This is a genomic window from Phormidium sp. FACHB-1136 (assembly GCF_014697375.1).
Classification (GTDB): Bacteria; Cyanobacteriota; Cyanobacteriia; order Phormidesmidales; family Phormidesmidaceae; genus Nodosilinea.
Map to the genome: position 1 here is coordinate 1 of NZ_JACJRS010000025.1, position 57671 is coordinate 57671.

General features: G+C 55.6%; 54 protein-coding genes and 2 pseudogenes (1 of these 56 running past the window's edge). 25 read left to right on the forward strand and 31 right to left on the reverse strand.

Annotated elements, in window-relative coordinates; genetic code table 11:
• Positions 1-96: 96 nt before the first annotated feature.
• The gene (locus H6G62_RS09605) at positions 97-1206 is read right to left on the reverse strand and encodes an NACHT domain-containing protein (protein WP_199324874.1); all 1110 of its coding nucleotides are present in this window, start codon (positions 1204-1206) and stop codon (positions 97-99) included.
• A gap of 131 nt (positions 1207-1337) precedes the next feature.
• Here H6G62_RS09605 and H6G62_RS09610 point away from each other — a divergent pair, with 131 nt between their 5' ends.
• Positions 1338-1556 (forward strand): hypothetical protein, encoded by a 219-nt coding sequence (locus H6G62_RS09610; RefSeq protein ID WP_190494485.1) that lies wholly within the window; start codon positions 1338-1340, stop codon positions 1554-1556.
• Positions 1557-1735: 179 nt separating this feature from the next.
• Here the strand turns inward: H6G62_RS09610 and nuoK are convergent, their stop codons facing one another.
• The 4 genes from nuoK to nuoH form a co-directional block, all read right to left on the reverse strand.
• A complete protein-coding gene (nuoK, locus tag H6G62_RS09615; protein ID WP_190494488.1) occupies positions 1736-2041 on the reverse strand; it encodes an NADH-quinone oxidoreductase subunit NuoK in 306 nt (101 codons plus the stop codon).
• 94 nt (positions 2042-2135) lie between these two features.
• Positions 2136-2750 (reverse strand): NADH-quinone oxidoreductase subunit J, encoded by a 615-nt coding sequence (locus H6G62_RS09620; protein WP_190494490.1) that lies wholly within the window; start codon positions 2748-2750, stop codon positions 2136-2138.
• Positions 2751-2829: 79 nt separating this feature from the next.
• Positions 2830-3426 (reverse strand): NAD(P)H-quinone oxidoreductase subunit I, encoded by a 597-nt coding sequence (gene ndhI, locus H6G62_RS09625; protein WP_190494587.1) that lies wholly within the window; start codon positions 3424-3426, stop codon positions 2830-2832.
• 72 nt (positions 3427-3498) lie between these two features.
• A complete protein-coding gene (gene nuoH / locus H6G62_RS09630; protein WP_190494492.1) occupies positions 3499-4617 on the reverse strand; it encodes an NADH-quinone oxidoreductase subunit NuoH in 1119 nt (372 codons plus the stop codon).
• A 247-nt stretch (positions 4618-4864) separates the two neighbouring features.
• Between nuoH and H6G62_RS09635 the strand changes: the two genes are divergently transcribed.
• The 8 genes and pseudogenes from H6G62_RS09635 to H6G62_RS09670 all read left to right on the forward strand — a co-directional run bounded on the left by H6G62_RS09635 (position 4865) and on the right by H6G62_RS09670 (position 13073).
• A complete protein-coding gene (locus H6G62_RS09635; protein ID WP_190494494.1) occupies positions 4865-5035 on the forward strand; it encodes a hypothetical protein in 171 nt (56 codons plus the stop codon).
• 283 nt (positions 5036-5318) lie between these two features.
• Complete coding sequence (locus H6G62_RS09640) at positions 5319-6998, forward strand: transglutaminase domain-containing protein (protein WP_190494496.1); 1680 nt, start codon at positions 5319-5321, stop codon at positions 6996-6998.
• A 321-nt stretch (positions 6999-7319) separates the two neighbouring features.
• Positions 7320-7850, forward strand: a complete 531-nt coding sequence (locus H6G62_RS09645; RefSeq protein WP_190494498.1) for a hypothetical protein — start codon at positions 7320-7322, stop codon at positions 7848-7850.
• A gap of 1313 nt (positions 7851-9163) precedes the next feature.
• Positions 9164-9436 (forward strand): annotated as a pseudogene (locus H6G62_RS27780) (ISKra4 family transposase); the annotation flags it as partial.
• 168 nt (positions 9437-9604) lie between these two features.
• A complete protein-coding gene (locus H6G62_RS09655) occupies positions 9605-9991 on the forward strand; it encodes a hypothetical protein (RefSeq protein ID WP_190494501.1) in 387 nt (128 codons plus the stop codon).
• 211 nt (positions 9992-10202) lie between these two features.
• Positions 10203-11099, forward strand: coding sequence for a hypothetical protein (locus H6G62_RS09660; RefSeq protein WP_190494502.1), 897 nt, complete (start codon positions 10203-10205; stop codon positions 11097-11099).
• A 249-nt stretch (positions 11100-11348) separates the two neighbouring features.
• Positions 11349-12131 carry a transglutaminase family protein gene (locus H6G62_RS09665; RefSeq protein ID WP_190494504.1) on the forward strand — a complete coding sequence of 261 codons (783 nt, stop codon included), beginning with the start codon at positions 11349-11351 and terminating at the stop codon, positions 12129-12131.
• A gap of 642 nt (positions 12132-12773) precedes the next feature.
• Entirely contained in the window at positions 12774-13073 is a 300-nt protein-coding gene (locus tag H6G62_RS09670; RefSeq protein ID WP_190494506.1) for a hypothetical protein, read from the forward strand.
• A gap of 104 nt (positions 13074-13177) precedes the next feature.
• Here the strand turns inward: H6G62_RS09670 and H6G62_RS09675 are convergent, their stop codons facing one another.
• The 6 genes and pseudogenes from H6G62_RS09675 to metG form a co-directional block, all read right to left on the reverse strand.
• A complete protein-coding gene (locus H6G62_RS09675) occupies positions 13178-17170 on the reverse strand; it encodes a diguanylate cyclase (RefSeq protein ID WP_190494508.1) in 3993 nt (1330 codons plus the stop codon).
• A 276-nt stretch (positions 17171-17446) separates the two neighbouring features.
• Positions 17447-17575 (reverse strand): annotated as a pseudogene (locus H6G62_RS09680) (IS256 family transposase); the annotation flags it as partial.
• 99 nt (positions 17576-17674) lie between these two features.
• Positions 17675-19027 (reverse strand): glutathione-disulfide reductase, encoded by a 1353-nt coding sequence (gor, locus tag H6G62_RS09685; RefSeq protein WP_190494510.1) that lies wholly within the window; start codon positions 19025-19027, stop codon positions 17675-17677.
• Between the two features lie 65 nt (positions 19028-19092).
• Complete coding sequence (lptC, locus tag H6G62_RS09690; protein WP_199324875.1) at positions 19093-20256, reverse strand: LPS export ABC transporter periplasmic protein LptC; 1164 nt, start codon at positions 20254-20256, stop codon at positions 19093-19095.
• Between the two features lie 49 nt (positions 20257-20305).
• Positions 20306-20947: an NYN domain-containing protein gene (locus H6G62_RS09695; RefSeq protein WP_190494512.1), complete on the reverse strand. Its 642-nt coding sequence runs from the start codon at positions 20945-20947 to the stop codon at positions 20306-20308.
• Between the two features lie 163 nt (positions 20948-21110).
• Positions 21111-22703 carry a methionine--tRNA ligase gene (gene metG / locus H6G62_RS09700; RefSeq protein WP_190494513.1) on the reverse strand — a complete coding sequence of 531 codons (1593 nt, stop codon included), beginning with the start codon at positions 22701-22703 and terminating at the stop codon, positions 21111-21113.
• Between the two features lie 373 nt (positions 22704-23076).
• On the opposite strand from metG, the gene H6G62_RS09705 reads away from it, so the two are divergent.
• The gene (locus H6G62_RS09705; protein ID WP_347239325.1) at positions 23077-23886 is read left to right on the forward strand and encodes a DUF2993 domain-containing protein; all 810 of its coding nucleotides are present in this window, start codon (positions 23077-23079) and stop codon (positions 23884-23886) included.
• A gap of 106 nt (positions 23887-23992) precedes the next feature.
• Positions 23993-25111, forward strand: coding sequence for a sirohydrochlorin chelatase (locus H6G62_RS09710; protein ID WP_190494515.1), 1119 nt, complete (start codon positions 23993-23995; stop codon positions 25109-25111).
• Positions 25112-25134: 23 nt separating this feature from the next.
• On the opposite strand, the gene H6G62_RS09715 is transcribed toward H6G62_RS09710, so the two are convergent.
• Positions 25135-26325, reverse strand: coding sequence for a DUF58 domain-containing protein (locus H6G62_RS09715; protein ID WP_190494517.1), 1191 nt, complete (start codon positions 26323-26325; stop codon positions 25135-25137).
• 223 nt (positions 26326-26548) lie between these two features.
• On the opposite strand from H6G62_RS09715, the gene petL reads away from it, so the two are divergent.
• Entirely contained in the window at positions 26549-26641 is a 93-nt protein-coding gene (gene petL, locus H6G62_RS09720; RefSeq protein ID WP_190494519.1) for a cytochrome b6-f complex subunit PetL, read from the forward strand.
• Between the two features lie 219 nt (positions 26642-26860).
• On the opposite strand, the gene H6G62_RS09725 is transcribed toward petL, so the two are convergent.
• The 6 genes from H6G62_RS09725 to H6G62_RS09750 all read right to left on the reverse strand — a co-directional run bounded on the left by H6G62_RS09725 (position 26861) and on the right by H6G62_RS09750 (position 31255).
• Positions 26861-27595, reverse strand: a complete 735-nt coding sequence (locus H6G62_RS09725) for a polysaccharide deacetylase family protein (protein ID WP_190494521.1) — start codon at positions 27593-27595, stop codon at positions 26861-26863.
• A 40-nt stretch (positions 27596-27635) separates the two neighbouring features.
• The gene (locus H6G62_RS09730; protein WP_190494523.1) at positions 27636-28844 is read right to left on the reverse strand and encodes an O-antigen ligase family protein; all 1209 of its coding nucleotides are present in this window, start codon (positions 28842-28844) and stop codon (positions 27636-27638) included.
• Between the two features lie 215 nt (positions 28845-29059).
• Positions 29060-29740, reverse strand: coding sequence for a cob(I)yrinic acid a,c-diamide adenosyltransferase (gene cobO / locus H6G62_RS09735; protein ID WP_190494525.1), 681 nt, complete (start codon positions 29738-29740; stop codon positions 29060-29062).
• Positions 29741-29748: 8 nt separating this feature from the next.
• Positions 29749-30072, reverse strand: coding sequence for a Grx4 family monothiol glutaredoxin (gene grxD / locus H6G62_RS09740; RefSeq protein WP_190494527.1), 324 nt, complete (start codon positions 30070-30072; stop codon positions 29749-29751).
• Positions 30073-30173: 101 nt separating this feature from the next.
• Positions 30174-30431, reverse strand: a complete 258-nt coding sequence (locus H6G62_RS09745; RefSeq protein ID WP_190494529.1) for a BolA family transcriptional regulator — start codon at positions 30429-30431, stop codon at positions 30174-30176.
• A gap of 218 nt (positions 30432-30649) precedes the next feature.
• The gene (locus tag H6G62_RS09750) at positions 30650-31255 is read right to left on the reverse strand and encodes a hypothetical protein (RefSeq protein WP_190494531.1); all 606 of its coding nucleotides are present in this window, start codon (positions 31253-31255) and stop codon (positions 30650-30652) included.
• 273 nt (positions 31256-31528) lie between these two features.
• Between H6G62_RS09750 and H6G62_RS28310 the strand changes: the two genes are divergently transcribed.
• Positions 31529-33658 (forward strand): S8 family serine peptidase, encoded by a 2130-nt coding sequence (locus H6G62_RS28310; protein WP_277883016.1) that lies wholly within the window; start codon positions 31529-31531, stop codon positions 33656-33658.
• A gap of 63 nt (positions 33659-33721) precedes the next feature.
• Here H6G62_RS28310 and H6G62_RS09760 read toward each other — a convergent pair whose 3' ends face one another.
• Positions 33722-35374, reverse strand: a complete 1653-nt coding sequence (locus H6G62_RS09760; RefSeq protein ID WP_190494533.1) for a glycosyltransferase family 39 protein — start codon at positions 35372-35374, stop codon at positions 33722-33724.
• Between the two features lie 175 nt (positions 35375-35549).
• Here H6G62_RS09760 and H6G62_RS09765 point away from each other — a divergent pair, with 175 nt between their 5' ends.
• The 3 genes from H6G62_RS09765 (at position 35550) to aroQ (ending at position 37907) form a co-directional block, all read left to right on the forward strand.
• Positions 35550-36800: a competence/damage-inducible protein A gene (locus H6G62_RS09765; RefSeq protein WP_190494535.1), complete on the forward strand. Its 1251-nt coding sequence runs from the start codon at positions 35550-35552 to the stop codon at positions 36798-36800.
• A 134-nt stretch (positions 36801-36934) separates the two neighbouring features.
• Entirely contained in the window at positions 36935-37066 is a 132-nt protein-coding gene (locus tag H6G62_RS28315) for a hypothetical protein (protein WP_277883017.1), read from the forward strand.
• A gap of 394 nt (positions 37067-37460) precedes the next feature.
• The gene (gene aroQ, locus H6G62_RS09770) at positions 37461-37907 is read left to right on the forward strand and encodes a type II 3-dehydroquinate dehydratase (protein ID WP_190494537.1); all 447 of its coding nucleotides are present in this window, start codon (positions 37461-37463) and stop codon (positions 37905-37907) included.
• Positions 37908-37970: 63 nt separating this feature from the next.
• On the opposite strand, the gene H6G62_RS09775 is transcribed toward aroQ, so the two are convergent.
• The 5 genes from H6G62_RS09775 to radA all read right to left on the reverse strand — a co-directional run bounded on the left by H6G62_RS09775 (position 37971) and on the right by radA (position 42217).
• On the reverse strand, positions 37971-38243 hold the full coding sequence (locus H6G62_RS09775) for a DUF3143 domain-containing protein (RefSeq protein ID WP_190494539.1): 273 nt from the start codon (positions 38241-38243) through the stop codon (positions 37971-37973).
• A 275-nt stretch (positions 38244-38518) separates the two neighbouring features.
• The gene (locus H6G62_RS09780) at positions 38519-39136 is read right to left on the reverse strand and encodes a J domain-containing protein (protein WP_190494541.1); all 618 of its coding nucleotides are present in this window, start codon (positions 39134-39136) and stop codon (positions 38519-38521) included.
• 128 nt (positions 39137-39264) lie between these two features.
• Positions 39265-40116 carry a hypothetical protein gene (locus H6G62_RS09785; RefSeq protein WP_190494543.1) on the reverse strand — a complete coding sequence of 284 codons (852 nt, stop codon included), beginning with the start codon at positions 40114-40116 and terminating at the stop codon, positions 39265-39267.
• 174 nt (positions 40117-40290) lie between these two features.
• Positions 40291-40563, reverse strand: coding sequence for a glutaredoxin 3 (gene grxC, locus H6G62_RS09790; protein WP_190494545.1), 273 nt, complete (start codon positions 40561-40563; stop codon positions 40291-40293).
• A 118-nt stretch (positions 40564-40681) separates the two neighbouring features.
• The gene (radA, locus tag H6G62_RS09795; protein ID WP_190494546.1) at positions 40682-42217 is read right to left on the reverse strand and encodes a DNA repair protein RadA; all 1536 of its coding nucleotides are present in this window, start codon (positions 42215-42217) and stop codon (positions 40682-40684) included.
• A 255-nt stretch (positions 42218-42472) separates the two neighbouring features.
• Here radA and rpaB point away from each other — a divergent pair, with 255 nt between their 5' ends.
• The 6 genes from rpaB (at position 42473) to H6G62_RS09825 (ending at position 49637) form a co-directional block, all read left to right on the forward strand.
• Entirely contained in the window at positions 42473-43201 is a 729-nt protein-coding gene (rpaB, locus tag H6G62_RS09800) for a response regulator transcription factor RpaB (RefSeq protein WP_190494548.1), read from the forward strand.
• 167 nt (positions 43202-43368) lie between these two features.
• Entirely contained in the window at positions 43369-43896 is a 528-nt protein-coding gene (locus H6G62_RS09805; RefSeq protein WP_190494550.1) for a hypothetical protein, read from the forward strand.
• 803 nt (positions 43897-44699) lie between these two features.
• A complete protein-coding gene (locus tag H6G62_RS09810) occupies positions 44700-45239 on the forward strand; it encodes a hypothetical protein (RefSeq protein WP_190494552.1) in 540 nt (179 codons plus the stop codon).
• Between the two features lie 168 nt (positions 45240-45407).
• On the forward strand, positions 45408-45827 hold the full coding sequence (locus H6G62_RS09815) for a hypothetical protein (protein WP_190494554.1): 420 nt from the start codon (positions 45408-45410) through the stop codon (positions 45825-45827).
• 241 nt (positions 45828-46068) lie between these two features.
• The gene (locus tag H6G62_RS09820; protein WP_199324876.1) at positions 46069-46854 is read left to right on the forward strand and encodes a fimbria/pilus periplasmic chaperone; all 786 of its coding nucleotides are present in this window, start codon (positions 46069-46071) and stop codon (positions 46852-46854) included.
• A gap of 95 nt (positions 46855-46949) precedes the next feature.
• Complete coding sequence (locus H6G62_RS09825) at positions 46950-49637, forward strand: fimbria/pilus outer membrane usher protein (protein WP_190494556.1); 2688 nt, start codon at positions 46950-46952, stop codon at positions 49635-49637.
• Between the two features lie 209 nt (positions 49638-49846).
• On the opposite strand, the gene H6G62_RS09830 is transcribed toward H6G62_RS09825, so the two are convergent.
• From H6G62_RS09830 to H6G62_RS09860, 7 genes are all read right to left on the reverse strand, one after another.
• Positions 49847-50089 (reverse strand): hypothetical protein, encoded by a 243-nt coding sequence (locus H6G62_RS09830; protein ID WP_190494558.1) that lies wholly within the window; start codon positions 50087-50089, stop codon positions 49847-49849.
• A 193-nt stretch (positions 50090-50282) separates the two neighbouring features.
• The gene (locus tag H6G62_RS09835) at positions 50283-50516 is read right to left on the reverse strand and encodes a DUF2281 domain-containing protein (protein ID WP_190494560.1); all 234 of its coding nucleotides are present in this window, start codon (positions 50514-50516) and stop codon (positions 50283-50285) included.
• 198 nt (positions 50517-50714) lie between these two features.
• On the reverse strand, positions 50715-52088 hold the full coding sequence (locus H6G62_RS09840) for a type ISP restriction/modification enzyme (protein ID WP_190494562.1): 1374 nt from the start codon (positions 52086-52088) through the stop codon (positions 50715-50717).
• 2 nt (positions 52089-52090) lie between these two features.
• A complete protein-coding gene (locus H6G62_RS09845) occupies positions 52091-52423 on the reverse strand; it encodes a DUF2281 domain-containing protein (RefSeq protein ID WP_190494563.1) in 333 nt (110 codons plus the stop codon).
• A gap of 46 nt (positions 52424-52469) precedes the next feature.
• Complete coding sequence (locus tag H6G62_RS09850) at positions 52470-52718, reverse strand: YgiT-type zinc finger protein (protein ID WP_190494565.1); 249 nt, start codon at positions 52716-52718, stop codon at positions 52470-52472.
• Complete coding sequence (locus H6G62_RS09855) at positions 52718-53029, reverse strand: DUF4258 domain-containing protein (protein WP_190494567.1); 312 nt, start codon at positions 53027-53029, stop codon at positions 52718-52720. Before H6G62_RS09855 ends, H6G62_RS09850 begins: the two co-directional genes overlap by 1 nt.
• A 12-nt stretch (positions 53030-53041) precedes the next feature.
• Positions 53042-54775 carry an N-6 DNA methylase gene (locus H6G62_RS09860; RefSeq protein ID WP_190494569.1) on the reverse strand — a complete coding sequence of 578 codons (1734 nt, stop codon included), beginning with the start codon at positions 54773-54775 and terminating at the stop codon, positions 53042-53044.
• Between the two features lie 266 nt (positions 54776-55041).
• Between H6G62_RS09860 and mazG the strand changes: the two genes are divergently transcribed.
• The 3 genes from mazG to H6G62_RS09875 all read left to right on the forward strand — a co-directional run.
• On the forward strand, positions 55042-55878 hold the full coding sequence (gene mazG / locus H6G62_RS09865; RefSeq protein ID WP_190494596.1) for a nucleoside triphosphate pyrophosphohydrolase: 837 nt from the start codon (positions 55042-55044) through the stop codon (positions 55876-55878).
• A 43-nt stretch (positions 55879-55921) separates the two neighbouring features.
• The gene (locus H6G62_RS09870) at positions 55922-56974 is read left to right on the forward strand and encodes an endonuclease/exonuclease/phosphatase family protein (RefSeq protein ID WP_190494571.1); all 1053 of its coding nucleotides are present in this window, start codon (positions 55922-55924) and stop codon (positions 56972-56974) included.
• A gap of 62 nt (positions 56975-57036) precedes the next feature.
• Positions 57037-57671 carry the 5' portion of a FecR domain-containing protein gene (locus tag H6G62_RS09875; protein WP_190494572.1) on the forward strand. The gene runs 145 nt beyond the window's last position, so the window shows 635 of its 780 coding nt (coding positions 1-635); its start codon is at positions 57037-57039; the stop codon falls past the right edge of the window.

Here is a 57671-nt window from a genome sequence, read left to right on the forward strand (position 1 = left end):
TGCTTCTGAAGCTCTTGCTTTTCCTCTGACGTTAGATAGTTTCTGACTCCCATGGCTTATTCCAGAATTTTAATGTATTATACGCAGTTTAGATGACTAACAGCTTATGGGCGTTACGGCTAACTTGCACAGCGGTTCATTATCCTTATGATTTAACTTGTCGATAAAAATCTTTGTCTTTCTCGGATCTTGTCTGAACGTAAACCATTTGTTGGCAAAATCAGCGATCTGATCTTTATCAAAATCAGCGATTTCTACATATGTGAACGAATCAAACATATATTCCAGTGCATCAACGCGGCAAGTCATTACGCACTGGCACCCTCGGAACTTCTGGATCTGAGTAAAGGTTTTGATGTCTTTCAGTACTCGATCATGATCACTTTCTTTTACCTCATCTAGGCCATCTAGCAAAATCAAAGCTTGGCCAGTCTCTAAAATAGCTTCTAGAACGTCGGTTTCTTTGATCCCGCAGGTTTCCCATTGGTTTTGGATGTAGGTTTGCAGTTCAGGTTTACCTTTGGCCTCAGCGTATTCTCTCAGCGTTACAAACACAGGCACCCGCTGGGGCTGAAATTCTCCCTCGTTGCACAAAACCGCCAGCCGTTGCATAAAGGTAGTTTTGCCTGCTCCCGGTTTGCCTAAAATCATCAGTTGGCGATGCTCTTCCACCGCTTGCAGTCCGGGAACTCCTTTCTGATGTACCTGGCCCAACAAAAAACGGTCAAATTTTTCGGGATCATGCTTTAACCACTCATCCTTTGGTGGTTGCTGATTTTTTGAGAGCTTTTTGAGGATGTTGACCCTGGTATAGATATCCCCCAGGCTAATGGGTTGCTCCATATCCAACACCCGCATCTTGCCGCACCGGGTTTTGATATCGGCATGCACCTGGGCGCGAATGGTTTGCACTAATTTGGCGATGTCGGGAGTAGCGTCGGGACTGGGTTCTATAACAACGTTGGCTTTTAGCCCTGCAACCGTTTCCCAGTCCAGTTTTAGGGCGTTGCAAAAACTGACAAATAGCTTTTTGCTGACAGACTTACCGGAAGCAAAGTTAATCGCAGGTTGACGGCTACAGCCACATTGATCGGCCAGATTCTCGCGACTCCAGCCCCGGTCAGTCAACGCTCGGTTGATCTGCTGAATGCCTGCTTGGGTTGCGGTGAGCGATCTTTCTGCCATGCCGTTGTCTTTCAAAACCAAGGATTTCTCCAAGGGTAGCGCAACTCATCCCCAAGTCATACCCAACTCATACCGTCCGAAACCCTTGTGGGGACTGAACTTTTGCGCCAGAAGAAAGAATATGAACTCATCGAAAACAAACGGAGTTCACCATGAAACCAACCAAACCCGTTCCCCCCTTGAACCTCATTTTTGCCACCGTGCTACTGCTTACCCTTGGCTCTGGCGGTACGGCCCTCCATTTGGCCAACCAACCCCACCCCACCGAGGCCCAAGGGCGCATCCTGGAGGGAGCAATGAACACCTGGCAAATGGGAACCCTGACCCTGATTGGCCTTTTGGGCATTGGCAGCACCAACCCCAAAGCTTAGCCCTTGGGATCTACCCCTTTTTGTCGGTGCCCACACCTACCAGCGCACCGCCAAAGAGGGCTCCTTCCACACCGAATGGACAAGAGCCCCTCGCTAGGGTTTCAACGGTAGCTTAACGATCAGCCCCCAGGCTCCTTTAAGAACCCTGGGGGCTGTGGTCTACTACTTCAGTCGGTGGTTTACCACTTCAGGAGATTAAACTGCTCCATGTCTACGGTGTCGCGGTTGCGGTAGATGGACAGCACAATGGCCAAGCCCACGGCGGCTTCGGCGGCGGCGATGCTGATCACAAACACCGCAAAGACTTGACCATTGATGCCGACGGGATCCAAATAGTTGGAAAAAGCCATCAGGTTGAGGTTGACCGCGTTCAGCATCAGTTCGATAGACATCAAAACGCGGATCACGTTACGGCTGGTGACGAGGCCATAGACCCCAATACAAAACAGGGCCGCAGCGGTGAGGAGAAAATACTCAAGTTGCATAGCTCAACGGAAAAGAAGAATCACAACAGTCCGAAGTCGAGAAAGTTTGGGTATCCGTAGGATGGGCACCGCCCATCATCCAACCGCAGGGATGCTAACGATCCCCATCCCCCACGGGGGCCGAGGACACCAGTTCGCGGGGGCGTTCGGGCAGTTGCAGGGCTTCGGTTTCGGGTTCGCCCGGTTCAGTATCGGGGATGAACTCGCGGCGGGCCAGGACGATTGCGCCAATCAGCGCCATCAGCAGCAGCACGGAAGCCAGTTCAAAGGGCAGCAGGTAGTCGGTAAAAAAGTGCTTGCCGATTTCGACGATGGCCTGTTCGCCAATCGGGGTTTCGCTGGAAATGGCCCAGGGCGTATTCAGCACCGAGGCGGTCAGCAGGGCAAACAATCCAGCGCAAACGCACCCAGTAGCCACCTTGCCAATCCAGGCTTGGCTGACGGGGGCAAAGGGCTGGCGCTTGTTCACCAGCATGATCCCGAACAGGATCAACACGTTGACCGCGCCGACGTAGACCAGAATTTGAGCCGCTGCCACAAAGCCCGCATTCAGCAGGATGTACATCCCCGCCATGCTGATGAACACCCCCCCCAGCAGGAAGGCCGAATACACAATATTTTCTAGCAGCACCACCCCAAGGGCGCTACCCAACACCATCAACACCAGGATGCCAAAGGCAACCAGTTGAACCCCTTCTGCTAATGTCACAGGTCTTGTACTCCTAGAAAACACCGATTGGGTTGGCCTCAGCCTCCCCGCTATTCAATCATACGCAAGGCCAGGGCACCTAGGCTTTTGGCTCTGCTCCAGCAGATTCCTCCAGGATTTCCTGGGGCAGCTTGCCTGCCCGCCGCGAGTTGGGGGACAGATCGTGGGGTTCCATCACGCCCTTGGGCAGGTAGGCCAGTTCCCGCAGGGGCGTCACCATCGGGTCTTGGGTCACTTTGTAGGGCAGACGACCGAGGGCCACGTTGTCGTAGTTGAGTTCGTGGCGGTCGTAGGTGGCCATCTCGTATTCTTCGGTCATGGAGAGGCAGTTGGTGGGGCAATATTCCACGCAGTTGCCGCAGAAAATGCAGACCCCAAAGTCGATACTGTAGTGCTTGAGGGTTTTCTTTTTAGTGGTTTTGTCAAAGTCCCAGTCCACCACGGGTAGGTTGATGGGGCACACCCGCACACAGACTTCACAGGCGATGCACTTGTCAAACTCGAAGTGGATCCGGCCCCGGAAACGCTCGGAGGGAATCAGCTTTTCGTAGGGGTAATGCACCGTAATCGGACGACGGCTCATGTGGTCGAAGGTGACGGACAACCCCTGGCCAATGTATTTTGCGGCCTGAAAGCTTTCCTTTGCGTAATCGCCAACTTGTTTGAGAAACCCCAGCATGGGAAAACCTCCAGCGTTTGAACAGGTTTGAGCAATGGGCGTTGGATGAATTGAGGAAGCCGATCCGGCCTAGCCGCCAAAGGCCACAGGGAAGGCCAGCTTTAGCCCCGCCGTCAGCAGCAGGTTCACCAGGGACACGGGCAGCAGGAACTTCCAGCCGAAGTCCAGCAGTTGGTCAATCCGCACCCGGGGCACCGTCCAGCGCAGCAGAATGGCCAGAAACACCAGGGCGTAGGCTTTGAACAGGGTCATCATGATGCCCAGGGAGGCAGCGATTACCTGGAACCAGGGGGTAGTTTCGCTGACGCCAATCAGGTCGGCAATCCAGCTTACAGAGACCGGAAACTCCCAGCCGCCCAGGTACAGGATGGACACAATCAGCGCCGACAGCACCAGGTTAACGTAGGAGCCGACGTAGAATAGGCCGAACTTCATCCCGGTGTATTCGGTTTGGTATCCGGCCACCAGTTCTTCCTCGGCTTCTGGGAGGTCAAAGGGCAGACGCTCACATTCCGCCAGGGCCGCAATCCAGAAGATCAAGAATCCGGCGGGCTGTCGCCAAATGTTCCAGCCTAGGATGCCGTAGCCCGACTGCTGGTTGACAATATCTATGGTACTGAGGCTGTTGGACATTAAGACCACCGCTAGCACCGCCAGGGCCATTGGAATTTCGTAGCTAATGGATTGAGCCGCTGCCCGCAGCCCCCCCAGCAGGGAATATTTGTTGTTGGAGGAGTAACCCGCCATCAGCAGCCCAATGGGGGCAATGCTGGAGAGGGCAATCCACAGGAAAATGCCGACACCGATGTCGGTGATCACCATGTTCTGGCCAAAGGGCACGATTAGATAGGACAAAAAGACCGGAATCACCACGATGGCGGGGCCAAGGGTGAACAGAATCGGGTCGGCCTTGGCGGGGGTGATGTCTTCTTTAAACAAAAGCTTGATACCGTCGGCGGCGGCTTGCAGAGTGCCCAGCGGCCCCACGTATTCCGGGCCAATCCGCTGTTGGGCGGCGGCGGAAATCTTCCGCTCTAGCCACACCGTCACGAAAATGCTGACGGTGGCCCCTACCAAAATCACCACCATGGGCAGTGGCAGCCAGAGTGCCTTAGCCGCTCCACTGGGCAGCCCCAGTTCAGTCAGCAGCCGCACAAAGCTTCCTTGTAGGTCAATTCCTGGATTCATCGCTCGCCCTTTGCTGCGTCATCATTCACCATAACCCAGGCCCGACGGTCGGATACAGAGCCTAGGCCAAAATCTCCCTAAGATTCTAACTGTTCTTTCCCCCAGTTCCGCTGGGCGAGGGGTGGCTTTTTAACCAACCAGACCTAAATCGGCCCTCAGGTCTGGTGTTGCATAGGCTCCTTACTCCAACCCTCCCCTTCTGAAAAACTTATGGCCATAATAAAAACGTCCCTCTTGCGGTGATGCCATGTTTTTCCCTCCCTTTTGTATGCCCCCCAGTACCGAATCTCGGCGGCAGTACCAGCGCTATAAGCTAGAGATGATGAAAGCCTTCCGCGATTCTCTAGAAACACGACTCGCCGCCATCAACGCCGCCATTAGCACCGTAGAACAACAGATTGGCCAGGAAGGCGAGTAGGAGACAGGTCTCCTGACCCTTTGGCCTCCTGACCCTTGGGTCTCTTAGGCGAGCAATGGATGCACTCTGAGTCTGGCTGGATTGCTGCGGATTAAGCACAAGGGTGCAGAGACCACGCCTCTACGGGTTGACGGGCTAGATAGCGACGGGGTGCGGACAGGGCATCAGGTGTATTTTGTCCATGGCCTAGCAAAATACACTTTTTTCGGGCACAGTCCCCTAGGATATGACCAATACAATGGCTGGCCCCGTGCTTGGCCTTTCCTAGGTGTGACTGTGCCCCATGCTTGACCCCATTCCGTCCTCCCCATCCTCCCCAGATGCTGAGCGTTCCTCAGCCTTTACCTCCCACCTGCTCCAGCCCATTGGGGTAAAGGCGGTTTATGGTTTGGCCCTGCGGGGGGACGACCTTTTGGCCGTTGATCCCTTTCGCGGCTATTTGCTGAAGGTTGACCCCAAAACTGGGGATGCCGCCATCCTCAACCCGCGCCATGCCGCCGAGTTTGAACAGGCCACCGGGTTGGCCCACTGGGAAGGCCGAGTTTGGATTGCAAAGGGCCACAGTATTTACGTCACCGCCCTAGATGAGATCAACCCCGTCCCCGTGATCACTCTGCCCTACACCGCCGATGGGGTCGCCGTGTGGGAAAGCACCCTCTACGTGAGCTGCAAAAAAGCGGGCTACATCTATGTATACGACCGCGATTCGGGCCATCGCATCACCCAGTTTCCGGCACCGGGGATTGGCGTAGAGAATATTTCAGTATGGGGCGATTACCTCTGGGTCTGCGACCAAACCGAGCAAACCGTCTACTGTCTAGACCGCGCCACGGGGGAACTGGCGGTGAAAATGCTCACCCCCTTCCCCACGCCCACGGGGATCGCTGTGCCACCCCACACCCAGCCCGACCAGGGCACCATCTGGGTTTCCTACACCAACGAAGAACCCTACGTTCGCGACGACCCCAACGGTGAGGATCCCTACGAACTGACCTTTCGGGACGTTACCCTGATCCACCCCCTCACCTACCGCTGGGACAAGGCCCAAAACTACTGTCGCACCAACGGCTTTTTGGTAGAGATGACCTACGTGGAGGAAATCGACGCCCTAGAAGACGCCGCCGCCCTGCAAAATGTGGAATGGCGGATGGCCTTTCCCACCAGCACCGACCGCCAAACCCTGCGTTCCGTGGAATCCGTCGGCCAGCCCTACGAAGAGGATGTACAAAACGGCGAACGGGTGGCCAGCTTCAAGTTTCCCACCCTCGACCCCCACGAACGCCACATTTTTGGCTGGAAAGCCCTCATTGAGGTCTACGGCATTAAGTATCAGATCAGCCCTCGCCAGGTCGAATCTGCCCCGCCCCTACCAACGGAATTCGGCCCCCGCTACCTGATCGACGACGACGAACTGGCCATGGATAGCCCCCTAATCCAGGCCGCCGCCCGCGACAGCATTGGTCGAGAAACCAACCTGCTGCGCCAGGTGCTCAGCATCCGCAACTATGTGTATGACAAGCTCTCCTACGCCGTTACCCCCGCCATCGAAACCCCCGATGTGGTGCTAGAACGGGGGCGCGGTTCCTGTGGAGAATACGTGGGTCTGCTGCTGGCGCTGATGCGGCTGAATGGCATCGCCTGCCGCACCGTAGGCCGCTACAAATGCCCCGCCCAGGCCGATAAACCGGGCATTTATCTAGAGCCCGACTTCAACCACGTCTGGATCGAGTTCTACATCCCCGGCTTCGGCTGGCTACCGATGGAATCCAACCCCGACGACATCCAAGACGGTGGCCCCTACCCCACCCGCTTTTTCATGGGTCTGCCCTGGTGGCATGTGGAAATGGGTAAGGGCATTCCCTTCGAGAAGCTGATCCGCCCCGAAGGTAGCCCCGACGTGAAACTAGGCGACCTTGCCGTCAACCACATGCGCTTTCGCATCCTCGGCGAACTGAAACCGTAGGGTGGGCACTGCCCACCACCCCATTTATTCCCCTACCACCCACCCCACCCCCTCAAACTTGTCGGCTTCGGCAAAATGGGTCTGCGGTTACAGGCGACCAGGGTGAGAAAGATTGCCCCGCCGGGAGTGTAGGCGCGTCGATAATTGGGCATTTGGGGGTCAGGGAAGATACGCTAAGGTAGTGTTCCCGATGGGTTGGTGATGGCTGGGTGGGAAGGTGGGCAGTGCCCACCCTACGGTACTTGAAGCGACCAGTGAATTTAACCGTATTTGAGGAGTCAGGAGCATGTATCTTAGGAAATCTCCATTGAATTAATTTTTATGAGAGAGAAGAGAAAAATAAGCAAAGTCGATCAGTTTGGCATCGCAGCAGGTTTAGTAGGCTTAATCACTGACTTTTTATCGCTTTCTGCTCTTTTTCGAAGTCCTTCTGAGGAGAGTTATTTAACCTTGTTTAATTGGATAGCCGTATTTATGTTAATTCTTTATTCAACAATTATAATAAATTTCTTCGTCAGACGCTTCTTGTTTCGAAGATTTAGGCGTCGCGTTTTTGAATCAAACAAAAGAAAAGAGATAGAGCTTTCAATCTTTTTCTTCACGCTTTTGGTCTGCCTCCCTGTAATGACTGCTTTCTTTACTGCAGCTTTGATTCAATACGATAGCTACGATTCCAATTTTCTTCTTTTTTATGAGCATATTTTTAGCTTTTTCTATCTGTCTGAAGGCTTTTATATATTGCTCTGCGGAATCTTCTACGGTGCGTTTCTTTCATTTTATGTAATTTGCTGTTGTCATTTGGCTTTAGGATTCTTTTACAGAGTCTTGATTTCCAGTGAAGACAACGCTTAGGAAAAGACATCAGAGAGCGTTTTCAGCCAGCCGTAAGGTGGGCATTGCCCACCACCCCACTACTCACCCACCACCAACCCCTCCCCCTCAAGCTCAACCGCTGTCTCCTTCCCTCCACAACAGCATCCCCACTCCTCTCCATAAAATCCCTCCCTGACAAACCGCCGAAAGCTCGGAAGCTCCCACTGATGGGGGCACTTTACCAAGCCATGCTTCACCGGGTTGTAATGCAAGTAGTCTATAATCGGGCATTGGGGGTAGGGAACGGAGTTTTAGGGAGATGGTGGGCACTGCCCACCCTACCACTACCACTGGTTTGGGTATAGTTCCTTAAACCCGTTGGATTGAAAGGTTGCCTCGCGCCGCAAACACTCCAACTGGAACTACGTTACTTTTTCACCGGGTGGCCACGGTACTTAATTTCTCCTGTCAAATCGGAGGGAGCAGGCATTTGCTTAGAAGCGTCAGTATTGGTACGTCGCCAAGGCTTTCCACGATAAATCCCTTCTGCAACCGTTGCCTCCTCACCATCGGGCTTTTGGGAAGATGGGGAGCTATATTTAACGCCGCGATAGGTGAAGGTCGGACTATTGTTAGCCGGTGACTCTGACTGGGCTGAACAATCCTCGCTGGTAGAACTGGGCTGAACACCTGAAGCTAGCTCATCGCTGACCTCTTGTGTTATCGCATGGGCTGTGAGTCTTTGCAATCCCACAAGACCGAAGCACAAGATCAATAGGAGTACTGGCCCTGGGGCTTCCAAGAAACCCACAATCACCAGGCCTAGAGCGATCGCTGCACCACAAGTCATCGCCAAAAGCAAGAGCAGTGTTACCAGCATGAATCTCAACTCCCAGGATCTTGAACTACGGCTTGAACGTTGCAAGGACTCAAGCGTAGGACACATAGCAATCTATGACCGTTCCCAGCTTTACCGATCATCAGTCACTCGCAACAAGACTCGCTCATCGCACGACCGAGAAATATACCACTGGCTGATTCCAGAGTTTGTAGGGTGGGCACTGCCCACCACCCCACTATTCACCCCCCCCCTCCCCCTCAAACTCAACCACAGCCTCCTTCCCTCCACAACAGCATCCCCAATCCTCACCATAAAACCCATCCCTGACAAACCGCCGAAAACTCGAAAACTCCCACTGATGGGGGCACTCCACCAAGCCATGCTTCACCGGGTTGTAATGCAAATAATTGATATGCCCCACCCAATCCGCCTCATCGCGAATAAGGCGCACCGGGTCAGACGCACCTTGACCCAATTGATTCACCTACCCGGTTGGTCGGACTCTGCCTTCTCCACCCTGCGTCAGGTGCAGACCTACTTCTAGCGGCACCACCACACTCGCTATCGGCACTTTGAACGACTGGGCCTTCACTTAGGCTCAGGGATGGTCGAAAGTGCCTGTAAATGGCTCATTCAACAGCGATTCAAGGGCGTTGGCATGCGCTGGAGCTAGGACGGCTTTAACCACCTCCTGCTGCTCAGACTAGCCTGGGCCGATCACCGCTTTGATGACCTCTTTCCCTCGGTACCGAAGGAACGGCCTGCCCCCTCCCCCAACTCGTAGATACGCCCCAGGTCGGCGTCTCCGCGAGAGCGATGGTGACATAATCTAGTTTCCTGACCTCTTTTACTCAATTTGAGTTGAAAAATAAAATACTTACTCATGTTAGATTGCTTGTGCTATGGTCGGTGCAAGTTCTTTTAGTTGAGGTGGCAAACACGTGCAAGCCAGATGACCCGTTACTCATTGGATATATCAGACACTGAAAAGAGACAAATTGAGTCTTGCCGTAGTGATCTGAGTTGGAAAGAGCTCAGTTTTGGGGCAAAGCTGAGAGTGTTGATATTCGAGCAGGTTGAAATGCTAGAAGAAGAGAACACTAAAATGATCGACTTAAACCGTGCTGCCAACATGGCTGAAATGTACGCTAAAGCTTGTCCTGGAGGCATCAATGGCTCATTAAACGGTGCTGTAATTGACATTGTGGATACAGCCAAGATGGCTCGTTACCGTATGGCGGAAATGTTTGGCATGGATCCTCAGGACGTCCCTCTAGAGTCCTGTATCAAGGTCGCTATCGAGGCACTCTTGAAGGCTCAACAAGATCCAGCGTCATGATTGCCCAGAATATCTAGCCCTCAATCCCCGGTAAGCGTTGGGTTCTGCTTCGCTGCCCCCAACCTAAAAGCTGAAAAACGGGGTGTTATCTTGTAGAACCAATAGACTATCCTCGGCATAGTGGTTGTTAGCGATCTAGTCTGATATCACATTCTTTTGCTGGGTAGACTGTGGGCCAATAGTCTCATCATATTTTCACCAAGAGGAAACCGTGAAGATATCAACTTATCTAAAAATTAATGCCAAGTATTCCAATCCATTTGTATTTAGCCTGACTAGTCGTGGCTTTTACTCCGAGATTAATAATCTGCTGAATGCGATTCTTTTTGGATTGATTACCAAGCGCAGACTTTATGTCGATCAGTCTAGCTTTGCAGGGGGAGATTTAAAATGGGCCGATTTATATCAATCAGATTTGCCATGGGTCACTAAGGATATCCAGAATCTTGTTGACCCGCGATGGATCATCGAAGGAGTTGAAGGAACAGGTTTTTGGGATATAAGTAGCTTCATCAATGAGCGCCATCGTAACCGGATATTTTTCCTCTTAAGATCCTACGGCTTTTATGGAGGTATCTTTGCTGCAAAACGTCACTTAGCTCATCAATTCTGTCAACCCGTTGTGCCTCTCAATTGGCCAGAGTCTTTACAATTGCCCTATGCTGCAATACATGTTCGACGAGGAGACAAGATTAAGGGATATATTTCACCACGCAGTGGTGAACTCATCATCGATGGTGATCAGGTAATCTTGGATGAATACCTATCTATTCTTCGTAGGCGATCTCCTCATCTCAAAAGTCTTTTTGTAATGACAGACGATTATCAGGTCATTGACGAACTCAAGACTATAGATCCAAGCCTAAATATCTTTACTTTTTGCGAGAAAGAAGAGCAGGGCTACACACAAGATGAATTTAACGGACTAGGATCACAATCAAAAACAATGGCGATCAGAAAACTGATCTCAGAAGTTGATATCGCCTGTAATTCCCAAATTTTTGTCGGATGCTATAAATCAAATGTTTCTCGCTACATTGCTCTAGCCCATAAGTACCCAAAGCAGTGTTATAGTGCCGACGCTCAAAAAAAATGGGACCCCTGTTAAATGAGATCGGGCCGGACTTCAACTGTAAGAAACGACCTCATCGGATTAAGCCAAGGGGTGGCGTTGCCCCCTCGGCCCCTGCCATAGGCTGGCGTAGACCTAGCTTCCTAACTTCTAGCCATACACCAGATTTGACAATATCTCCTGGGATCGCTCAATGACGGTATTGAATCCCAGAAATCCACCGTGGGCGGGGCCATCCAGCGATGGGCTCCGCTATGCTGAAAGGACTACCGAAAGAGCGAATCTATGCGACTCCATGCCGGGTGCGAGCTTTTATTTGAGACGCAGGAATCGGCACCCTTGATATTGATGCTTCAGCCCCAGGAAGGAGCCGCCCAGCGCATTCTTCAGGCCAGCTTACAGGTTAATCCCCAGGTGCCCACCCTGGACTACGTAGATAGCTATGGCAACCTCTGTCAGCGGCTGATGGCCCCCCCTGGACACCTGCGGGTACGCAGCACCATCACCGCCCAGGTCGCCCATCACATCGATGTCCAGTTTGGGGCTGGGTTTGTGCCTGTGCAAGACTTACCCAATGCGACCCTGCCGTTTTTGCTACCCAGCCGCTACTGTCAGTCCGACCTGATGGCCGATTTAGCCCACGCCATTACCGCCGACATCGAACCCGCCTACGATCAAGTCGAGGCCATCCGCCACTGGATTCACACCCACATTGAATACCGCTACGACACCAGCGATGCCTCTACCTCAGCCCTAGACACCGAGAAAACCCGAGTCGGGGTATGTCGCGACTTTGTGCATCTCGGCATTGCTCTTTGCCGCAGCCTCACGATTCCGGCCCGCATGGTGGTGGGGTATCTGTACGACCTCAAACCCATGGATCTCCACGCCTGGTTTGAAGCCTACGTGGGCCACCGCTGGTATACCTTTGATGCGACCCAGCCGGAACCCCGAGGGGATCGGATCATCATCGCCTACGGTCGAGACGCCGCTGATGTAGCGCTGGCGACCCAGTATGGGCCACTACAGCTCACTGAAATGGAGGTTTGGGTCAAGGCTGTTTCCTAAGAAATAAGCGTGATCCGTGAAAGCCGATCCATACCTACTAAAATGAAGGTAGGCCAGCGATCATATCATCCATGGCAATCGCTAGTGCGAATACCTAAATCAGCTTAACGCCTTGGCTTTTGCCTGGGCTTAAATGCCCCTATTGCTTCTGTAAGACTTGTCAAATCCCATAGTGTTGTGATCTTGGCTGGGTAGGCAAGACACTGCTCTAAATTATCAATTCGGTGTTTACTAATGACGTAAATGTCCATTCTAGACCGTTGTATCTAGACCGCCGCAATCAAGTCCTTCAATTAGGTGACCCATCATGGGAAAAGAAAGGAAGGGTAATAAGGAAGCTAAGAAACCCAAGGCGAATACTGACGGAACGAAGAAGCCCAAAAAAGATCCTAAGCGCTACGACTCTCCTGCATAACGGTTCATTTTTTCCTTGAGGTTAGGAATCTGGGATTCATTGTCTTTCAACGGCTCCCATTTCCGAAACCCTCGTAAATCATACATTAGGTAACACCCGATGCACCGTATCGGATTGACCTGTTGAGGGTCGTCATCTCTTTCTAGAGAATCACAAAGATAAAGATCCAATACGGTCTAACGTTTAACCAATTTCACTTTAATATACCCGCCTAGAGGAGTTTAACGATGTCATCTTCTTTAACCAAAGGAACCCTGGTTACCATTATCGGCGAAGCCGTTCTACAAAATCGGCTCATCCATCTCCTCACTGAACTTCAGGTTACGGGCTATACCCTAGTGCCAGCCCAGGGCGCGGGTAGCCATGGCCGACGGATGGGTGATATTGCAGGCTATAACACCAATATTGAGCTTAAAACTCTGGTTACCTCCGATTGTTCTGACCATCTAATTGAAGCCCTCAAACCCTTCCAAGACACCCATGCTCTGATTGTTTTTCGTCAAACCGTAGAAGGTCTGTTTGACTGAGTGGTTGCGGCTAGGGATCCCCTGGCCCTCGTTCAGCGCAAGTTTGGGCCTGTTCTGCGGGGAAATTTCTCAGAGGCCCCTGTCGGGAGTACATCACTGGTGTTCTAGGGCGATGTCCCAACTCCTGGCTCTAGTGGCGCACAGAGGACGCGGTTGCGGCCAGCGGCCTTGGCTTGGTAAAGGGCTTGGTCGGCTTTCTGCAAGAGTTCAGCGCCCGTTTGGCCATGCTGCGGAAAACAGGCCACCCCCAAGGAGGCGGTAATGGTGGGCACGGGCTGTCCTCCATGGATGAAGGTCAGTTGGCCAATCTGGTGGCGCAGGGCTTCGGCCCGAGTGGCGGTGTCGGCCAGGGACGTTTGGGGCAAAATTAGGGTAAATTCTTCGCCGCCGTAGCGACAGGCGAGGTCTGACAGGCGAGTGCCCCCTTTCAGCACTTGGGCAATAGCCTGGAGTACCTGATCTCCAAAGTCGTGGCCATAGGTGTCGTTAAACGACTTGAAGTGATCGGCATCGAGCATGATCACGCCAATGGTGGTCTGGTGGCGCTGGGCACTGGCCATTTCGTGCTGGAGGGCTTCTTCCAGGTAGCGGCGGTTATACAGCCCCGTCAGCGGATCGCGAATGCTTTGCTCCCGCAGGGTTTCGCGCAGGTGGAGGTTGGAGATGGCCAGGGCGATCTGTTCGGCGACGGCGTGGGCCAGTTGCCGTTTGGCCACGGGCAAGGCCGCTGGGGTGACGGCACTGAGGTACAGCAGCCCAGAAATTTCGCCCTGGGCCATCATGGGGATGCAGAGTGTGACCACCCCTGCCTCTGCAATCACGTGCTGGCAGTGTCGTTGGGTCTGTCCGGCGGGTACCCAATATCCCCGCCCTCGCCGCAAGGCCCAGCAATCTGTGCGACGAAACTCGGGCTCTGAGCGGAGGGGGTGCCCCCAGGTGGCTTGGGCCTCCAGCGGGCGACCGGGGGCGGGAGTGGTAAAAATGCCCCCCGTACAGTCGGGAAACAGCGGTTGCAGCAGGTCGGCAAGGGCCACGTAGGCTTCGTCTAGGGTTAAACAGGCCTGCAAGAAATCGCTCATGGTGCTGAGCAGCACCATGTCTTCGTTGCGCTGGCGCAGGTCGGCTAGGCGAACCTCTAGCTGTTGGTGAGCCTGCTGCAAGGCGGCTTCGGCGGCTTTGCGGTCGCTGATGTCAATCACAACGCCATACCAAACGATGTCGCCATTCTCCCGGCGCTGGGGTTGAGATCGGCCCTGAAGCCATTTGACCGCACCGCTGGGGGTGATGATGCGCCACTCGTGCTCAAAGGGGGCTAGGGTGTTGATGCTGCACTGCACCGCCGCGTTATACCCCGCTCGATCTTCGGGGTGAATGCCGTCTAACAGCACGGCGGCATCGGCGAGAATATCGGCCACCCGGAGTCCATGCATTGCTTCGACGGCTTGGCTCATATGCTCAAACTGGAAGGTGCCATCGGGGTGCATGACCAAAATGTAGAGATTGGCTGGCGACGCATTCGACAGTCTCCAAAACCGCGCTTCACTTTCTTTTAGGGCTAGTTCGGCCTGTTTGAGATCATGAATATCGCGGCCCACCGACTGGAGCTCTAGCAAGGTGCCCTGGTCGTCATAAATGCCCTGATTGATCCATTGCATCCACCGCACATCGCCTTTAACGATGGCGCGATGCTCCACCATGCCAATGGGGTTCTCCGGCGATAACTGGGCTAGGGCCTGATCGATCAGGGTTTGATCGGTGGCGTAGACTCTGGGTTGATAGGGCTGTCCAATCACCTCCGGTTTAGACAGTCCGTAGTAGCGGCAAAAGGCATCATTCACAAAGACCAGAGTGCCATCGGATTGAAAGCGAGTAATGAGCTCTGTTTGCTCATCCAAAATAGATAAATAACGGGCCTCCGATTGGCGCAGTGCGACTTCCATGGCCTTGCGATCACTAATATCCAGTACCACCCCAAACCAGAGAATATCTTGGTTGGGCAACCGTTCGTGGCGAGCGTTGACCTGGAGCCACTTGGTTTTGCCTGAGGGCGTAATCACGCGCCATTCGTGGCGGAAGGGCTGATGGGTTGCCACACTATAGTTGCGGGCGGCCACAAACCCAGCCCGATCATCGGGATGGTACAGGTTGAAGATCACGCTGGCATCGGCGAGGGCCGCTTCGACCTCAACTTCTAACAGTTCTGAGGCGGCGGCGCTGCCATAGATAAACTGTGTGGATTCATCCGGTTTCACAATGGAGCTATACAGTATCCCCGGCAGGGTAGCCGCCATTTTTTGGAAGCGGGCCTCACTGTCGGCCAGTTTTTGGGCATTGAGCTGAAGATCGGCCTCAAACTGCTTCCGATCACTGACATCCAGCAGCAGGCCATACCAGGTCACGCTGCCGTCGCTGCGTCGGATCGGCTGAGAACTGGCCTCTAACCACTTCAACTGGCCCGAGGGTGTGATGTTGCGAAAGGCGAGGGAAAAGGGCTTCAGGGTGTCGGCGCTGTCGGCCACGGCGGCATCGTGGCTAGGGCGATCTTCCGGGTGGATTTGGGCCAGCACCGTTTCGGCATCGGCCACAATTTGCTCCGGCGTTAGCTCCAGAATGCTCTGGCTGGCCGAGCTGACATAGTCAAACCGGGTGAGGCCATCGGTGTGCAGGGTGTAGGTGTAGATCATGCCCGGTACCGCTGCCGCCAACCGTTGAAATTGGGCCTCGCTCTGGCGGGTGGCCTCTACATCCACCTGGCTTTGAAACAATTGCCGCAGTTGGTCGGCCATTTGGTTAAAGGCCAGGGCCAGGGCTTTGGTTTCAATAATGGGGCTGGTGGCGGGCACCTGCTGGGTCAGATCGCCCGCAGCTAGGGCGGCACTGGCCTGGGTCAGCCGGGTAATGTGCTTGGTTACGCGCTTGGCAATCACTAGACCAGAGGCAATCGCCCCTACCAAGGCCAGCAGGCAGAGTACCCCGGTATGGATTAAGGTCTGCTGCATTTCGGCGGTGAAGTCAGCCTTAGGGATCACCGTCATTACCAGCCAATCAAGACCGTGGGCATTGCGGTAGGGCACCACCGTGATGAAGTCGTGCGTCCCTGGCCCGGAGGCATGGATGGACTGGGGGGATTGTAGGCTGGCCAAATCCATCCCGTGCTGGGTTAGGTATGCGTAGGCCCGCTGGATCGTGGGGCTGTCCAAATCCGTGGGTTTCAGCCGCTCAAAGCCCAGTTCTCCGGGGGGCGTTCTGCTCTCGGCGTTGGGGGTGCTGGTAATGGCGTAGGGGCCGTCTCCGGTGGAGGTGGCCACCACCAAGCCATTGCGCTCCAAAATCACGACTTCCCCCGTTTTCCCGACCGCTAAATCCGCCAAAAAATCCCCCAATTGGTTCAGGGTAATGTTGACCGCAAACACCCCCAGCAATGCACCCCCCTGGTCATACAGGGGGACATGGGCATTGAGGGTGAGCAGGTTGGTACTCCCCAACTGGTAGGGGCCAATCCAGCCCGGTGCTCCGGTGGTCACCGCCTGACGATACCAGGGGCGGTCGCGCACATCCATATTTTCAATCGTTTCTAGGTAGCGCCCCAGTTGCCCCGCCCCATCCACCCCATAGAGACGACTTGTCGATGGGTTAGCCGCCTCTGAAATTCCTGCTTCAATGGGAATTTCCCCCGGCTGAAGCTGGGTGTTCACTCCATAGTCTTTGGGGCTGACATGGTGACTGATGCGAAAATCCCCCTGGGGGCTACCAAACAGCACGGTCGTTAGGCTCTCCGCCTGACGATGCTGCAAAATCATATAGCGGTGCAGTTGATCTAGATCCTGGGGATCGATGGCCTGGGCGACCACCGCCGCCACCTGGGCCTGGTTGAACTGGTGGGCCACCTGAAGGTAGTGATCCAGTTCTTGGGTCACTCGCTGCCCCACCTGATTCATCAGGGCATAGGCCATCGTTTCTATGGTCTGTTGCCCATGGCGATAGGACAGGTACCCCACGACCCCGACCACCCCAGTCACCTGCACCACAAAGGGCAGCGTCAGCAGCAACCGTAGGGGAATGGGCGGCACCTTCGGTTGCAGGTTAAACCGATGCATCCATGGCTTCAAGACATCCTTCACAGCCAAAAACTACCATGCGATGGAGCATCACGGAACGGAACGGGGGAGGGCCAACCTTCCCCCAAGTGACCTGAGCCATGGTGCCCCCCACTATGGCACTCCCACTATGGCACTCCCACTATGGCACTCCCACTATGGCACTCCCACTATGGCACTCTCACCATGACACCTCCACTATGGCACCCCCACCGTCGGTCTGTGCCTATCGTGGCCATCCCCAATCGCCAGGTGCGACGCTTGAGTGATTCCCTAGTCTTTGAGCCGCAACCGTAAGGCTTTCCAACTCAACTCGGATTCCCGATACCCCGCCTCCAGGCCCAGCCGTTGTTTATGCCCCGTATCGATCACCCCGAGGATGACCAACAGACACTGCCGCCCATCGCCTCCTCCCCCAGGGTGTAGCGGTAGTCGTGGGCCATCGCCGAGGATGACCAACAGACACTGCCGCCCATCGCCTCCCCCCTTTGTATGGGGGGATCCTCAGCGCATGGTGACGAACTCTTCGGCGGAACTGGGGTGGATGGCGATGGTGGCATCGAAGTCGGCCTTGGTAGCTCCCATTTGCACGGCAATGGCTACGCCCTGGATAATTTCGGCGGCGTAGTCGCCTACCATGTGCGCCCCCAGGACTTTATCAGTGGGCTGATGGACGACCAACTTCATCAGGGTGCGGGCTTCCATACCGGGGACGCTGTAGTACATGGGTCGGAAGCGGGAGCGGTAGATTTTGATGGTTTCCTCGCCGTACTTGGCCTTGGCCTGTTCCTCGGTCATGCCCACGGTGCCCATTTCAGGGGTGGTAAAGACGGCGGTGGGTACAATAGCGTGGCTCATCAGACCGGGCTTATTGCCAAATTCGGTATCGGCAAAGATGCGTCCTTCCTTGATTGCCACAGGGGTGAGGTTGACCCGGTCGGTGACATCGCCCACGGCGAAAATGTGGGGCACGGCGGTGCGGTGGTGTTCGTCTACGGCGATGGCTCCGTGGTGGATCTCAACCCCTGTATTGTCTAGGCCGAGACCCTGAACGTTGGGGCGGCGTCCGGTGGCGGCAAGGCTGACGGCATCGGCCAGGATGTGTTCCTGCTTTTCGGGGGTGGCAATGGTGATATCCACGCCCGTTTCGGTTTTGTGGATGGCGATCAGTTCGCAGTGGGTCATCAGGGTGATGCCCTGCTGGGCCATGGCGGTTTGGATTTCGGTGCGCAGTTCTTCGTCAAAGCCGCGCAGAATTTTGTCGCCCCGAATCACCTGCACCACTTCGGTACCGAGGCCGTTGAGGATACAGGCAAACTCGCTACCGATGTAGCCGCCACCCAGGATCACCACCCGCTTGGGCTGCTGGGGCAGGTGGAAAATGTCGTCGGAGGTGATGGTGTATTCAATGCCGGGAACATCAGGTTTGACGGGCTTGCCCCCCACGGCAATCAGGATTTTTTCGGCGGTGATTTTTTGATCGCCCACTTCCAGGGTGTGCTCATCCACAAAGCGGGCGTAGTGTGGGAACAACTGCACCGAGGACTTATCCAGCATGGTTCCGTAGATGCCGTTGAGGCGAGTGACTTCGGTATCTAGCGCTTTAATCAGCGTGGGCCAATCGAACTGACGATCCCCCACCGTCCAGCCATAGCCAGCGGCGGCCTCAAACTGGTCGGGGAAGTGGGAGGCGTAGACCATGAGTTTTTTGGGCACGCAACCTCGGTTCACGCAGGTTCCCCCCAGGCGTCCGGCCTCGGCAAGGCCCACTTTGGCCCCGTATTCGGCGGCACGACGAGCGGCGGCAATGCCCCCAGACCCACCCCCAATCACAAACAAATCAAAATCGTAGGCCATGGTTGTCTCCCCCTGGTTGATCACACTGTTTTCTAGTGTATCGAGGTTGGGCAAAGCCAATGGGCTTAGTTGGGCACAATTTCGGTGACCACCTGCCCCCCGTTATCCTGGCCACCCTCAACCACAAAGGTGCCTTCCCGCAAGCGGCCAATGCCCTGGCTACCGCTGAGGTTGAGGGCCGGATTGGTCTGTTGATAGTTCACCCGCCCCTCAGCCAGCAGGGTTTGGCTGGGGATTGTCCAGGTGAGGCGGTCGGTGGTGAGGCGAGATTGGGGTTGTTGGCGCACGGCCACCACGTCTTGGCTGACGGTAATCACCTCGTCGGCCAAGTTCATGGTGCCTTGGCGAGCCGTGACCACTAGGTTTTGGGTGGGGTGGGTCACGGTCAACGGCTGATTGAGGTTAATCTGCCCCTCCGCCACACGCCATTCGAGTTCCTCGCTGTTGGCGGTGAGGGGAATGTCTAGGATCTGCATCGTCACCGATCCCTGGAGGGTGGCCAGGTTATCGCCGAGGTTCACCTGCCCCCGCTGCCCCTGCACCACTTCGGTGATGGTGGTGTCTTTGAATTGTTCGATGCGTAGGGGTTGGGGGCTGTCGATGCGCTCCTGATCCCAGTCCCAGGCCAGTTCTTGGGCCTGGAGCTTCAGCCAGGGATCGGTTTTGGGGTCTTCTACTACGGTGTTGGCCACCACGTTGCCCTGCAATTCCATCCGGTTTTGGCGGTTAAACACCCGGAATTCGTCCGCCGTGGCCCGCAGTTGGGGGTGGCTTCCGGTCACGTCCTGGCGAATGACCAGGACGTCTGCCTGGGGCCGCCACTCCATTTCGTTCCCCCGCAAAATCGCCCCGTTTTTAATCCCCTTGGCCACAATGTTGCCGCGCAGCACAATGGTGTTGCCGTTGTCGCGCATTTCCCCGGTATCGGCGGTGACGTTGTAAATCACCTCACCGTCTTGGAACAGTTCGCCATCGGGACGGGTAAACGTCGCGATGGATCGATCTGGGCTGTAGTTGGCTTCCTCGGCCTTGACCCGCCACAGCAATACCCCATTTTCGTCGGGTTGCTCCAGGGTCACGTTCCGTAGGGTTAACCCGGTTTCAACGTCCTCGGTTGGCGCTTCGGACGGGGGCGACGGAGCCAACGGCCCAATCCCCAGCCAATACGCGCCCAGGCCGATCACCGTCACGACCATACCCCCAATGGCGATCTGCCGTGGCTTTACCATTGTGATTTCGCTAGGGCTACCCCTACTCCAAGTGTTACCGTTTCCTATCCTATCCTCTGGGGCTTGCCTCTGGCGGTAGGGCATCGGTGCCACCAATACCAGGGGCCAGGGGGCGATAGGTGTAGTTGTGCTGCGGGGCGCGGGGATTTTTCTTGATGTCGTCCTTCACCAGTTCTAAGTCAATGTAGCGGTCGGCCACGTTGATCAGGCTATCGCTGGTCATGGATCGCAAGCTGACCACCTCAATGCGGGCACCCCGATAGCTGGCGGCATCGGCAGCATAGGCCAAATCGCCATCGCCGCTCACCAACACAGCGGTGTCGTAATAGTCCACCAAGGCGACCAAATCCACAGCAATTTCCACATCCAAATTGGCCTTTTTAGAGCCATCGGGCAATTGCACCAAATCCTTGGCAATGACGCGATAGCCGTTGCGGCGCATCCACAGCAAAAAGCCCTGCTGCTTTTCGTTGCTGCGATCTACCCCCGTGTAGAAAAACGACCGAAACAGCCGGGATCCAGCGGTGAGCTTACAGAGTAACTTGGTGTAGTCAATTTCAATGCCCAATTGTAGAGCGGCATAGAACAGGTTGGATCCATCAATGAAGATCGCCACCCGCCCCCGGTTACCAAGCACCTGTTCGGGGGTAAAAATGGTGTCTTCGCTAATTAAAGAATGGGAATCTAACATGGGCGTGTTATCCAGTTGTATTAAATCAATCGTGGGTTAAAGGGGCTTTTATGGGGGCTAAGGGAATGTACCTAAGGGGACTTATTGATGGGGCATTCGGGGGAAATTTGGGGGACGTTCGAGGGCGATCCTCGGCCCTCCCATCCAGCATTCTTGCGATCCCCTAAGCCATCGCTTCAGGAATCTCAATGCGCTGGAAAATGGGCTTGGCGTCTCCTAGGATCTGACCCGGTGGCAAGGTGCCCCAGGCGGCGTGTTCTCCGTAGGCCAATTGATCACCGATGGATCGCTGGTTAAAGTCCACCGAGTAGCCCAGTTGCCGATAGATCTCGTTGCTGAGGCCAGGAACCACGGGGGCAAGCAGATAGGCCGCTAATCGTACCGATTCCAAAACGGCATAAAGTACCGATTCGGTTTCTGCCTGTTTGCCCTGCTTAAAGAGGCTCCAGGGGGCTTCTTCATCCAGAAACTTGTTGCTGGCCTGCACTAGGGCTAAAATCGCGCTGCAAGCTTGACTAAATTTCAACTGTTGATAAGCCTCGGCAACGGTTACTCCCAAGCCTGTTCCCATGCCCTTCAACCGATGATCATCCGTTAAAGACATAGGTTCCCCATGGGGTACCTTTCCTCCACAATAACGCGCCGCCATCTTAATGGTGCGATTTAACAGGTTTCCTAAATCATTGGCTAAATCAGCATTGAGAACGTTGATAAATCGGGTTTCGTTAAAGTCCCCATCTTTGCCGAATTCAATCTCGCGGAGGAAATAATATCGGACGGCGTCAGATCCATATTTATCGACTAATTCCACGGGATCGAGAGTATTTCCGAGGCTTTTGCCCATTTTTAGGCCGTCTTTAGTTAAAAAGCCGTGGCCAAACACTCGTCCCGGTACGGGTAATTCCGCCGACATCAGCATGGCAGGCCAATACACCGCATGGAACCGAAGAATATCCTTGCCAATCAGGTGAATGTTGATCGGCCACCAGTGACTCACAGCCGCCTCTAAATTGGGGGCTTCGTCAGGATCTTGCAGAGCGGTGACATAGCCCAACAGGGCATCAAACCAAACGTAGAGGGTATGATTGGGATCCGTGGGAACCGGAAAGCCCCAGTCCAGATTGACGCGGGAAATGGAAAAGTCTTGCAGGCCGCGTTTGACGAAGCTCAACACCTCATTGCGGCGGGTTTCCGGCTGGATGAAATCGGGTCGCTCGGCGTAGAGTTGCTCTAGTTTCTCCTGGTAATTGGCAAGCCGGAAGAAATAGTTCTGCTCGTCCCGCCATTCCACCGTTTTGTTGGGGTGCAGGGGGCAGCGGTGGTCGTCGAGTAGATCCCGTTCTTCCTTAAATTCCTCGCAGGAAACACAGTACCAGCCCTGTTGTTGGCCTTGGTAAATGTCCCCCTTTTCCCACACCCGTTGAAAAAACTCCCGCACAATCACCTCGTGGCGGGGCGATGTGGTGCGAATAAATCGATCCCATTGAATATTCAAATTCTGCCAAAGGCTCTCAAACCCAGCTACCACTTGATCGCAATGATCCTGGGGCGAAATCCCCCGTTCTTCGGCGGTGCGGAGAATTTTTTGGCCATGCTCATCGGTGCCCGTAATCATCAGCACGGGTCGCCCCGTGAGGCGATGGAACCGAGCGACTACGTCCGCCGCGATGGTGGTGTAGGCGCTGCCGATATGGGGCAGATCGTTGACGTAGTAGAGCGGGGTGGTGATGGCGAAGGGGGCAGCGTTGAAGGTCATAGAACAGTGTGTAAAGGTTAGCCCTCGGGCAGTTGAAAACCCTGGTTTGGCGGTGATCATTCCTCTGCCCTAGGCAAAAGCACTCAAACCGCCAAAAGGCCATCATACAAGCAACCCGAACCCCTGGCCTAATCAGGCATCGCAGGGGGTAAAGGTAAGCTAGGTCGGATACAGTCTAGCCCCGGTCTAACCTGTATCCCCCGCAATGCCCAGAAGATTTAACCATTGTGTTTCCACCCTTGGTGTGCTGTACCGAGCCTATGCAGGCCATAGGAGACTGCCATGGGGATAATCCGTGAGCTTTGGCCATCCCCCGCTAGAATGGGGGTGTCGAAATGCTTCATACTTTGTTACAACAAGTAGAGATGTTGGGTTGGTATTAACCTCTATGTTCGGCGGCTTTACCGGGTTCCAGCCAAACGCAGCGAACGATTTCGGCGAACGGATGATCAATTCCGTGGTCACTCAGTCCCTTCGGCACATGTTCAGCCGTAGCGATTCCATTGATGTGGCGGTGCGCTGTTCGCCCCCTAGCAAGCTCTTGCAGGGCACCGTAGACAGCTTCCGCATGGAAGGACGCGGACTGGTGATTCGCAACGAGTTTGAAACCGCAGAGATGATGTTTGAAACCGATGCGGTGGCCATCGACATGGGGGCGGCCATTGGTGGCAAAATTCGCCTGCGCCAGCCCACCCAGGCCATTGCCCAGGTGGTGCTTACCGAAGACGCCATTAACCGGGCCTTTGGGGCCGATCTAGTGCGCCAACACCTGGAAGGGGTGGATGACGAAGCGCTCACCAACCTCTCCGGCGGCGAACCCCTCACCTTTCGCGACATTCACATCACCCTCCAGCCCGATCAACAGGTGACGATTGCGGCCAAAACCGACCTGCCCAATAAAAAAGATGTGCCGATTCAGCTCACGGCCACCATCACCGTGGAAAAGCGGCGACGGATTATCTTCGCCAACCCTGAATTTCTGTCCGACGGCATCCCCGACACCGCCCGATCCCTCTCCGCCACCCTCACCAAGGCCTTTGCCACTATCCTCAACCGCATGGTGGATCTAGAGCGCTTTAACCTGGATGGCGTGCTGCTGCGGGTGAACCGTCTGGAAACCAAGGGCAATCAACTGGTCTTCAGCGGCTACGCCCAAATCGACCATTTCCCCGGCATGGCCTAGGAACATCCCTACCCCCAGGATGGTTCTGGGTGATGGAGTGGGCTAAGATAACCGAACAGCGGGATTTTTATCTCGCCAGAGTTTTATTGAGGCAGACATCGCAGCTATGGCCATTGCTCCCATCATGACCACCCCAGAGGACTTTACCCCGCCCGCCCTGGGCCAATGGGAGCCGCTGCCGATGAATCGTCCCCTGTTGCTGGTGGGGCACGGTAGCCGCGACACCGATGGCCGGGATCGCCTGCTGGAATTTGCCGCCGCTTACCAGGCGCTAGATACCTCTCGGCCCGTGATCCCCTGCTTTTTGGAACTGACGGAGCCCACCATCCAGGACGGGGTGGATCAATGCGTGGCCCAGGGCTATACCGACATTTCGGTGCTGCCGATTTTGCTGTTTGCCGCCCGCCACAACAAGTTTGACGTTACCAACGAGCTCGACCGCGCCCGCCTGCGTCATCCCCAGGTGACGTTTCACTACGGTCGCCACTTTGGCATTACCCCAGAAATCATCCGCCTCTGGCAAGATCGCCTAGAGGAATTGGACACCCCCGCCTTCAATCCCCAGGGCATTGCCCGCGAAGACACCGTGCTGCTGTTTGTAGGACGCGGAGCCAGCGACCCCGATGCCAACGGCGATGTTTACAAACTGGCCCGGATTTTGTGGGAAGGGAGCCGCTACCACACCGTGGAAATCTGCTTCATCGGCATCACCCACCCCCGCCTAGAGGAAGGCTTCCGCCGTGCCCGCCTATACCAGCCCAAGCGCATCATCGTGTTGCCCTACTTCCTCTTCACTGGGGTGCTGGTGAAAAAAATTGTCGATATTACCCAACAGGAACAGGCCCAACATCCCGATATCACCGTCACCTACCTGCCCGAAATGGGGAGCCACCCCCGGCTGATGCAAATTCTGCGAGCGCGTGAAATTGAAACCCAGCTCGGCCAAGTGCAGATGAACTGCGAGATGTGCAAATTCCGCCTAGCTGCTGTGGGGGCGGGTTCTAGCCACGGCCATGGTCATGATCATGGTCACAGACATAGCCATGATCACGGTCACGGTCGCAGTCACGACCATCACGGTCATAGCCATAGTGCGGCCCATGGTCACGATCACGGCCATCACGATCACGGTCATCATGATCACGGTCATCACCACCACGGCGAACCCGTAGATCTGTTTCCTCAGCCAGAGGATTACCACCAGCGAGCGTGGCAAGTGCCCTAAAACCCGATGATGGTCTCCAATGCTTAACCCGAGACGGTGACGGGGCTGGTTTTATCCACCTGGGTTTGGAGTTGCGCCTGTAGGGACTGATCCGGCTGCACCCAGCGGATTATCCCAGCGGATCCGTCTTCCTGGGTGCTATCCCCAGCGCGGGTGGCGGGTGAGGCCCAAACCAGTTGACGACTCCCGGCGGCGAGGGTAGTTGCAGCCATCGGGGCTGGGGTAAGCCACACTGTCGGAACCTCTGGCCAGGTTGGGGGAGGCGATCCACTGGAGTCAATCTGCACTCCCGCCAGGGCCATCAGCACACCGGGCCGATCCTGAAGGCATTCCCCCTGGGGGAGCCACAGGGCCGCTGCAAAACCCTTTTCTAGGGCATAGTGGTACAGCGAAGCGGCGGCAACCACGGCCTGCTCAAAACTTTCCTCTAGCCAGTTGGCTCTCGTGTTGAGGGCAATCACCACTTCCTGGCTGGCAGTGACTTTTTCCAATTCGCGCACCCGAAGTTCGCCGTAGCGGGCACTGGTGCGCCAGTGGATGAGCCGGGTGGGGTCGCCCCAGCGATAGGGGCGTAGGGATCGGGTGACGCCCTCCGTTGCCGGCTTGACCACCGGGTGGTAGTGCCACTGCTGCCCCGATTGGTCGCCAAGGGTATCTAAAATGGGGCAGTTTTTCAGGGGCAAAATCTGCGGGTAAACGACCGCCGTGGTAGGTAAGGCCAGATCTCGCCGATACCAAAACAACCCTAGGGGGGCCGCTGACCGGAGGGTGAGGGCCGACCAAGCATAGATGCCGCGCCGTGGCGTGGGTACTCGATAGCGCCAGGGGTAGGTTTGGCCAGGGTTGAGGTGACGCAGGGCGATGCGCTGGGGCGCAGCAAGGGCTGGGGCCATGGCATCCACGACCAAGAAAAGATCCCTCGGTTGGCGATGGTGATTGGTGATCAGAACCTCCACGGCCAACGGTTCCCCCGCCGAGACGGGATCGATGGGCAAACGCTCTACGGTGACCCCCTGAAGGTTGCGTCGGGGCAATCGCGTCGCCAGAGCCAGCAGAGCTAACATAATACCGCTCATCACGTAGAGCCATCCGGCCAGGGTATTGGTGGCCGCCGCAAACAGGAAAATAGCCAACGCCAGCAACAGCCCGCCCGCATAGGCTGGTTTTAGCCCCCGTCGTTCTAGCCCACGCCCCACCCCCTTTAAATGATCCATAGACGGTGAAAAGCTCTCCGTAAGCACTATCTGCCTAGAGCATAGCTAACCTCAGCCCCCATCGCTATGTTTTCCCGGCCTGCGCTCCCCCCCGCCACCACCGCGATCCATGACCGAGAGCACGACAAGGCTAGGGAGAAGGGTCGTCCGTCCTGCACTCCCCCGGCTGTGGTTCACCCCCGGCTATGGTTCAATAGGAGCAGTTGTTGTGGAGAGATCGGCCATGGGAGCCATTTCGTACGTTTTGTTTTTGGGTGGAATGTTGGGGTTGGCCCTAGGACTGTATTTTGGCCTGCGGACGGCTAAGCTCATTTAGCGGCCTTGTATCGGCCCATCCATTACCCATCTCATCCCCAGTCTGCATTGGGAAACCCCGATTCTCAGCCCGACCCACCGTAGGGGCAAGGTCTCCTCGACCGCTGATACCGGGTGCAAAACAAGCCGGATTGAGTATCAAAACTATCCCTAGGTGAGCCATGGCTGACCTAGGGATAGTTTTAGGGGCGGTGGGTCGCTGGGAAGAGAGAACTGGCGTCTATCGGCAGCGCGTCACGCTGGGTTGAGCAGCTCCCCGTGCCAGGAGATCTGACAGGGTGACAAACCGATAGCCCTGGGCCGTGTAGGTGGCGAGAATTTGCCGCACCAGTTCTACGGTCTTTTGGCGACTCGTCCGGGGGGATCCATCAGAATTCGGACTAGAGTCGTGCATCAAAACAATCGCGCCGGGATGGGCCTGTTCTGCCAGCATCGTCATCATCTGATCCACCGATAGGCTACTCCAATCCAGCAGGTCAATGTCCCAAAGGAAGATCGGGCGACCCATGGCCTTCAGGGTCTGCATCACGATCAGATTGGCATGGCCGTAGGGCGGTCGAAAGTAGGACGGTAGGGAATCAATCATGGGCGTTAGAAGATCCTCCGTCCGCTGGATTTCCTGCTCGATCCCCGGCCCTAGTCTCCGGTTGAGGTCGGGGTGGGAAAAGGTATGATTTGCCAATTCGTGCCCCTGGGCCACCACCCTTTGGGCCACCTGAGGATGCTGCTGTAGGTGCCGCCCGATGGCAAAAAAGGTGGCCTGAGCCGCGTATTCCTCCAGGGTATCCAGGATGGCGGGAGTGTAGGTGGGATGGGGGCCATCATCAAAGGTGAGGGCCATGACCGGATCCGCCGTTTGCACACAGAAGACCGCTTCGCCGGAAACCTGGGGCCAGAGGAAGCGCTGGGGCCAAATCGCCTTGGTCCACACCAAGATCGCTATTGTCGTTAGCATCAGGATCGGCCCAACCCTTAGGAAAACGGATCGGCCCCTCCTATACCAACGGTGAGGGTTTGTCATGGCCTTGGGGGGATGGAGAGATTGAACCCGACACATTGGCTAGGTCGGAGATGGCTTGCAATGCCGCCAACATCAGCCAGCCAAGGACATTCACCCGCGCATCAAAAAAAGCAATATCAAACAGGGCAAATAGCGTACAGGCCAAAAAACCCAGGCCGTAGCCAATCAGCAGTGGTTGGGTCTCTGGGGGCAATCGTCCTAGGCGATAGGTTTGGGCGGCTCGGTAGCAAATCCAGCCCACAATGCTGGTCAATAGGATTATCACGGGGATGCCCGCCTCTGCGGCTAGATTCAGCCAGAAGTTGTGAGCATGGGCTAGGACGGCTTCATCGGGAATGGCGTAGGGCACATAGTTCGCTTGGAAGCCCCCAAATCCGGTGCCTAGCCAGGGATACTGGCGAATCAGCGGTAGGGAGAGCTGCCAAATCGCGACCCGAAGAGAGCTACTGGTTAAGGCTTCGGTGAGGGATCGTCCCCCAACGCCACCGATCACCACACTGGTGAGGGTGGCCGTGGCAAGGCCCAATCCGCCCCAAACGGCCCAGCGATGACGCCGAAGCATCGCCATGGCGATGAGCAGTTGAATCAGCAAAACAACCACGCCACTACGGGATCCTGCACAAAACACTCCCAAGGGAATCAAACCCATGGCTCCGTAGATCCAAGCGTTGGCGGGGGATGGGGGGGAAGACCGCGTTCGCAGACACAGGCCCAGCCCTAGGCCAAAGATAATCACCAAGTAAGCAGCCAACACGTTGGGGTTGCCAAAAACAGAATCCACTCGCTGGTGTACCGGAACCGCCTCCCAAGGCCACCCGGAAATTCCTAGCCGCCACGCCAGGGCGGGTAAATATTCAAGGAAGGCCCGCAGGTTAATGGGGATAGAGCCCACCAGCAACCAAAAGGCCCACCGTTCTAGGCTAGCCAAGGGACTGGGGAGATGGGTAATGTAGGTGGAGAGGCCCGCGAAAAAGAAAAAGAACGGCCAGAAGTTAGTGGATTGAAGCAGGGCTAAGGCTGGATCCTGGGCGACGGTGATGCTGATAGCCAGCCCCAGTATCAGCCCAATCCAGCCTTGGCGCACTAGACGTTGGCTGATGGCCTGGGGGTAGCGTACCAGCCAGTTCAGCAGGTGGATGGCCAAACCAGCCAATCCGAGATAGCTGGCATAGGGCAGAACCACCAGACTGCCGATCAGCCATGATTCTTGCTGCTTGCCTAGCCCCAGTGACCTAACTCTGATGCCTTGCCTGTGGCTTCCCAAGCCTCGAATTATCAAATGTCTTGGCCTCCACCTTGCGACACCCTAGCCGTCTTAACTAGCCACAGTCCACCCTTGGAGAATCGGGGGTAGTTAAGTACATAGAAGTTAGCATTTAACCGAGCCATGCAGAGGGGCTAAAACTCAATCCCAGGCTGGGCCTTCACCCCTTGTTCCCGGAAGGGATGCTTCACGAGGGTCATTTCCGTCACCAAGTCGGCGGCGTCAACCAAGGCGGGGGGGGCTCCGCGTCCGGTCAAAATGACGTGGGTCATCTCCGGCTTATCGGCCAGTCCTGTCAACACCTGATCCACGGTCAGAAAGCCATGCTTGATAGCCACATTCACCTCATCCAGCAGCACCAGCCGATAGTCGGGATCGCGGATATAGTCCAGCGCCATGCCCCAAGCCTGTTGAGCGGTGGCGGTATCTCGGTCGCGATCCTGGGTATCCCAAGTGAAGCCCTCACCCATGGCCTGGAAGGTAAGCTGGTCTTCCCAGCGTCCCAGGACGGCCTTTTCGGCGGGCTCCCAGGCTCCCTTGATGAACTGCACAATGGCCACCCGGTAGCCATGCCCCAGGGATCGCATCACCATCCCCAAGGCGGCGGTGGTTTTGCCCTTACCGTTGCCCGTGTGGACGATGATCAGACCCTTTTCTAGGTTGCGTTCCGCGAGACGCTGCTGCTGTACCTCTTGGCGGCGCTGCATCTTGCGGCGATACTGTTCCGCCGAGAGGTTGCCCTGTTCAGCAGCCTGGTTAAGTTCCGTGGCCACCGCATCTAGGCTGTCGGCGGCGGGGAGAGAATCGTCAGTCATAGGGTTTCCTAGGAGGCCAGGGCCACTTGCACAATTTCCTGGAGCTGACCACCTTGGTACAGCTCGATCAGGATATCGGATCCGCCAAGGAATTCACCGTTGACGTAAACCTGGGGAATGGTGGGCCAGTTGGAATACTCCTTAATGCCCTGGCGAATGTCGGGATCGGCCAGCACGTCAAAGGTCTCGAAGGGAGCCCCCAGAATATTCAAAATCTGCACGACATTATTGGAAAAGCCGCACTGGGGCATCAGCTTATTCCCCTTCATGAACACCATGATTGGGTTACTTTGTACTAATTGATCAATGCGGTCTTTAACGGCAGCATCCATGGGAAAATTCCTCCAGCGGTGAATGGGACAGGCAGGGGCAGATAAACGGTAACGAAGCCAGAGCGTATCGTCAACCGAGGACTGGGGCTATCGGGGCCAAACTATCTGGCCTGGGCGGTTTGCCAGTCTTCTGGGGTGTAGGTTTTGAGGGCAAGGGCGTGGATGGCCTCGGAGGACATGGCCTCGCGCACGGCCCCGTAGACCATCTGATGCTGTTTGACTAAACTACACCCCGAAAAGGCCGAGGAGACGACGGCCACCTGGTAATGATCGCCACCGCCCGTCAGATCCTGAACGTCTACTTCGGCATCGGGCAGGCTGGCCTTAATCATGGCCACAACTTGGTCTGGGCTAATCATGGTAGGGGCACTCCGGCTGTAAATAACGTCGGGCTGAACAATCTAAAGGCTAGGAAAGATAGGGCCATAAGGGAGCAAACTTCCCGGTGGCGACAATGGATGGCAGACCACCGTTGCTATCTTGCCATTGAAAGGAACCGCATTGATAGGGTGAAAGCATTGATTTTAATTATGCTTTCACCCCATCGATCCGGCGAGCGCCTAGACTATTCGCCTTACTAGGGGGCAGCCTCCTCGGGGGCCGTGTCCTGGGATGGGGGGCGTCCGGCATAGGGCTCGTTGACAAAGCCAAGCTCAAACAGTTGCTGGTAGGCTCGTTGGCCCAGTTCACGGGTGGGCTGCTGGCTACGCAGGATTTCCATCAGCAGGGGCACCGCTAGGTCTGGCTGGTTTTGGGCGCGGTAGACTAGGGCCAGTTGGTAGGTAGCTTGGTCGCGCATTTGGGCGGCTTCGAGGGCCTGCTCCCGGTGGGTACGGTTAAGCTGGCTGTTAATCCCCACAAACATCTGGGCCAGTTCTTGGTAATAGCTGGACAGTTGGTTGAGGGTTTCGCGGGAGGCCTGAAGCTTGACGATGGCGGTTTCCAGATCCTGATTGGCAATGGCGGCTTCGGCTTCGGCCACCTGCTGCCGCGCCCCGGCCATACTGAGGGAGGTGGTGGAAATATTTCCCGGTTGCACGGGCACAATGTTGGGGTTGGAGGTCTCTTGGGCCAGGATCGTCGGGCTAGCTATGGCCTGGGTTGCCCCTAACAGACTACCTCCCGTCAAAGCGACCAGAGCCGCCGTCGAAAAGCCGGAGAAGGGTTTCCAAAAAGAGTGCATCGCAACGACCATGAGTTACCCAAGATAAGGTTGAGGGACAGTTTGAGGGACAATCGCACCCGCCAATCTAACGATTTGCCAAAGGAGGAGGTACCAAAATACTGAGGTATCTTAACATCTCGCTATGGCCTCCTGAAGCGCTCCACCCGGATTCTGCGTGGCGAGATCGCCTGGGGTTTGGGTGCTGCCCCTTTGACCGTAGCCAGCCCAAAAGGTTCCCGTCGTTTTGCCTGAATTTCGTCGCAATTCACCCATCGCTAGTGTCGCAATCCCATGGTGCAATCCTCCGATGCCAATGCTTCTGCCAATGCCGCTGACCGTCCGGCGATGACTGGCCCCCGTGAGTCGTGGATGGGCGACATTATTCAGCGTGGGGGGGAGGAACTGCGGGTGGAAAAGGTGCCCACGCGGTTCACCACTCGGCTGCACCAACCGGGGGGGCTGGGGGCGGTGCAGGCGGCCCTGGGGGCTTTGGGGGGGCGGGCGGTGGCAACGGGACAACTGGTGGAATGGCAGGTGAACGCCGCCGAACTGGAGGACAGCCTGGATCGGGCTCGTCAGCATCCCGATGTGGCCTTTGCCAGCCATGTTTATCGTTTGGTGGATAGCCCTCAAACCTGGGTGTACCTCACGGATGAAATCACGGTGCAGGTGGATCAATCGGTGGATCAGACCACCCTGGCGGGCTGGTTAGCCGAGTTGGGGCTGGTGGTCGATCATTCCCTGGCGGGGATTCCCCAGGCCTACGTCACCCGTGTTACCCCAGCGGCCACCGAGAACCCGATTAAGCTGGCCAACCGTCTGCTGCGCCAGCCCGGAGTCCAGGTTGCTGAACCGAATCTGGTGATTGAAATCGGAGGGCTGTATCAACCCACGGACGACCGCTACCCCCAGCAGTGGCATTTGTTTCACCAGGGTGGCCCCCAGTTGGCGACGGGGTCGCACATGAATGTGGAAGCAGCTTGGAACATTACGCGGGGCAGTCGTTCGGTGGTGGTGGCGGTGGCCGATGATGGCTTTGACCTGGAACACCCTGACCTGCAAGGGATGGGAAAACTGGTGGCCCCCATCGACCTCAAGGATCGCGATGCGGTGCCCTTGCCGATGCAAAGCCACGAAAATCACGGGACGGCGGTGGCGGGGTTGGCCATTGGCGAAGAAAACGGCAGCGGCATTGTGGGGGTGGCTCCGGGCTGTGCCTTTTTGCCCATCCGCACCACGGGCTTCATCGACGATGCCTCTATCGAGCAACTGTTTGGCGAAGCGATGAACCGGGGAGCAGCGGTGATTGCCTGTAGCTGGTCGCCCGCCGCCAACTATTTCCCCCTCACCCTGCGCCAAGCCAACGCCATCACCCAAGCCGCCACCGCCGGACGCCAGGGCAAGGGCTGCGTGATTCTCTTCTCGGCGGGGAATGCCAACCGCCCGGTCAGCGGCACCCTCAACGAGGCCCAGTGGCCCCGCAATGTGCTCAGTGGCCCGACCAAGTGGCTGAATGGCTTTGCGGTGCATCCCGACGTGATTGCCGTGTCGGCCTCCACCAGCCTCAACACCAAAGCCGCCTATAGCAACTGGGGAGCTTCCATCGCCGTCACCGCCCCCAGCAATAATGCCCCTCCCAGCATGGCCCTCCCCCAGGTGGGAACCGTGGCTACGGGGCCAGAACTCCGCCAAGCGCTGCCGGGACGAGGCGTGGTCACCAGCGACCGCACCGGAGGGGCAGGCTATGACCCCAATGCCGCCTACACCCACACCTTTGGCGGCACCTCTAGCGCTTGCCCCATGGTGGCCGGGGTGGTGGGGCTAATGCTCTCCGTCAACCCCAACCTGACCGCCCAGGAGGTGCGAGAAATTCTGCAAACCACCGCCGATAAAATTGTTGACCCCAGCCCCGATCCCCAACTGGGCCTGAAATACGGTACCTACGATGGTCGAGGCCATTCCCCATGGTTTGGCTATGGCAAGGTGAATGCCCTAGCCGCCGTGCAGGCGGCCCAGTCCCGCGCCTGGAGCCAGCGACGGGTGAGGCAAATTCTCTCCCAACAAAACCGGACGGCCTTGGTGATTCCCGACCACCAGCCCACGGGGGTAGACAGTGCCATCGTGATTTCCCAGCCGGGCACCGTCACCGATCTGCAAGTCCAGGTCAGCCTCCAGCACGAATTTCTGGGTGATATTAGCCTCACCCTGATCGCCCCCAGCGGCCAAACCGCCCTACTCCAGGGACGCACCCTCGGTCGCCAAACCACCCTACGCCAAACCTACAACCTGCACAGCACCCCCGTGCTGATCGCGATGATCGGACAACCTGCCCTCGGAGCCTGGAAACTCCGCATCATCGACCATGCCCCCGCCTCCATGGGGCGACTCCTAGAATGGCGACTCTCTCTGGGTCTAGGCTAGGGTTTACCGCTTGAACGATCCCCTCCCCTACAGTTTGCTGGGTTGGGAATCGGGATCATCCAATTAGGATTTGCTGTGGTAGGGATACCCGTAGGGCTGGTTGAAGCCGCTGGCTCGAAAAAGGTGAATCGTTTCGGTGACTTCGCCACCCCGTCGTAGGTCTAGGGTGGTGAGGGGTTCGATGGTGTCAAACAGGGGTTGATATTGGCCCAGAATATCGGGATTTTCGGCGAAGCGGTCGAGGGTCATATACAGGGCATCTTGGCCCAGCCAATCGGTTTGGTTGAACCAGAAGGCAAATCCCCTGGGGTCTTGGCTGAAGACGGTGACGGGCACGTCGCGCAGGGGGTGGATGGCCATATCGAAATAGCCACCCAGGTAATACTCGTTGGTGAAGATAAAGCCAACCTCTGGCAGGATGGCTTGCAGTGGAGGATCTTCAGCGATCAGGCGTCGCAGTTGTAGGGTGTCGATCAGTTCCGTGGAGCCGTCTTGTTCGACGGGAATCAGGCCACCAAAGGGGGCATAGCGGCTGGGTTGTTGCAGAAATCCCAGTTGCAAATGCAGTAGTGCAATCACCGATAGGATCGCCAAAAATGCGCCCGATCCCCACAGCCACCGTTGCAGCAGCCGAGGTCTACGCCGTTGCCAAAGGACGGCCTGGGCACCGAGCAAAATCAGCAAGCCCCAATAGCCCGGAGCGGGCCAAGCCGGAAAAATTTGCTGCTTGCCCCCCAGCACCGTAAACAACAGCACAATCGGCAGCGACAGCCACAGAACTAGCGCCAACTGATCCCGCCCCTGGGCTTCCTGGGTGTCCCAACTGGGGGTGAAGGACATCATCACCTGTTGCCCGGTTTGGCGCAATGTGACCCACCACAGGGGCAAGCCAAACAGCGGGAAGAGATAGACGTTGGACAGTAGCCAGTAGCCGATCATTTGCCCCACTCGAAAGGGGCTGGGTTCGTCTGTGCCGCCATCAAAACGCATCCCCAGGTGAAAGCGGAAGGAAATCCAGTCGTGCTGGGCATTCCAATACAGCAGCGGGAAGAGGGTGATTGCAAAGCAACCCGCCGCCGCCACCAGCCAGGGCGATTGAAACACCTTGCGGTAGGGCTTGCGACTGAGGCAAAACCCCACCAGCCCCAGCCCCAACACAAAACCGTGGTACTTGCTAATACAGGCCAATCCCACCAATCCACCCAGCAGCGCCACCCGCCAGGTGGGGATATAGGCATTACCAATCACGCCATAGTGGTTCAGGCGGCGACGGGTGGGGAAAAACTCCCACAGTGCCACCAAAAGCGTGGCGCTCCAAAACAGCATCAGCCCGTTATCCGGCGAGGTGAGGATTCCGAAGGAAATCACAATCAGCGGTACCAAGGTTCCGAAGGCCATGGTCATTTGGCCCACCGCTGGGTTGTGCATCCGTCTTGCCGCTAGGTACAGAAGTCCTAAGCTGATCCCATACAGCAGTAGTGCTCCTACCCGAATGGTGAGCGGCGAGATAATCCCCGTTGTCCACCAGCCCAGCCCCGTCGTCAACGCCACCATTACCGGATGGTCAAAGTAGCTCCAGTTCAGGTGGCGGCTGTAGAGGTAGTAGTAGGCTTCATCAAAACCGGGCAGCAGCCAGATCGCCACGATGGTGCGATAGATTAATCCGCCCACTAATAGCCACAACAGTCCGCGCTGCCCCTGATCGGTGTCCTTCATCCACCCTGCCATCCCGTCGTCCTCTGATCCGCTTTCCCACTCTACCGATAAATCTCGCTCTCCCCGCCAAGCCCCCGGACAAGCTCATAGCGGTGCGCCCCAAGCCACGCTTGCCCCAACCATGCCGCACAATAAAGATTCACCTCCTAACACCGCGAAGGATACGGAATCAGCCATGGGCAAGAGCGCCGAGTTAATTTGTGTGGGCACCGAGCTACTGCTGGGGGACATCCTCAACAGCAACGCCCAATATTTGGCCCAGGAGCTAGCGGGGTTGGGCATTCCTCACTTTTTTCAAACCGTGGTGGGGGATAATCCCAGCCGAATTCAGCAGGTGGTGGCGATGGCCTGCGAGCGGTCGGGCCTGATTCTGTTTACGGGTGGCCTTGGCCCCACCCCCGATGATTTGACCATCGAGACCCTGGCAGACTTTTTTGATGCGCCTCTGGTGGAGCGCCCCGAAATTGTGGCGGACATCGAAGCGAAATTTACTAGTCGGGGGCGAGTGATGACCCCCAGCAACCGCAAACAAGCCCTGCTCCCCAAAGGAGCCGAGGTGTTGCCCAACCGCACCGGAACCGCACCGGGGATCATCTGGGAACCCCGACCGGGACTGCTGATTATGACCTTCCCCGGCGTGCCCAGCGAAATGAAAGCCATGTGGCAGGAAACCTCCGTGCCCTACCTGAAAACCCACGGCTGGGTGCAAGACACCATCGTCAGCCGGATGGTGCGCTGTTGGGGCATCGGCGAATCGGGCATGGCAGAACGGGTGAGCGAGTATTTGAACCTCAGCAACCCCACCGTCGCCCCCTACGCCAGCCACGGCGAAGCCAAGCTGCGTATTTCTGCCAAAGCCCCCACCATCGCCGAAGCCGTCGCCCTGATCCACCCCGTCGAGCAGGGCATTCGCAACCTGCTAGGGATCGACTGCTACGGGGCCGATGACGAGTCCCTGGCCTCGGTGGTGGGGGATCTACTGCAACAAAAGCAGCAGACTGTGGCCGTGGCAGAATCCTGCACCGGGGGCGGATTGGGGCAAATGTTCACCGCCGTCGCGGGCAGTTCCGCCTACTTTCTGGGCGGCATCATCGCCTACGACAACCGCATCAAAACCAACCTGCTCAAGGTTGATCCCACGGTGCTAGCAACCGAAGGAGCCGTCAGCGCCATCGTCGCCGAACACATGGCCCTAGGTGTCAAAGCCGCTTTGCAAACCGATTGGGCGCTAAGCATCACCGGGATCGCTGGCCCCGGCGGCGGCAGCGAGACGAAGCCCGTCGGCCTGGTTTACATTGGCCTCGCCCTGCCCACGGGGGATGTAATCAGCCAAAAGTATGAATTTGCCCACTTCCGAGGCCGCGACTGGGTACGCCATCTGAGCGCTTGCACCGCCCTGGATCTCCTTCGTCGTCATCTCCTGTGACAATCACCTTGATCATTTACGTCATTTGGTTATGATGGGTTTATGTATAAATTGCGGGGCGTAGGGTCGTGCTTTGGTGAGCTTGGCAAAGCGGCACACCCAACCATCGCATTCCAGTAAGGAGTTAGGCCCTAATGGATTACATCGAAAAGGCTCTCGAAAAGCTGCGTGAGTGGATTGACGGCATCATCGATGCCCTCCTGGGGCCAGAAACTCAGCACGAACCCGAATTGATCCCCATTCCTGTCAAAGAGCCTAGACGGTAGCCTAACCCGCCAGGTTCAGCACTAACCCCTAGGGAAGAGAGGCCAGTGTCGCTCTCTGGTTTAAGGCCGAATCATTAGGCTGAATTTTATGATGGAATGTCACGCGCCTTCTCTATGGGCGTAGCCTAAATTTCGCAAACTGACAGCGTGTGTCAACCTTAAGTCCTGGAGTCCTACGATTCCGGGACTTTTTTTAACCCTACCGCCTATGCGTAAGTCTCTATTTTGTCTTGCGCCGAGGGTTGATCCCCCTAGCCCCCCTTAGAAAAGGGGGAATCGGAGTCCAAGTCTCCTTCCAGCCCCGAATACCATGGAAGAACTGGGTTTTGAGGCCCAACCTTGAGCCCAGATTTTCGAGTAGGCTGAGTATTGATTTTTAGGGGAGGTATTACGCTTGTACCGCATTCAAATCATCCACGGCCCCAACTTGAACCTGCTGGGATTGCGCGAACCGGGCATCTACGGCACCCAAACCCTAGCCAGTATCAACGAGATGCTGACCACCGAGGCTAAATCCCTGGGGGTAACGGTGGAGGCGTTTCAGTCCAATAGCGAGGGTGCATTAGTGGATTGCCTTCAGGCGACCTTTGGCCAAAAGGACGGGATTGTGATAAACCCCGGTGCCTACACCCACACCAGCGTGGCTCTGCGGGATGCCATTGCGGCGGTGGGGTTGCCCACAGTGGAAGTCCACCTCAGCAACATTCATAAACGAGAGGAATTTCGCCACCACTCCTACATTGCCCCGGTGGCGGTAGGTCAAATCTGCGGGTTTGGGGCCGAGAGCTATCGTTTGGGCTTACGCGCCCTCGTCCAACACCTCCAAACGACCCAACCCTAGGGCGTTTCATCCCTTGAGGTGCAACGGCCTAGGGGAGGGGAATTTCCAAAGTCCAAAGGCAATCTAAGGCCCAGCGAAAATGGCTTCTTCAAGGTCTTGACGGCTAAGGGAATATTTGAAAATGCGCTGGACATCCTTGCCATCGGCTCCAGCGTTGACGTAGCGCACCACCAGGGCATCAATATCTAAAATCACGTCGGCTTCCCAAAGGGGACGCTGCACATGCCAGCAGTGGGGCACGTCGGTATTTTGTTCACAGCCCTGGCGATGCAGCCAGTCTTCAATATCCGGCAGGGTGTGGTTATAGAGGGGGGTGTTAGCGGTGGGAAGGGCCATAAAAACAACCTAGAGTTTAAGGAAATCCGTCATCCGTAGGGTGAGAACCGTCCACCCAAGAAAATGCTGCCTAAAACGGGAATATAGCTGGTTTCAGTCAGATGTGACACGGTCAAGGGGCTTAAGCTCCTTGTTCTTAGGCTGTAGATGTATCTCATCAATGGGAGAACCGCTATACTTTCTAAAAAGAAGACTTTCTAAAAAGAAGTGTCTTAGAATATTTCGACTCAGGAACATAGGAAGAACTGGGTCAAAGAAAAACTTCCACCCCTAGCCTACAACCAAGTGGGTGGCCCCTGGGCAGCACGGGGGCGAGGAGCGAAGGGCAGGCTTGAATCTGCGCCAGCATCCCTGGATAGGGGCTGCTGGAACTCTGGAGCGATAGTCGGTGCAGCGTCGGGTACTCTATCCGAGGTGAGGGTCACGGCGTCCGGCAATTCGGGGTTGATGGCATATTCCCCACGGGTGAGGCCCACCGTCACCACTAGGGCTAAACAGGCCACAAAGGTGAGCCCCAGGATGAATAGGGCGAAGATTTCTCCCGCAGACAGGGGGCGATCCGTGGGGTCGAGGTATACGTTGGACGGTTCCTTGCGGCGGGGTACGGTGCGGCTAGCCCGTGAGAGGGGCTCTAGGGGCTGCATCACCGAAATACGGGAATAGCCCACCTGTTTATCGTAGGCCCAGCGGCGGTCGGGGCTGCTGAGGATGCCGTAGGCTTCGTTGAGTTGCTGAAACTTTTCGGTGGCGTCCTCCGCTGGCAGTGTGGTGGTGTCTGGATGGTAGAGCTTGCTCAGTTCCCGAAACGCCTGCCGAATTTGCTGAGGGCTTGCGGTCGGCTTTACCCCCAGGCGGTCGTAGTAGGTTGCGGGTCTTGGGTTGGGTGCAGGCATAAACGCCACGGGTCTGGTATCGGTGGAGGAAAATTGGTCATGGCTAGGCTGGTGGGGATCGCCCTCAGTCCACCCCGCTCCCGTCCTGGGAGTAAGAAGGGCAAATTTGGCTCCCCTGTGCCCTCAGGCTAACATGGGGCTGATTCCCATTCTGAGAGGGAACGGCTGAGGCGAATTTGGGCCAGGGTAAACACCACCGGAATCACCCGGCCATAGTTTGTGGCAATGGTGCGCCAACCTAAGTCGGCAAAGAACCAAGCCCACAGGGCTGGGCCAAGCCAAGCCAATAGGGTACGGGTCGCGCCATAGCGGGCCGCATTCACCGCCACCCCACGGGAGGCCATGCCCAGGGCTACACGACTCTGGATTTGGGCCAGTGCCGTGCCGCCACCTCGCACCAGGGCTTGTTTGGCCACCTCATAACGGGCCACCTGGAGCATTACCTGGCGAGACAGATGGTGCAACAACCAAGGCCGCAGCAACGAACTCACGACTAGGGCACTGCCCCCCTTCACCAAAAGCCCCGTAGGATTCGCCTGAAGCGCCTTGGGCAAGGTCTGGAACTGGGGCGACTGGGCTAGGGTTTTCTGCAAATCCCGCTGCACCTGCTGGCGATCCCCTGGGGGTAATTTCTGCCAAGCCGATTCAATTAAGTGCAAAAATACCTCTGCCTCCAAGTCCTCCGTGGGCCAAGCCTCGGTGTAGGGCAGGCGCAGGTAGCGACAGACTTGAATCAGGGCTTGGCGATAGGTCATGGCCTGACTTTGGCCGTGCAGTACCGTGAATCCATCCGCCGCCAAAAACCGAAACCGCTGCTCCAGGCGATCTAGCCACTGCTGCCGTGACCCACTCTGCACCTCCAGCGGGTCTAAACGATTCAGGTAATCCAGCGGGTTAAACTTGGGCCGAAACAACAGCTCAGTCAGAGCCTGGAGTTCCTCCTCTGTGGCCAGATCCAGGGCCGAACGCAGCTCATCCACCACCGCTCACCGTTCGAGTAAGGTACCTCTTAATTTTTACACCATATTTTCCAAGCCAGATTTCCCCAGCCAGAGAAACCCTCCCTAGGGACTCTACGGCTTAGAAACATCTTGACGGCTCCAATTACGGGTAGTGCATTAGAGACTCAGGGGGGTGCATTGCAAAAACCTGACCTAAACCACAGGGGCTGCTTCTAGCAACGGTTCAATGCCGCCTTGGGCATTGAGAGCATGGAGATCGTCACAGCCGCCGACATGGTGATTATTGATAAAAATCTGAGGCACAGAACGGCGACCGTTGGCGCGTTTGGCCATTTCGCGGCGGGCGGCTTCATCGCCATCAATGCAGTATTCGGTGTATTCAATGCCCTTGCGGTCTAGCAGTGCCTTGGCGCGAATGCAGAAGGGGCAATAAGTCCAGGTGTAAATTTCAACGGTGGGGGACATGGCGATACCTCCGCAATTCATGATTCTTCATATTCTAAACCACTCGCCCCTCACCATCCCGTCCCCTTTTTGCCTTTTACCCTTTGCCTTTTGCCTTGCTTCCCAACTCCCGACTCCCTCACCCCTTCAACGCATGGGCAATGGCATCCACCACCCGCGACACCTCCACAATCGTCAGCCCGTCTACCTTCACGTTCTGGCCCTTGGGCACGATGGCTTTTTTAAAACCGAGTTTGACGGCTTCTTTTAGGCGCAATTCCAACTGAGAAATGGGCCGCACCTGGCCGCCTAGTCCCACTTCTCCAATGAGTACCAACTCTGGATCGACCAAGCGATCCCGAAAGCTGGCCACCACAGAAATCGCCACACCCAAATCGGCGGCGGGTTCGGCCACGGTCAGCCCACCGGAGGAGGCCACGTAGGCATCGAGTTTGGAGAGGGGAATGCCCACCCGTTTTTCCAGCACCGCCAGAATTTGTAGCAGTCGATTGAACTCAATGCCTGTGGTAGATCGGCGCGGTGAACTGTAGCTGGTAGGGCTGACGAGGGATTGCAACTCTACGACGAGGGGCCGCGTTCCTTCACAGGCGACGATGGTGGCGATACCGGGCACCTGCTCCTCCCGATTGCCCAAAAACAGGGCCGAGGGATTGCTGATTTCTGCCAGTCCCCGATCCACCATTTCAAACACGCCCAGTTCGTGGGTGGCCCCGAAGCGGTTTTTGACCGAGCGCAGCAGGCGATGGCTGGCAAAACGATCTCCCTCGAAGTACAGCACCGTATCCACCAAATGCTCTAGCACCTTGGGGCCAGCAATCGCGCCTTCCTTGGTGACGTGGCCGACAATAAATAGCGAAATGTTCGCCCGCTTGGCCAACTGCATCAAGGCCGAGGTACATTCCCGCACCTGGGACACCGACCCCGGAGCCGAGGTCAGCGTAGCGTAGTAAAGCGCCTGAATACTGTCGATAATCGCCACCGTCGGCTGTAGCGACTCCAATTCCATCAAAATCGTCTCTAAATCAATCTCTGGCAGCAAATACAACTGCCCCTTTCCTCCAGAGACCGCTTCTAACCCAGGGGATTCCCAATCCTCCAAATCCGCATTCACCCCCCTTTTTGCCTTTTGCCCTTTGCCCTTTGCCTTGTTTTCCGACTCCCGACTCCCGACTCCCCACTCCCCACTTCCACCCCCCTGCCCAAGCCGCTGCCAGCGCAACTTCACCTGCTGCCCCGATTCCTCCGCGCACACGTACAGCACTCGCTGCCGCATCGCCAACTGGTTCGCCACCTGTAAGAGCAGGGTCGATTTACCAATGCCCGGATCGCCCCCCAGCAGCACCAGGGAACCGGGCACAATGCCGCCCCCCAGCACCCGATCCAGTTCGCCATAGCCGGAGGGCATCCGCATTTGGGGATGGTCTTCGATTTGATTTAGCGTCAGCGATAAACGGGGCTGTTGGGTGGTTTTGATGGAGGTTGCCGCACTGCGTCCACGGGACACCCCCGGTAGCCTTGCCGAGGCGGATTCCTTAGCGGGCAAAGCCTGCTCTACCAGGGAGTTCCAACTCCCGCACACCGGGCAGCGGCCATAGTATTGAGAGGACTCGGCCCCGCACTCGTTGCAGACAAAGATGGAACGGGATTTAGCCATAGCAAACGCCCTGGGTTTGTGCAATAAACCTTAAAAAACCTTGAAATGATGCCGTTACGCTTATTAAGCGTGGATTAATGGCAATTATAGGGGGGATGCCCTGGGCGCTAGGCTTTGGGAGGATGGCGGTGGGGGATCGCCCACTCCACCGATTGACCCGGTTGTGAAGCACAGCGTCACAAACCTGGCAAAATAACGAATTAAACGTTGGATTTCTTTATAGAATAGGGCGTTATGTAGGGAGCCTGAAGAACCTTGGAAAGCAACAAAGAAAAAATTCTCGTTGTCGATGATGAGGCCAGCATTCGCCGCATCCTCGAAACCCGCCTGTCCATGATCGGCTACGACGTGGTCACCGCCGCCGATGGGGAGGAAGCCCTCGACACCTTCCGCAAGGAAATCCCCGACCTGGTGGTGCTGGACGTGATGATGCCCAAGCTGGACGGCTACGGCGTCTGCCAAGAACTGCGCAAAGAGTCGGATATCCCCATCATCATGCTAACGGCCCTGGGTGATGTGGCCGACCGGATCACGGGCCTAGAACTCGGTGCCGACGACTATGTGGTGAAGCCCTTCTCCCCCAAGGAACTGGAGGCCCGCATTCGCTCGGTGCTGCGGCGGGTCGATAAAACCGGGATGTCCGGCATTCCTAGCTCCGGCGTGATCTCCGTCAACACCATCCGCATCGACACCAACAAGCGTCAAGTCTACAAGGGCGACGAGCGCATCAGACTCACAGGCATGGAATTCAGCCTGCTAGAACTGCTGGTCAGCCGCTCCGGGGAACCCTTCTCCCGCTCCGAAATTCTCCAAGAGGTATGGGGCTACACCCCCGAACGCCATGTGGATACTCGTGTGGTGGACGTGCACATTTCCCGCCTGCGGGCCAAGCTAGAGGACGACCCCAGCAACCCCGAACTGATCCTCACCGCACGGGGCACGGGCTACCTGTTCCAGCGGATTGTGGAACCGGGCGAAGAGTAGGGTTAAACCTGCTTGGGGCTACCCTATCGGCGTTTACTGCGGCGTCTTTCTACGGTTCCAAGGGCTGGGGTTAGATCTGTCGGCTTAGTCGCTTGCTTCACGCTGAGCCTGGTCGGTCACCACCTGGACGGATCACCCCAAGGGTAAACGCCCAAAGGATAGCCAAGATGAGCGCCCTATCGTCCTTCCCTCAGTACGCACTGGATTTAGTCGAGATCTATGGCCCTCCCAAGCAGCGGGCCTGGGGTACGGCGGTTTTCTATGATCGAGTGGAACCGAACACCGATTTAGACGAGGTGGCCCTGCGTCATTATAAGTATTTTGCCAACGCGGCAGACTGGTCTACCAAGCCCCGCTGGCGGGAGACATGGCAGTGCATCTACCAGCGGCCCACGGACGTTCCGGCGGATTTTTTCCGTGACCTGCGGGATGCCACGAGGGTAGGGCGAGTGGATTATGACGATCATCTGCTGGATCGGCTGGACATCGCCATCGTCTTTGATGATCAGACCGATAGCCGATCCGTTCAGCCCAACCAACGCACCGCTGCCGCCCTGTCCGCCGCCTTCGATGCCCCGGAGGTACAAGATTTTCGCGTCTATCGCATCGGCGATTCCGAAGTCCTAGAGGGGCTATTGATGGCAGCTCATCGCGGCAACGGAGAGGTGGTGATGCTGGCGTTTATCCACGACTGAAGGGAATTGCGGACAAGGAGGTTTACAGACGAATCACCCTTAGAGTATGCCCACTAATCAAGCATCCAAGCTCATCCCTCATCCCCCTTGGGGAGAGGGGCAGGGGTGAGGGCGAAGGCCATGGCAAATGGAAGTCATTTCTATGGAGCACGCTTAGTCCGCCTCATTTTGATCAGTGGCCTGTTGAATTTCCTCTGGATGAGTCTCCGCCGCATAGCTCCAGGCTTGGGCCAGATGGGTGGCGGTTAGCGCCTGACTCATCTGTGCGGTCTCTTTGTTAGACGCAAAACCTTGGCTCATGGGGACTCGCAAGGGACCTTAGGTGGTGGATACCCTCAGCATGGCACAGGCCCATTTTTCTTGCGCTTACCCTGCTGTCATGCCGTTCTTCATCAACACTTAATACGGATTTAACAGTATTAGAATATTAGGTTTTAATAAAATCATCCGGACATCAAAATAACCGTAAAAACCGATGAAGAAAAATATGGTCATCAAAAGCAAAATTATTAAAAATAAGTGATCACAACATGGTTTAGCTAGAGCACAGCCTCTAAAGTGAAAATATCAGGAAAAAGGTATCGCAGTTGATGTTGCCAAGGGCCTGACCACAAAAACGGAGCGGATCTAATCCGCCAAGCCCTCATCAAAAATAGCTTCAATGGCCTTCACCACATCGCCCAAAGACGCTAAAACGATACACCTCTACTATCTGGATACGCCCTAAGCCGCAAGGCTTAGCCTCCCAGAATTTCTGATATTTCCGTCCCTAGCTCACTTCATCACCTTTTAGGAGACGCACCATGCTGTCTACATCTTTCCGCAATACCCTAATCGCTTCAACTCTGCTAGTTGGCGCTTCTATCCTCGTTAGCCCCGCTGCTATGGCGGCGGATGATCCAAGTCCAGCATCTGATCCCGGAGATGTGTCCTCTACTGTGGAACTAATCAACCGAGTTGATTTTGCACCAGCAGCAACGACGAGAGTTCAGCCTGTCACGGCACAAACCGATATCGCCTTTCCACTAGGAACCGTAACAATTCGCAACAACGACCCTGATGGATGGAATCTAACCGTTGCATCGACGAATGCAGGTGTGTTGGAATTTGGTACTCACACGCTATCTTATTCAACTATCACTCTGGCAGATACGAATGATATTACTGAGACAGCGGGTGGCGTCGATCCTGCTACTGGCGGGCTGCTGGCAACGGGTGGTTTTAGTACAAGAGTTGCTGGAGGAACAGAGGCAATTAACGTTTCAGCCTTGCTCACGGTTCCAGCAGATGTTGCGGCTGGTGCGTACACGGACACCCTCACCTTTACCCTCACCTCTAAATAGTTAGAGAGGATGACCAGGGTTATTCCTAGCTAGATTGTTCATATTGCGGGGATAGGTTATCTCCGCAATATGGCGCTGAGAAGGAGGTGGGTTATGGTGGGTGATGGGTTATTTTTGGGCCATCGGTGGGGCATTTCTAATAGGTTATTGGCCCTAGGATGTTTGGGGTTGGGTGTGTTATCGCCAGCGGTGGCGGTGGCCCTAGAACCCACGGTGGACTTTACCCCGGCCTCTTCCTTTACCCTCAGCCTCACCAGTGGCAACCCCAATCAAGATTTTGGGGTGGTTCATGTGCAGTCGGATAGTGCCACGGGCTGGGTGTTGCGGGTGCGGTCGTTGCGGGGTGGGGTGCTCAAGCATGAAACCCACACGGCCACGGTGCCCTACAGCCTCACGGTGGATGGCATTCAGGTGGGCAGTTTGGCCGGGGGCAACGAGGCCACGGTGATGACTACCACGGGCCTCACCTGTGCCGCGCCGACAGGTTGCACCTTTCCGGTACGGGCTACGATGATGGCGGGCGATGTGCAAGGAAAACCCTCCGGATCCTACACCGACACCCTGACGTTTACTTTGGTAGAGCAGTGATGTATCCCCGTAGGTTGGGTGCAGCGAAGTCTCTGTTCTGCTTCGTTTCTAGGTGTGGATCCCCCCTAGCCCCCCTTGGGAAGGGGGGAACCGGAATCAAAGTCCCCCTTTTTGGAATCAAAGTCCCCCTTTTTAAGGGGGATTTAGGGGGATCTCCACGGGGTGAGGGCCGCGAGGGCTTGGTTGACGACTTATCTTTGTTGGCTGATGAGACTGTTTTGGTAAATGCCGGGAGGCTGTGATGAAATCCCTACCCTATGTTGGCCTATCCTGTTTGGGCGGTGTTGCCTCGGTGTTGGTGGGGGCTGGGGTGTTGATGGCGGCTCCGGCCTGGGCGGATGCCAGCTACCAACTCACCCCTTCTCGCCTGGTGTTGGAGCCGTCGGGGGGGCGATCTGCGGGGTCGTTTCAGGTTCGCAGCACCGGGGATGAACCCGTGGCCATTGAGGTACGGGTGACGGATCGCCAGATGGATCCCCAGGGCAACGAAACCCAGACCGATGCCGAGGATGACTTTGTGGTGTATCCGCCGCAGATTGTATTGCAACCCGGGCAGGTGCAAACCGTGCGTGTCACCTGGTTGGGAGATCCCAATGTGGCGGTGGAACAAGCCTTTCGGCTGATTACCGAACAACTGCCCATCGACCTCGGCGGCCCAGAGGAAACCCCCACTGGAGTTACGGTTCGCATCAATGCCCTCTATCGCTATGTGGCGGCGCTGTATGTGACGCCCCCAGGAGCACAGCCCAATGTGGTGATTCGCCAAGCCAGCCACCAGCGCATCGACGGTCAGGATAAGCTGCTACTGGAGTTTGACAACCAAGGCACCGCCCACCAACTGTTGTCTGGGCTAAACCTCACCTTGGCCCCGGTGAATCAACCAGAGGCCAGCCTCACCCTGCGGCCCGACCAACTGATTGGCATCAACGGCGAGAATGTGCTGGCCCAACACCAGCGCCAGTTTGTCATGCCCTGGCCCGAAGGCTTGCCCGTTGGCCCCATCACCGCCAGCTTTGAACTTCGTTAGATTGGCCCCAGGCATTTGCTGAGGTCTTGAGGCTTCTTGCCATAATTGGCTCAGTTTTCCTGCCTGGAACGAGATTTCCAGGCTTGGGTTAAGTCATGGCTTACCGATGGGTCGCAATGGCGATGATAGTAGCGCTGGGTTGTCCAGGGCCAGCCGTCGCTGCCCGTGGCCCTCACCCTAAATCCCTCTCCCATGGGGCGAGGGACTTTGACGTAACGACCTTCCGGCCCCCCTCTCCCGTGGGGAGAGGGGCTGGGGGTGAGGGCCAACCCTGGCTATCCCAAACCTCCCCTACCCCTGAAGCCCAACCCCCTGAGACCCAAACCATTGAAACCCAGGATCTAGAGGCTCCCGCTAGTCCTGAAAACCCTGGGAGCACCCCACCAAATCCAGGAGCGGAGGATGATCTCTTTGAGCAAATCTTTGGGCGACCTCGACCGCAGGATCAAACCATTCCCATCCCCTTTTCCATTAACGATCAGCGGCGGGGGCAGGCCATTGTGGTGCTTTCTGGCGGGCGGGCCAGCCTGGTGCAGGCGGCTCCGGTGTTGGCGCAAACCCGCGACCTGTTGCAGCCAGAACTCCAGGCTCAACTAGAGGCCAGCGTGGACGAGGCAGGTTTTCTTAGCCTTGACTTCCTCCAGCAGGTGGGTCTGACCGCCATTTTCGACCAAAGCCAACTGGCGCTGTATCTGACGGTGCCCCCGGCCCTGCGGCGCACCAATGTGGTGGATGCGTTGGGAGTGCCTCCAGAGGCGGCCAATGCTCTGCCCATCAGCACCATTAGCGGCTATGTGAATGTTTTGGGCGGCAACGACATTATCTGGGCGGGGCAGGAACCCACCGGACGGCAACCGCTTCGGCTCTCCTTGGATGGGGCGCTGAATGGGGCGGGCTGGGTACTGGAGGGACAGGCCGATGTGCTGGAGGGGGGAAATCCTGGTTTTCAGCGGCGAGATGTGCGGCTGGTGCGGGATGATCCGGCCAATGCCCTGCGCTATGTGGCGGGGGATATTAGCATTCCGGTGAGTGGGGCGTTTCAAGCGCTGGTGCCCTTGGGGGGCATTTCGGTGTCGCGCAACTTTAGTTTGCAGCCCTACCGTGTTACCCGCCCCACGGGGGAATTTAGCTTTTTCCTAGAACGCCCCTCCCAGGTGGAAATTTACATCAACGGCGTGCGGGTACAGCAGCTTCGGCTGGAGGCTGGCCCCCAGGATATCCGTAGCCTATCCCTAGCGACGGGCTCCAACGATATTCAACTGATCATCACCGACGACCTGGGCCAGGTGCAGCGGCTCGACTTTTCCACCGCCCTAGCCGGGAACCTACTAGCCCCCGGTCTACAGCAGTTTTCCTATAATTTGGGTTTTCCGTCGGGCACGGTGCAAGGGCAGCGCCAATACGACTGGAGCCAGCCCCAATTGGCCCTAGCCCACCGCTGGGGAGCCACTGGCACCCTCACCCTCGGCAGCTATCTCCAGGCCACGCCCTCCTTTCAAATGGTGGAGGCCGATGGCATTTGGGCTTCGGCCCTGGGCAACTGGGGCTGGGATGTGGCCCTCAGCCATCGGGGAGAAGTGGGGGTGGGCATGGCCGCACGGGTGCAGTATGAACGGCCCACCAAGGCCGAGGATGTGGCCCAACGGTCGCTGCGGATGACGGCGGAATATCGCGATGATCGCTTTACCACCCTCACCAGCCCCGACCCTAGCCAAGATTGGTTGCAGGTTTCCGCCGCCTATGGTCAACGTCTGTTTAACAGTGCCAGTCTCAACCTGGGCGGTAGCTACAGCTTGGGCCGCACCGTGCCGAATACCTACAGCCTCAACCTGGGCCTGTCCCAAACCCTCAGCAGCGGCCTGAGCGGCAGCCTCAACGCCAACTATAGCCGCACTACCCAAAGCCGGGAGGAGGTACGGGTCTTTTTGGGCCTGTCTTGGCTCTTGCCCGCCCAGCGGCAATCCCTAGGGCTGAATACCAACCTCAGCAACACCAGCCGCGCCGGAAACCAATTGCAGTGGCGGCGCAGCCCCGATCAATCCCTGATGGCCACGGGCTGGTCGCTGAACCTCAACCAGACGGGCGATCAATACGGTGTGCTGGGGGAAATGAACTACACCGACTACCGCTTTGATCTCAAGCTCAGCCAAGCCTGGGATAGCTCCTTCAACGCTTCAACAGCCACCACCCACGCCACCCGACTCACCTTTGGCACCGCCCTGGTGTTTGCCGATGGCCATTTTGGCTGGTCTCGCCCCATTACCAATAGCTTTGTTCTGGTGGTGCCCCGCAACAACTGGCGGGGCCAGCGGATCGGCGTCAACCCCTTTGGCAACGGCTATGCTGCCGTGGTCAATGCCTTTGGCCCAGCGGTGATTCCCGACCTCCAGCCCTACTATGTCTCTCGGCTTAGACTAGAAGCCCTGGAAGCCCCCCTCGGCTACGACCTTGGCCCCAGCGAGTGGGTGGTGTGGCCCAGCTACCGCAGCGGCACATTGATTTTGGCGGGCACCGACGCCACGGCCTTTGTGCGAGGCGTATTGGTAGATGGCAACGGCGAACCCCTAGGGCTTCAGGGCGGTGAGGTGGTCTCCCTATCCGACGCAAGCTGGCCTGTCCAGGGCTTTTTTACCAATCGGGTGGGGCGGTTTGCGCTGATGGGGTTTGGCCCAGGCCGCTACGAAATTCGCCTGCGCGACTATGCCCCCATCGAGTTTGAGATTGCGCCCGACCAATCCGGCCTGGTGGATCTCGGTACCCTGGTGATTCAATCCGCCCCATAAGGCTGAGATAAACGCCTGCTTGGCTGTTCCCAAGTCGCTCGGTGGTGCATTGCGGCTCATCACCATGATCAGCCTATTGCCGAACGGTGGCATTGCCGCGAAGGCACCCTACGTTACTGCACTTGCCTCTTCGGAAGAATGGCAATACTCACAGAGGTCATTAGCTCGTTCTCTCACTTGCTGTCGAATTGCTGAAGAAATAGCCATATTTACGCAGCTTCAGCGATAATTTTGGCATTCAACAACGTAAAAATACGATCTAGCTCTAGAATGCCTGTCAATTCTGCCTCTTCATTAGGATTAAGGCCAGATGTCCGCTGTTTTTCGTTTAAGTTTTCTAGCCTATCTTGCAAGGACTCACTAAACTTAAACAGATATAACCCTCTAACCATCTTCATTTGAATGTCTGCATCAATAAAGGATGAGGGTTGAATCATAAGCTGTGCATTCATGGATTGAATCTCCTAGCAATGTACTAGTCAAAAAATATAGCGGATTTCACTCGGTTGAAGTACATTGCGATGATCCCCCCTGCCCCCCTTATCAAGGGGGGTATAGAGTAAGCCTTAGACCGCTAGGTACTGGGGGGATCTAGAACCCAGCAACGGTGTATCTCACTCTATCGAGAACCGCTATAATTCAAGACTACCTATAACGCTTCATATCCTCAAGGGGTTCATCAAAATCATCAGCCATCCAGATTTTGCCCTTAAGGATGCCAAAACCACCTCGTTTTTGCTTCGGCTGCTCTAAGGCTTCCTGATCTTCTGAACCCTGAGCATATTTCTCGGCCAAGTATTGAGCATAGTGCAGTATTTCTTGTTTTAACGTTTCTGGCATCTGTGCGACAGCCTCCAAAATTTTTGCCTCAGTTGTCATATACATTCTCCAGTTTGTAGGGTGCATTCACGGCGTCAATATCCTTCGACCATGTGAGAAGGATCAATTTTGCCGCAATACACCACTACCGCGAATGTCTTGATGGATAAGTTTGGTGCATTGCTGGCGCGAATGCACCCTACGTTATGGCTTTGGCTTGATGCATGGGCTGTCTCCTGATTGACTTATCCGTTGATCCTATTTTTCTGTTTGATGATCGACGGTTTCGGGCATTTGGTGGATGATTTCCATGGTGCGGAGGCTGACGGTGCAGACTCGTTTGAGAAGGTCGATGACGTGGTCTTTGTAGTCGGCAAATTGGTAGGTGTTGAAGAGTTCGCGGATTGTAGGATCTTTGGGGGTTTTCTCTTTGTATTGATCCAAAATCCATTCTAGGGCGGAGCGATTGCCGAGTTTATAGTCCCAGGCGAGGGCGGGGATGCCTTCTAGAGTGGTTTCGGTGTCGAGGATGATTTTGCCGTCGGTTTTGTCGGCTTTGAGTTTGGCTTTGGGGGGTTTGCCCTCACCCCCTGCCCCCTCTCCCATGGGGCGAGGGGGTTCTAGCCCCGGAATTGTCGCGTTTTCGGCTTTCTTTTGCTTGCGGGAAGATGAGGACGCATCGACCCGTTTTAGGTCGTAGGGTTCGATAGTTTCGTAGTTGAGGTGTAAGTCCATGAGGGATTTTCCCCAGGTGGCCCATTGGTAAAAGTTGGCATAGAAGGGCAGACGGGGAAATTCGCGTTTGAGGTTGATTTCGTATTTGGTGCGATAGGCGGGATGGTGAAGAACGGCGTAGGTGTAATGGAAAATATGGTCTTTGGTGATGGTGGGATCTTGGTAGTGGGTTTGGAATTGGGTTAAGGCCCAATCGGTAATGTTGTCGATGCGGTTGCCGTTTTCGTCGTAGCGGTAGAGGGGCAGACATTGGGCTGAACAAGCTGCACCAACAACGTGCAAATCTGGAATTGCATCGCTTGCAATAGTCATAAATGGCTTTTGTGAACCTGCATCGGTACAACTAATTGCAAGATTTGGTTTCTCGCCTACAGGGAAGAGATTGGGAAGTTGATAAGTCATTCCATTGAAGTTCTCATCAAAATAGAAATAAGGCTTTATAAACGGTCTATAAGCGCTAGGACAAATTTTACTTGCTTCAAATTTTTTATTAATTCTTCGTTCTAAATATTTTTCAAGTTCGCGATCCCATTTAATATCCAACTCTCGCCGTGTTCCTTTCTTCAAGCGCTCTTGATAGACCTCTACAAAATACTTCATGCGTTTAGTCAGAGCTTCTTTCGAGAAATCATAAACCCATTCATCGCGTTGGGTTTTCACTCCTGCCGAAAAAAGCTGAAAGACTGCTTCTTCAGAGCGACCTGCTTTCACTTCTTTATCAATCAACGACAACAGGCTATCAAAATCGTTGTCGGTTAGGTTAATCCAGTTGGCTTTTTTGTCTGGGGTGATGTGGGCAAAAGGGATTTTCTCGAAGGGGGTACTTTCAAACCATTCGAGCTTTTCTTCCTTGGTTTGTTCGTCTTGCAGCGTAAAGTAGAAGATTTTGGCACTCATTATTACATATAGTCCTTGAGGTCTTCTAGGGGTTGATGAAAATCATCAGACATCGTGATTTTTCCAGCTAGGCTACCGTAGCCATATTTTTTCTCAAGAAATTCTCTCTGTTCAACGCTCATAGATTCTATGGGCCGATCAAAATCTGCTGGTAGAGGCAACCTGAAGGTTCCTTCAATAAAGACTGGTTGATTATTTTCGGAATCTTGTTCTGTCTCTTCTGGATTTTGCTTTCGGTACTGATGGGCCAAAAACTCCGTATAAATAAATACCGCCTCTTTGACAGAATCGGGTAGGTTCTCAATATTTTTCAAAATCGATGATTCTATAGTCATCTTCATCTCTCTTTTCGTTTTCACGATGGATTCTATCTATCTTTACTTAAGAAGCCTTTAATTGAGGTTGATAAGCCAACACATCCATAGAAATGGATTTAATTGGTTGAACTTCACCATGTAGCATGACCCGAATTTGCTCGGTCGTTTCTCGGCTAAAGCTTTCTTCTCCGCAATGAGAGCAAACCGTTGCCGGGATATCCTCAACCAAGTAAAACTTGCCATCAATCTGAAAAATCTCAGTGACCAATTCTTCGTAAAATTTCTCTGAACCACAAACATGACACTTAACCATTATTTCCTCCTAATCTTGTGATCAATCCATTCATTTTTGTCAGGCTCATACAGCGTAATTATCTTCGTCAACTCTGATTCTATTGTTGAAACCTGGATGTGTAGGGCACGACTACCCTTCGTAAAACCTAGTAACAGAGAACTGGGCGAATACTTATCCTCTGGATAGTTCTCAATCACAATGATATTTTCACCCGCTTCTCGAATTTCTTGATCACTGATATTTCGTTCAACAGCTCGCTTAAGAGCATGACGAGTAAATTCAAAATATCCCGTTTTTAACTGCCTCTGAATTTCGGAGAGAGGTTTCATTTCAATTTTTCCTTACTCTCCTCGTTTTCGGACTAAAAACATCACAGCAATGCCAGCCTGTATACCAAACACATTATTCTTAGTGCCAGAAATTTTAGGATTATTTCTCACGTCGGACTGAGTATCGACAATGTAAACATAGTCAAACTCTCGATCAACGCACTTACGAAAGCCATCAAAGGTTTTAGAGTCGATAAAAGAACGATTGGTGATGAAGGCAATAATGCCATTTGGCCCCAATCTATCCGAGGCCCACCGAAAGAAGCGAGTATACATATCATAGACAACGATCTGGTTTTGGGCCGTACCTTCCTTGATGTAGGTACTTTTGATTTTCTCATCAATGCCTTTGTAGGCTCGGTTAGCGTTGCGCTGATTAAAGTTCTCCTGATGGGCGTTGTAGGGCGGGTTGCCAATAATCACAGAAATGGTGCGATCATTCTGTTGCTGAATGCGGGCCGTATTTTGCACACTCATAGCAAACAAATCAAACTGATGCCCTTCAGCGGTGCAGTGATCTAGGGTATCGACCAGGCAGATATTCTTAAATTCCTCATATTTCCCCATCTTTTGTTGATAGGTGTATTCAATATTCAGGTTGGCAATGTAGTAGGGTAAAATTGCCAACTCGTTGCAGTGAATTTCGTTTTTATATTTGTGTTCTAGCTTATTGGCAGGGAGATATTCAATCAGTTCGGTAATGTAAGTTCCTGTCCCGGTGCAAGGATCAAGGATTTCCACCCCCGGATCGCTCAGCAGTTTACCAAAATGTTTGTGGGTCAGGTATTCGGTACTTTCAATCATAAACCGAACAATTTCATTCGGTGTATACACAATGCCCAGCCGATCCGCCGCCTTGGGGTTATAGGCTTGGTAGAAATTTTCGTAGACCGCCTTAAGAAATTTTTGCTTTTCGTGGTGGTTGGCGATGTTTTCAGACTTTCGTCGAATCACAGAATAGTAGTGTTCGATAGTTTTTAGGGTGTTGCGTCGGGTTGCGCCTGTAAAAAAGGTGTTGATGATTTCCGACAGTTCCCGCGCAATGTTGTTTTCTCGGTGAAATTGTGAATCGTGGAAAATGTTGGTAAAAATATCTTCCGTGAGAATATGCTGAATCAGCATCTCATACACATCGGAAATCACAATTTCTGGATTGATGGACTGCCGACAGACCTCTAGAAACGCCTGGGTTCGTTCCTGAAAAGCGGTATTGTCGTCCTCTTGTTGAGTAATAATTTGGCGCAACGCCTCTAGAATGTCGGGCACATCCTCCTTAAACTGGAGAATTGCCGCCCGAAAATCGCGCACCTCTGGGCGTTCGTAGTCCACAAAGGCATTCAGCAGCCCATCCAACCCCGCCGCATCCTGCATCGGAATGCGGGCCACCTCCTGGCTATGCTGAATGAGCACAGCGGTTTGGGAATCCTCAAACAAAATATTTTCGTCGGGATAGCCCTTGGCAAACTTTTTCTCAATTTCCTCATCCAGCCGATCATACTGATCCTTGCTTTCCCACCAGCCATGCTCTAGCCGAATCGCATCCTTAATCGTGCCATCGGGGTAGACGGTGGTATTCAAGCGGGTTTTGTAGTCCAGTTCTGTGACCAAAAGGTAATTGCGGGGCTTGCAGTAGGCATTCAGCAACCGCTCAAAGGCTCCGCGAATACTGGTTTCCTTGCGAGAGCCACCGTAGCGAATGATTTGCTCCACTTCGGCTTGATATTGCGTCACCAGCAACCGAGACATGCCCTGCTCCCTATCCTGAAACCTAAGCAAGGTGGGCACCTTCAGAATGCCTACCTCTCCCGATTTTGACGCATTTGCCAAAAGCAGGGGCGTTAATCGCGGGATAGGTTATCAAAGCGTAATCATGCGGACTAAAACTAGGTACCTTAGGCTGGGGCTAGCGCATTCTACGGTTTGCAAACGCGATGGCCACCATGACCGACCTTACTACCCTAAGGGGCAGATCGCCCGATAGACTGCAAGGGTGTTACTACGAGTGTGCCATGATGTCTTCCTTTGCAACGGAGGCGGGTCGTGCCCAGATTTTGGCGGCCCTAGAGCGATTGGTGGCGGTGGTGGCCGATCTGCGCCATCCCGAAACGGGTTGTCCGTGGGATTTGGAGCAAACCGCCGAGAGCCTGATTCCCTACGTGATTGAAGAAGCCTACGAGGTGGTGGATGCCATCCACAGCGGCGATCCGGGGGCCATCGCGGAGGAATTGGGTGATCTCTTGTTGCAAGTGGTCTTACAGGCCCAGGTGGCCAGCGATGCCGGACGTTTTGACCTGGCGACGGTGGCCGATGGCATTGCCGATAAGCTGATTCGCCGCCATCCCCATGTGTTTGGCGATGTGACGGTGGCCAATACCGAGGAAGTGCATCGCAACTGGGATCGGATCAAGGCCGAGGAAAAGGGCGTCCCCCACGAGCCGGATCGACTGTCGCCCAAGCTGGCCAAATATAACCGCACCCTGCCGCCACTGATGGCTGCCAGCAAAATTTCCGCCAAGGTCGCCAAGGCCGGGTTTGAGTGGGACGACGTGGAGGGGGTGTGGGAAAAGTTCCACGAAGAACTGGAGGAATTTCACCAGGCCGTGGCCCATGAACCCAAGGAAAATCAGGAAGCCGAGCTGGGGGATCTGCTGTTTACCCTGGTCAACCTGGCCCGCTGGCATGGGTTAGACCCTTCCGAGGCGCTGCACGGCACTAACCAGCGCTTCATCCGCCGCTTTGAACTGGTGGAAGCCGCCGCCGATAAGCCCCTCACCGACCTCTCTGTGGAGGAGTTGGAAGCCTTTTGGCAACAGGCCAAGGCTAAGCTGGCTAAGCCTCGTGAATCGTAGAAAATCGCCGTGAATCACTGTGAATTGCTTTGAATTGCCGTAAATGGTAGAAAATCGCTGGGGGAATAGCGCCAAGGTGAAAAAAATCTTCTGGATCGTGACCCTAGCCATTGACCTGCCCCTGGTGCTATTGGTGGTGACGTTTTTCTACATCAGCAGCCCCCGCTGGGCCGAGGCCGACTACGACAACACCATCACCTACAGCCCTTTCCCCGACCCGGACAATCCCGCTACCCTCACCGTGGCCACCTACAACCTGGGCTATTGGTCGGGGATGACCAACCAGCAGGCGGTGGTGCGAGATCGGGCATTGTTGGAGGCGAATCAGGCCACGGCAATATCCGCATTGCAACCGCTGAACCTAGATGTGCTGGCCCTGCAAGAGGTGGACTTTGATGCCTATCGATCCTTCCACCTCAACCAGCAGTATGCCCTGTCCGAGGCGTTGGCCCTGCCCTTTGCCGCCCTGGCCGTGAACTGGGATAAGCGCTATGTGCCCTTTCCCTACTGGCCACCCCAGGCCCATTACCAGGCCGTCACCTCTGGCCAAGCCGTGCTGAGCCGCTACCCCATCCGCGATAACCAGCGCTTGGTGCTGGAACGGGTGCCCACCCATCCCTTTTACTACAACGCCCTCTACCTCGACCGGGTGGCCCAGGTCACGGAACTTGACCTATCGGGACAGCCGCTGATGGTGATTAACGTTCACCTGGAGGCTTTTGACGGCCCCACTCGCCGCCGCCAAACCGTTTTTGTGCGGCAACTGGCCGAACGGTATGCCGAAACAATGCCCGTGCTGCTGGTGGGAGACTTTAACAGCGACCTCGACCGAGCAGCGGAGTTGGACGATGGAGAAGCACCTTCGATTCAAATTTTGCTAGATTCTCCGATTTTAGCCAGTACAGTTCCGATTCAGGCCAATTCGGCTACGTTTCCTGCGGATAACCCTCAATACCGCCTGGATTATATCTTTTACACCCCGGCCACCTTGGCGGTGCGGAATTGGCAAGTGGTGGAAGCTGCGGCCCAGGCCTCCGATCATTTGCCCCTGATGGCCACCCTAGAGCGGTTAGAGCGTGTCACCGTTCCGGAATAGCCGCCTAGGCTGGTGAAGATGTCTCAAGCCCTACCGCCAACCACTGCGGACAAAACCAGGCCATGAAAAATGTGTTTCTGCCTCAAACTCGTTTAATCCAACCGCTGCGATGGGGATGGTATTGGGGCTTGCTGGGCGTCGTTTTGGTGGGCTGTCGCGGCACCGTTACCTCCCTAACCCCTGAACCCACGCCAGCCATCCCAACAACCGAAATGCCAGATACGGCCCCATCTGCCGCCGCCATTCGCGCCATTGTGGCCCAGCCCGTGTGGGTGCAGCCCGCCCAGGGGGAGGAAGTTGCAGCCCAAGTGGGGACGGCGCTGCAATACGAAGACACCGTTCGCACCGAGGATCCAGCCCTGGTGGAGGTGGGCCTGGGCACATTAGTCTTTCGTTTGGGGGGCAATGCCTCGTTGACCCTGCGCCCCAATCAGCAGCTTCAGATGGCGGCGGGGCAAATGTTGACCTGGCTTGAGGGCCAGCCGCCCGGCCCGGTGACGATTCAAACCCCCGTGGGCATTGCGGGCATTCGCGGGACTACGGTTTTTGTCAACATTGCGGAGGATCCCCAGGATCCCGTCGAATTTTTTACCTGGGAAGGGGAAGTCACCTTTCAGCCCACCGGAGCAACCGATGTGGTGCTGATTCGCGATGGAGAACAGCTTTTGGTGAGTCCTGGGGAGGTGGATGTGGCCGA

Coding starts and splice junctions, on each gene's coding strand:
- H6G62_RS09760 (WP_190494533.1), bottom strand. CDS start 35,374: ATGAAGGACACCGATCAGGGGCAGCGCGGACTGTTGTGGCTATTAGTG.
- H6G62_RS09775 (WP_190494539.1), bottom strand. CDS start 38,243: ATGGCCCTTCCCACCGCTAACACCCCCCTCTATAACCACACCCTGCCG.
- H6G62_RS09805 (WP_190494550.1), top strand. CDS start 43,369: ATGAGCGCCCTATCGTCCTTCCCTCAGTACGCACTGGATTTAGTCGAG.
- H6G62_RS09810 (WP_190494552.1), top strand. CDS start 44,700: ATGCTGTCTACATCTTTCCGCAATACCCTAATCGCTTCAACTCTGCTA.
- H6G62_RS09870 (WP_190494571.1), top strand. CDS start 55,922: ATGGTAGAAAATCGCTGGGGGAATAGCGCCAAGGTGAAAAAAATCTTC.
- H6G62_RS09670 (WP_190494506.1), top strand. CDS start 12,774: ATGTCATCTTCTTTAACCAAAGGAACCCTGGTTACCATTATCGGCGAA.
- H6G62_RS09850 (WP_190494565.1), bottom strand. CDS start 52,718: ATGGTTAAGTGTCATGTTTGTGGTTCAGAGAAATTTTACGAAGAATTG.
- H6G62_RS09835 (WP_190494560.1), bottom strand. CDS start 50,516: ATGACAACTGAGGCAAAAATTTTGGAGGCTGTCGCACAGATGCCAGAA.
- H6G62_RS09655 (WP_190494501.1), top strand. CDS start 9,605: ATGACCCGTTACTCATTGGATATATCAGACACTGAAAAGAGACAAATT.
- H6G62_RS09695 (WP_190494512.1), bottom strand. CDS start 20,947: ATGTTAGATTCCCATTCTTTAATTAGCGAAGACACCATTTTTACCCCC.
- nuoK (WP_190494488.1), bottom strand. CDS start 2,041: ATGCAACTTGAGTATTTTCTCCTCACCGCTGCGGCCCTGTTTTGTATT.
- H6G62_RS09675 (WP_190494508.1), bottom strand. CDS start 17,170: ATGCATCGGTTTAACCTGCAACCGAAGGTGCCGCCCATTCCCCTACGG.
- H6G62_RS09645 (WP_190494498.1), top strand. CDS start 7,320: ATGAGAGAGAAGAGAAAAATAAGCAAAGTCGATCAGTTTGGCATCGCA.
- metG (WP_190494513.1), bottom strand. CDS start 22,703: ATGACCTTCAACGCTGCCCCCTTCGCCATCACCACCCCGCTCTACTAC.
- H6G62_RS09855 (WP_190494567.1), bottom strand. CDS start 53,029: ATGAAACCTCTCTCCGAAATTCAGAGGCAGTTAAAAACGGGATATTTT.
- H6G62_RS09860 (WP_190494569.1), bottom strand. CDS start 54,775: ATGTCTCGGTTGCTGGTGACGCAATATCAAGCCGAAGTGGAGCAAATC.
- grxD (WP_190494527.1), bottom strand. CDS start 30,072: ATGGATGCTGCCGTTAAAGACCGCATTGATCAATTAGTACAAAGTAAC.
- H6G62_RS09665 (WP_190494504.1), top strand. CDS start 11,349: ATGCGACTCCATGCCGGGTGCGAGCTTTTATTTGAGACGCAGGAATCG.
- H6G62_RS09745 (WP_190494529.1), bottom strand. CDS start 30,431: ATGATTAGCCCAGACCAAGTTGTGGCCATGATTAAGGCCAGCCTGCCC.
- H6G62_RS09765 (WP_190494535.1), top strand. CDS start 35,550: ATGGGCAAGAGCGCCGAGTTAATTTGTGTGGGCACCGAGCTACTGCTG.
- H6G62_RS09830 (WP_190494558.1), bottom strand. CDS start 50,089: ATGAATGCACAGCTTATGATTCAACCCTCATCCTTTATTGATGCAGAC.
- mazG (WP_190494596.1), top strand. CDS start 55,042: ATGTCTTCCTTTGCAACGGAGGCGGGTCGTGCCCAGATTTTGGCGGCC.
- grxC (WP_190494545.1), bottom strand. CDS start 40,563: ATGTCCCCCACCGTTGAAATTTACACCTGGACTTATTGCCCCTTCTGC.
- H6G62_RS09780 (WP_190494541.1), bottom strand. CDS start 39,136: ATGCCTGCACCCAACCCAAGACCCGCAACCTACTACGACCGCCTGGGG.
- H6G62_RS09635 (WP_190494494.1), top strand. CDS start 4,865: ATGTTTTTCCCTCCCTTTTGTATGCCCCCCAGTACCGAATCTCGGCGG.
- H6G62_RS09725 (WP_190494521.1), bottom strand. CDS start 27,595: ATGCTAACGACAATAGCGATCTTGGTGTGGACCAAGGCGATTTGGCCC.
- radA (WP_190494546.1), bottom strand. CDS start 42,217: ATGGCTAAATCCCGTTCCATCTTTGTCTGCAACGAGTGCGGGGCCGAG.
- H6G62_RS09820 (WP_199324876.1), top strand. CDS start 46,069: ATGAAATCCCTACCCTATGTTGGCCTATCCTGTTTGGGCGGTGTTGCC.
- H6G62_RS09710 (WP_190494515.1), top strand. CDS start 23,993: ATGGCCATTGCTCCCATCATGACCACCCCAGAGGACTTTACCCCGCCC.
- H6G62_RS09715 (WP_190494517.1), bottom strand. CDS start 26,325: ATGGATCATTTAAAGGGGGTGGGGCGTGGGCTAGAACGACGGGGGCTA.
- H6G62_RS09845 (WP_190494563.1), bottom strand. CDS start 52,423: ATGACTATAGAATCATCGATTTTGAAAAATATTGAGAACCTACCCGAT.
- lptC (WP_199324875.1), bottom strand. CDS start 20,256: ATGGTAAAGCCACGGCAGATCGCCATTGGGGGTATGGTCGTGACGGTG.
- H6G62_RS09825 (WP_190494556.1), top strand. CDS start 46,950: ATGGCTTACCGATGGGTCGCAATGGCGATGATAGTAGCGCTGGGTTGT.
- H6G62_RS09640 (WP_190494496.1), top strand. CDS start 5,319: ATGCTTGACCCCATTCCGTCCTCCCCATCCTCCCCAGATGCTGAGCGT.
- petL (WP_190494519.1), top strand. CDS start 26,549: ATGGGAGCCATTTCGTACGTTTTGTTTTTGGGTGGAATGTTGGGGTTG.
- cobO (WP_190494525.1), bottom strand. CDS start 29,740: ATGACTGACGATTCTCTCCCCGCCGCCGACAGCCTAGATGCGGTGGCC.
- H6G62_RS28310 (WP_277883016.1), top strand. CDS start 31,529: ATGGTGCAATCCTCCGATGCCAATGCTTCTGCCAATGCCGCTGACCGT.
- H6G62_RS09610 (WP_190494485.1), top strand. CDS start 1,338: ATGAAACCAACCAAACCCGTTCCCCCCTTGAACCTCATTTTTGCCACC.
- nuoH (WP_190494492.1), bottom strand. CDS start 4,617: ATGAATCCAGGAATTGACCTACAAGGAAGCTTTGTGCGGCTGCTGACT.
- H6G62_RS09750 (WP_190494531.1), bottom strand. CDS start 31,255: ATGCACTCTTTTTGGAAACCCTTCTCCGGCTTTTCGACGGCGGCTCTG.
- H6G62_RS28315 (WP_277883017.1), top strand. CDS start 36,935: ATGGATTACATCGAAAAGGCTCTCGAAAAGCTGCGTGAGTGGATTGAC.
- gor (WP_190494510.1), bottom strand. CDS start 19,027: ATGGCCTACGATTTTGATTTGTTTGTGATTGGGGGTGGGTCTGGGGGC.
- H6G62_RS09840 (WP_190494562.1), bottom strand. CDS start 52,088: ATGAGTGCCAAAATCTTCTACTTTACGCTGCAAGACGAACAAACCAAG.